Here is a 47,144-nt window from a genome sequence, read left to right on the forward strand (position 1 = left end):
CGAGCACCTCGGTCAGCGCGGCCGGGTCGACGGACAGCCCCTCGACGGAGCGGGGCAGGGTGGCGGTCACGGGATCTCCTTGCTGCTGCTGTTGCTGCTGTCGCTGGTGCCGAGGACGCCGGCGAGGCCGGCCCAGGCGAGGTCGGTGAGGTGGGCGGCGAGGTCGGCACGGGGCAGGGGGCGCCCGGCCCGCAGCCACCAGTCGGCGGCCGAGCGGACCAGCCCGACCAGACCGTGCCCCCAGGGCTGCGCGGCCACCGGGTCGCGGCCGGCGTCCGACAGCGCGACGGCGGCCAGCGCCGCGGCCTGCTCGCCGACCAGCTCGGCGAGGCTGCCGATGGGGTCGCCGGCGGAGGGGCGGTCCGGCTGCGGGTGCCGGACGACGAAGCGGTAGAGCTCCGGATCGGCCTCGAGGAAGGCCAGGTAGGTGTCGACGGCCGCGGCCAGCATCGGCCGGGGGCCGGGAGCGCCGGCCATCGCCTCGCGCAGCCGGGCGGTGAGCTGCCCGGCCACGCGGGCGCAGACGGCGACGTGCAGCTCGGTGCGGTCGGCGAAGTGCCGGTAGACGACGGTCTTGCTGGTCCCCGCGGTGGCGGCGATCTCGTCCATGCCGACGCCCGCGCCGTGCCGGCCGACCGCGGCGACGGCGGCGTCCACCAGCTGCTCCCGGCGCGCGCGGCGGTGCTCGTCCCACCGCGAGTCCCGCCGGTCGCGGGGTGCCTCCGTCCGGCTCACGGTACGGACGGTACGCGGTACTCGCGGTACCACGACGCGCGCTCCCCCGTCCGGGTGCGTCGCTCCCCGCGGGGCCGCCGGAGCCCTCGCACCGGTTGTCGCGCCAACTGACGGCCGTCGCGGGGACGGCGGCGGGGCTCAGGCGCCGCGGTTGCTGCGGACCACCGTGCGGACCCCCTTGTCGGTGATCTTGGGGGTGGCGGTGAGCCCGGTGAGGTCGTTGCCCTCGATGACCACGCCGCTGCACGCCGCCGACACGCGGACCGCGCGCGCGGTCGTGGCCCCGGCCGCCTGCGTGAAGGTCGACGTCACGACCCGCGCCCCCGGTGCGGCCAGCAGGTCGACGCCCCACCGGTCGTTGCCGATGTCGGTGAACCGGCACTCCTCCACCGAGAGGCTGCTCACCGGCGCGGTGGGCCCGGCCACGAGCACCCGCTTCCCCCGGGTGCCGGCGAGCGAGGACCGCCGCATCCGCACGGTCGCGCCCCCGTCGACCACCGCGACGACGTCCGTGGCACCCGACGGCGCCGCGAAGGTGCACTGGTCGAAGGTGACCCCCTTGGTGCCGGGGCCGCTGGTCCGCAGCACGCTGTTCACCGGGTTGGTGATGCTGGTCCGGGTGAACGTGAGGTCGGTGATCGCGCCGCGGCCCGGCTCGGTCTGGACGCGGATCTCCTGCGCCTGCGCGTCGGCGGCGCCGGCCATGTCGACCGTGCAGTCGGTGAAGGACAGCCGGGCGATGGCCTTGGTGCCGTGCGAGTTCTTCACCACGATGCCGCGGTTGGCCCCCTTGCCGCGGCAGTCGCGGAAGGAGCAGTCGGTGATCGCGGCGTTCCTCATGGCCGTGTCCCCGCCGGTCCACTCCAGCAGGGCGACCATGAACCGGCAGGTGGTGCTGGCTCCGGTGCACCCGACGAAGCTGCCCCCGCTGATCGGCAGGTCGTAGAGCAGCGCCCCCGGGTCGCCGATCGGCACGAACTGCAGGGCGTCGTCGCCGGACTCCACGTGGCACGCGGTCGCCAGGAAGCCGGTGCCACCGATCACCCGGATGCCGCCGGTCCCGGTGGTCCGGGCGCTGTTGAGGATGCGCACCCGTTCCATGCGGCCACGGTCGCCGGCGAACATGACCGCCTGCCCACCCGCGTAGGTGTCGATGGTGAGGTCGCGCAGGAGGACGTCGTTGCCGTAGACGGCCAGGATCACGCCGGTCCGGCTGTGGTCCCGGGCGCCGATCGTGCCCGGCCCGGTGATCCGGACCCCGTTGGCCCGCGCCGCGAAGTCGGCGTTCCGGAGGAACGCGCCGGCCAGGCCGGGGGCCACGGCCCAGTCCTTGAGCAGCTTCGAACCGGCGTCCAGCTGCAGCTGGACGCCGGTGCGCAGGTTCAGGCTGCCGGTGCAGCGGTAGGTGCCGGCCGGGACGACGCCGATCGCCCCCTGGGTCGCCGTCGCGTCCATGAGCCTCTGCACGGCGGCGGTGTCGTCGGCGACGCCGTCGCCCACGGCGCCGAAGTCCCGGAGGTCGAGCGTCACCGCCCCCGACGCCCGGGGCTGCCCCCACGGCGCGAGCAGGGGCAGCGCGGCCAGACCCCCGACGACCAGGACGTCGCGCCGGCTGAGCCGCACGTCCCAGGCCCGGGACGGGGCCGGCGACGGGATGGAGGAGGGGCGGGGAGTGCCGGCTGCGGCGGCAACGTCCATGGGTCAGGCCCGTCGTTCGAGGAGCGCCTCGGGGCGTCCCGGGGCATGGTGCGGACGAGGATGCAGCGGAACCCGCCCGTCGGCCAGTTGACGGGCGTGCTGGGTACGCCGCTGCGTGATCCGTGTCGGGTCCCGCCCACCGCGCTACGCAGCGTGAAGGAGGGTGGGTTCGACGGTCACTCTCCGCGGTTGCCTCGGATCTCCGTTCCGGTGCCCCGGTCGGTGATCGGCGTCGGGTTGCCCACCCCGGTGACGTCGTTCTGCTCGATCACGACGCCGGCCGACGCCGGCGACACCCGGATCGCCCGGGCGTCCGTCGCCCCGGCGGCGGCCGTGAAGGTCGAGCCGGTGACGTGGGCGCCGGGGGCGCCGAGCAGGTCGACGGCCCAGACGCCGTCGGGGACGTCGGTGAACCGGCTGTCCTCCACCGCCAGGGCGGTCACCGCCTCCACCGGACCGACCACGAGCTGGCGCTTGCCGGGTGCGCCGGTGAAGGTGCAGCCCCGCACGACGAGCCCGTCGACCTGGTCGGCGACGAGGGTGAGGGGGGACGCGCCCGACGGCGCGGCGAAGGTGCAGCCGTCGAAGGTGACGGCGCTGATGTTCGGCCCGCCGATGCGCACCGTGCTGTTGACCGGGCGGACGACGTCGGTGCGGGTGAAGGTGATCCCGGAGATCGACCCGCGCGAGGCCGGGTCGGTCTGGATGCGGATCTCCTGCGTCTCGGCGTCGGCGGCGCCGGACATGTCCACCGAGCAGTCGGTGAAGGAGACGCCCTCGATGCGCCCCTGGCTGTGCGTGTTCTTGACGACGATCCCGCGGTTGGTGCCCGCGCCGCGGCAGTCGCGGAAGGAGCAGTCGACCACCGAGGCGGACATGTCGGTCGTGCCGGGCTCCCCGCCGGTGAACTCGAGCAGCGCGACCATGAAGCGGCTGGTCGTGCTGGTGCCGGTGCAGCCGACGAAGCTGCCGCCGGTGATGTCCAGGTCGTAGAGCACCGCGTCGGGGTTGCCGATCGGCACGAACTGCAGGCAGTCGTCGCCGGACTCCACGGAGCAGCCGGTCGCCAGGAAGTCCGCACCGCCGATCACCCGGATGCCGCCGGTGCCGGTGTCCACCTCGCTGTTGCGGATGGTGACGCCGTCCATGCGACCCCGGTCGCCGGCGAACATGACCGCCTGCCCGCCGGAGTAGGTGTCGATGGTGAACTCGCGCAGTTGCACGTCGTCGCCGTAGAGCGCGAGGACCACCCCGGTGCGGCTGTGGTCCCGGGCGCCGATGGTGCCCGGCCCGGTGATCTGGACGCCGTCCGCCTTGACCGCGAAGTCGCGGTTGCGGAGGAACGCGTTGACCAGCCCGGTCTCCGCGGCGAAGTCCTTGAGCAGGTGCGCGCCGCCGTCCAGTTGCAGCCGCGCGCCGGTGGTGAGGAGCAGGCCGGCGGTGCAGCGGTAGGTGCCGGCCGGGACGACCGCGACCGCCCCCTGCGCGGCGGAGGCGTCCAGCAGCTCCTGCAGGGCCCGGGTGTCGTCGGCGCTGCCGTCGCCCACGGCGCCGAAGTCCCGGGGGTCGAGCGCCCTCCCCGGAGCGGACGCCGTGGGTGGGGGAGCCGGCGGGGACGGCGCCGCGGGCGCGCCCGACGGGGACGGCGCCGAGGCGGGCAGCGCGGCCACCACGGGCACCGCGGCCACCCCGGCCAGGCCGAGCGCGCCGAGGAGCAGCGCGTTCCGGCGGGTCACCACCCGCGCGCCCGCAGGGGGCGGCTCGGGGGTGCCCGCCGGGCGCGGCCGGTCCGGGACGCGGTCGTCCATGAGGCCGGCAGACTACGGCGGATCCGGTCAGGCGCCGGTGTTGGCCGCCAGCACGTTGCCGACGCCGCGGTCCAGGAGCGGCGCGGCGTGGCTGATGCCGGAGAGGTCGTTGTTCTCGACGACCACGTTGGTGGCCTCCGGCATCAACCGGACGGCGCGCGCGGTCGTCGCCCCGGGGAGGGCGGTGAAGGTCGACCCGGTGATCGTGGCACCGGTGGCGGAGAAGACGTCGACCCCGAAGAACGTGTTCCCGATGTCGGTGAAGCGGCTGCCGTCGACGACCAGGTTGGTCACCGGGACGGTCGGTCCGGCCACCAGGACCCGCTTGCTCGCCCCCGCGCCGGTGCCGCCCTTGTGGGTGCCGCTGAACGAGCACCCGCGGAACGTGACGTCGGAGGCGGCGTCCACCACGGCGACGAGGGGAGCGGCGCCCGACGGCGCGGGGAAGTCGCAGGTGTCGAAGGTCAGGCCGCTGATGTTGGGGCCGCCGACCCGCAGGATGCTGTTCACCGGGTTGACGATGTTCGTCCGGGTGAACGTGACCCCGGCGATGGCGCCGCCCGTGCCGGCGTCGGTCTGGATGCGGATCTCCTGCGTCGACGCGTCGGCGGCGCCGGCCATGTCGACGGTGCAGTCGGTGAAGGCGATCCGCTCGATGCTGCCCGTGCTGTGGCTGTTCTTGACCACGATGCCCCGGTTGGTCGCCTCGCCCTGGCACGACTCGAAGGAGCAGTCGGTCACCGAGGCGTTCATGTCGGTGGTGCCGGGCTCGCCACCGGTGAACTCCAGCAGCGCGACCAGGAACCGGCTCACCGTGCTGAACCCGGTGCACTCGACGAACCTGCCCCGCGTGATGCTCTGGTTGTAGAGGGCGGGCTCGGCCAGCGGGTTGCCGATCGGCACGAACTGGTAGCAGTCGTCGCCGGACTCCACGTGGCACCGGGTGCCGAGGAAGTCGCTGCCCCCGAACACCCGGATGCCGCCGGTGCCGGTCTCCTCCGCGCTGTTGCGGATGGTGACCTGGTCGATCCGGCCCCGGTCGCCGGCGAACATGATCGCCTGCCCGCCGGAGTAGGTGTCGATGGTGAAGCCGCGCAGCACCACGTCGTGGCCGTAGAGGCCGATCACCACGCCGGTCTTGGTGAGGTCGCGGGCGCCCATCGTCCCGGGCCCGGTGATCTGCACGCCGCTGATCGGCTGGGAGAGGTCGGCGTTGCGCAGCAGGGCGTCCTGCAGGCCGACCGGCGCGGCCCAGTCCTTGAGCAGGCGGGCGCCCCGGTCCAGGTACAGCTGCGTCCCGGCCGGCACGAGGAGGCTGGCGGTGATCCGGTAGGTGCCCCTGCGGATCAGCCCCACCTGCTTGCGGCGCGCCGAGGCGTCGATCAGCTTCTGGACGGCGCGGGTGTCGTCCCGGACGCCGTCCCCCTTCGCGCCGAAGTCCTTGAGGTCCAGGAGCTCGTCCTCGTCGCCCACGGTGCGCAGCCCGTTCCCCGGGGCTGCCCAGGACGGGGTGCCGCCGAGCAACGGCACGGCGGCCAGCCCGGAGGCGCCCAGGAACAGCAGGCCGCGGCGGCTCAGCTCGGGGCCGCTGGGCGTGCGGCGGGCTCGGCGGGTGCGGTCGGACATCGGGGCTCTCATCTCGGGGGAGGCGCCGGTGGGGGCCGGTGCGGGTTCGTGCGGGGGGCGGGGGTGCAGCCGGGAGTTCAGCGGGCGGCGGACCGCGCGGCCGTGACGGCCTGCCGGTGCACGGCGGCCACGGTGCGGACGAGGATCACCAGGTCGCGCCAGAGCGACCAGTGCTCGATGTAGGAGTTGTCGAAGCGGGCGCGCTCCTCGATGGAGGTGTCGCCGCGCAGGCCGTGGACCTGCGCCCAGCCGGTGAGGCCGACGGCCAGCCGGTGCCGGTCGCGGTAGCCGTACACCGAGTCGGCGAACTGCGCGGCGTACGTGCGCTCCTCCGGCCGCGGGCCGACCAGGGACATGTCGCCGCGCAGGATGTTCCACAGCTGGGGCAGCTCGTCCAGGCTGGTCCGGCGCAGCAGGTTGCCGATCCGGGTCTGCCGCTGCTCGACGTCGATCTGGCGGGCGTGCATGGTGCTGCGCGTTGAGCCGGTCGTCGCGGCGGCGGGCGCCGGGGCGGCCGGGCGCAGCGTGCGGAACTTGAGGATGGAGATCTCCGCGCCGTCGTGCCCGGTCCGCGGCTGGCGGAAGAGGATCGGGCCGGGGCTGCTGATCCGCACCGCCAGGGCGAGCAGGGCCATGAGCGGCGCGAGCAGCGTCAGCGCGACACCGGAGACGGCGACGTCGATGACCCGCTTGACCCGCCACACGCCGCGGCGCAGCGCGGCCCGGCGCACCCGGTGCAGCGGGATGCCCCAGAGGTCCTCGACGTCGGGGCCGTTGGGGGACAGGCCGACGTCGAAGAAGCGGGGGACGATGTAGACCTCGATGTCGCGCTCGGCGGCACTACGCACCAGGCCGACCAGCTCGGCCTCGCGGGTCGGCCCGTAGGCGACGACGACCTTGCGGACGCCGTAGGTGTCGAGGACCAGGTCGAGGTCCTCCATGTGGCCCAGCGGCTCGCGCTCGTCCAGCGGGGACCCGCCGCTGAGGAACCCGACCCCGCGCAGGCCGAACTCGGGATGCTCGTCCAGCGTGGTCAGCAGGTCCATCCCCAGCCGGCCGCCGCCGAGGACGAGGGTGGGGGAGCCGACGAGCCGACGCCGGCGCGCGCCGCGGACCAGGGCGTAGCCCAGGCTGCGGCCGGCCACGAAGCAGGGGACGGCCCAGAGCAGGTGCACGGCCAGCGAGAGGTCGGCGCCCAGGGCGTGTGCGACGGGGGCGGCCAGCAGCAGACCGAGACCGAGCCGGGTGAGGTGACGCGGCGCCTCGTCGAGGGCCGAGAGGGAGATCCGCGGCCGGTGCGAGCCGAAGGAGGCCAGCACCGCGAGGGCCGCCACGAGGAGCACGGCCACGTACGGGAGGGGGGTGCCCAGCCACAGGGTGGGCAGCGCCAGGGCGATGGCGTCCAGCACGACCAGCAGGGCCCGGAACAGGCCCCGGTGCTCGCGGACCTCCGCGTCGGGCAGGTGCAGCGCGGCGGAGTCCGGGCGCGGTGCGGTGCGCACCGACCCGTCGAGAACGTGTCGCACGGCCTCCGGGTCGAGCGTCTCCCCGAGCTGCCGTCCGCCGACGTCGATCATGTCGAAACCCCTGCCTGTCGTCGTAGGAAGAGGTTCGTCGGCGGACGAGGAACGCCACACTCCCGCGCGTGGGTCCGTCCTCCCCCCAATCCGGGGGCGTCGTCGCGCCGGGGCGGGAGGAGGCGCCGGTAGCATCCGGCCGGTGAGCGACGCCCCGGACTTCCTGGTCATCGGGGCGGCCCGGAGCGGGACGACGGCCCTCGCGTCGTTCCTGGGGGAGCACCCGGACGTCTTCGTGTCCGACCCCAAGGAGCCGCACTTCCTCGCCTTCCCCGACGGCGGTCCGGCGTTCACCGGCCCGGGGGCCGACCTGATCAACCGCACCGCGACGCGCGACGAGCAGACGTGGCGCGCGCTGTTCGCCGGCCGGCCGGAGCGCCGCCGGGGCGAGGGGTCGGTCAGCACGCTGTGCTACCCGGAGGCGTCGATCCCCGCGATCCAGCGGCTGTGCGCCCCGGGCTGCCGGCTGGTCGTGATGCTGCGCGACCCGGTGGACCGCGCCTTCTCCAGCTGGCAGTACCTGCGCTCGCGGGGCCACGACGCGGGCACCTTCGAGGAGTGCCTCGCCGCCGAGGAGGAGCGCACCCGGGCGGGCTGGAGCCACATGTGGCAGTTCGCCCGGCTCAGTCGGTACGGGGAGCAGCTGGCGCCGTTCGCCGAGGTGTTCGGGGACCGGCTGCGGGTGGTCGTCCAGGAGGAGTTCGCCGCGGACCCCGCCGGTCAGCTGCGGCGGGTCCTGGAGTTCCTCGACGTCGACCCGGACGTGCCGATCGACGCGGCCCGCCCGGTGAACGAGGGCGGCGTGCCGCGCAGCCGGTCGGTCGCGGGCGCCCTGGACCTGCTGCGGCGCTCGCCCGCCGCGCGCCGCGTGGTCAAGCGGCTGGTGCCCCCTCGGTCCCGGGAGCGCATCCGGTCGGCCAACCTGCGGCAGGCGACCGTCGCCCCCGCGACCCGCCGGCGGCTGGCCGGGTCCTTCGCCGACGACCTGCGGGACCTCCAGCGGATCGTCGGGCGCGACCTGTCCTGCTGGCCCAGCGTCCGCACCGGGGATGCCGGGCGGTGAGCGAGCGGCTGCGCGTCCTGCAGGTCATCGGCATCACCGTCGGGGGATCGGCCGAGCACGTGCTCCAGCTGTCGTCCCTGCTCCCGCGCGACCGGTTCGACGTCACCGTCGCCCTCTCCGGCGGCGGGCCGCTGGACGACGAGATCCGCGCCACCGGCCTGCGGGTCCTCGACTACGCGCCCGCGCACGGGGTGGGCCACTTCAAGCAGGCCTCCCCCGACAGCCCGCTGGAGCTGCTCCGCCAGTTCGCCCGGCTGCGCGCCGACATCCGCCGCCACCGGTACGACGTCGTCCACACCCACACCTCCGTGGCCGGCGCGATGGGCCGGGTCGCCGCCTGGACCTGCCGGACGCCGGTGCGGCTGCACATGGTGCACGCCTTCGCCGGTCACGACGCCGTGCCACAGCCGCGGCGCACCCTGTTCCGGCTGGCCGAGCGGGTGCTGGACCGGCTCACCACGCACACCGTCGTCGGCTCGGAGTTCATGCGTGACCTCGGGCTCCGCCGGCGGCTGCTGCGGCCGGGGCGGGTCACCGTCATACCCAACGCCAGCCGCATGCCGGTCGGCGACGGCACCGACGCCGACCGCGCCCGGCTGCGCTCGGAGCTCGGGCTGCCGGCGGACGCCCTGCTCGTGGCGCTGGTCGGGCGGGTCGAGGAGCAGAAGGGCGCCGACACGCTGGTCCGGGCCGCGGTCGCGGTGACCGGGGCGGTGCCGCGGGCGCACGTCGTGGTGGTCGGCGACGGCGCCCACCGCGCCCGGGTGGAGGCGCTGGCGGCCGAGCTGGGTCTGGCCGGGCGGGTGCACGTCACCGGGTGGCGGCACGACCTGGGCGACGTCGTCCGGGCGATCGACGTCCTGGCGCTGCCGTCGCGCTGGGAGGCGTTCGGCATCGTCAACCTGGAGGCGATGGCGGCGGCCAAGCCGGTCGTCGGCTTCGCCGTCGGCGGTGTCCCGGAGGTCGTCGTCCACGGGGAGACCGGGCTGCTGTCGCCCCCCGGCGCGGCGGACGACCTCGCCCGCGACCTGGTCCGCGTGCTCACCGACCCGGAGCTGGCGGCCCGTCTCGGGGCGGCCGGCCGGCGCCGGCTGCTCGAGCGGTTCACCCCCGGGGCGATGGTGCAGGCGCACGCGGAGCTCTACGAGGAGCTGGTCACCCGCGGCCGGCGCGCGCCAGCACGTCGTCGATGAGCCCGGCGAAGGTGCGCCCGAGGTCCTCCACGCGGTAGTGCGCGCGGATCAGCGCCGCGCCCTCGGCACCCATGGCCGCGCGGTCGGACGGCGGCAGCGCGAGCAGGTCGGCGATGCGCTGCCGGATCGACGCCGGGTCCCCGCTGCGGGCCAGCAGGCCGTGCCGCGGCTCCTCGAACACCGGCGGGCGGCCGGAGCAGTCGGTGAAGACGGTCGGGCAGCCGGCGGCCATGGCCTCCATGACGGCCAGCGGCAGGGCCGGGCCCTCCCAGCGGGCGGTGTGCACGTAGCCGTCCACCGCGGCCAGCAGCCGGGGGACGTCGTCGCGCCAGCCGAGGAAGGTGACGGTGTGCCCCAGGTCCAGCTCCCGCACCCGGCGGTGCAGGGCGGCCTCGTACTCCGCCGTCCGGCGGGCGGCGACGGAGTCCCCGGCGGAGCCGACCAGCGCGACGTGCACCGGCGCGTCGAGGCCCGCCAGGGCCTCCAGCAGCAGGTCCTGCCCCTTCTGCGGGTCCAGCCGCCCGACGTTGAGCAGCAGCACGTCCCCCTCGGTGGCGCCCAGCTCGGCGCGCAGCCGCGCCCGCTCCGCGGCGGCCAGCTCGACCGGCGGGCGGACGGCGATGCCGTTGGGCAGGACGACGGTGCGCTCGGGTGGGACGCCGAAGGCGGTCATCTCGTCCTGCACGACGGTGGAGGTGCAGACGGCCAGCGTGGTCGCCCGGGCCACCACCGTCCGGTAGCCGCGGCGCTTGAGCGCGGCCAGCGGCCGTGGACCCCAGAAGTGGTGCTGGTTCTGCACCATGAGGACGCCGGGGACCCCCGCCCGGGCGGCGGCGAGCAGGGCCGGCGCGCGGTCGCGCTGGTTGACGCCGATGACGCAGCGTCCGCCGTCGCCGCGCACCAGGGCCGTCAGGGCCGGGACGAGCCGGGGGTCCCAGGGCCGCCCCAGCCGCGGCTCCAGGACGGTCCGGGCACCGATCGCGGCGAAGTCGGGGAGGATGCTCGGCACCCCGGCCGGCACGGCGCCGTGCACGAGCGTCAGCTCGTGGCCCGCCGCGCGCAGCGCCTGCGCGAAGCCCAGCGCCATCTTGGCCGCGCCGGTGCGGTCGGGGAGCCGGACGGTCATGACCAGGCGCCCCCCGGCGCCGGTCACGACCGGCCCGTCGCCGCGCGCTCCGGCGAGCGCCAGGCCGACACGTCCAGCCCGGTTCCCCGCTCCAGCAGGTCCAGGTCGGGGCGGAAGGTCTCCACCAGCTGCCGCCGGGTCTCGGGCCGGTAGCGGGTCCGGACGACGTTGCGCCGCACGATCTCCCGGCGCAGCCGGCGGCGGACCGCCGTCGGCACGAGCGGGGCGACGAACCGCTTGGCCGGGTGCGGGGTGCTCACCAGCCGGCTGAGCAGGGTGCTGCGCGGCTCGCCCGACCGGTGCGGGTCGGGGTCGACGGTGTGCGGCAGCACCGGCACGCCGAGGAACTCGTGCACCCGGGCCAGGACGGCGTCGGGGTCGGCCGACATGTCCTCGTGCCGCAGCACCAGCAGCTGCTCGCGGGGGAACACCTCGAGCACGTGCGCCAGCTGCTCCCCGTACCGGCCCATGCCGGTGTAGTGCCAGATGTGGTGCCAGCCGGCCTCGATCCGGCGGGCCTCGTCGGCCAGCGCCTCCTCGAAGGTGTCGCACGGCTCGAACCCCCGGGTGCGCATGAAGCCGTACGCGGAGAACGCGCGGTCCACCGGGTCGCGGAGCATGCAGATGAGCCGCGCGTCCGGGGCGTCGGCGCGGATCCGCTGCACCGCCTCGGGGTAGTACATCGTCGAGACCGACGCCTCGCCGCGCACCTGGTCCGGCCGTGCTCCGCGGTAGAGCGCCCGGTAGGCGTCGGGGTCGGTCACCGCCAGCCGGTTGATCGTCTGCCGGTCGCCGGGGCCGGTGAACGACGGCGTCGACCCGGCCAGGGCGTAGTAGTGCGGCTCCTTGGGCTCGGTCAGGAACAGCCGGGGGTGCTCGACCAGGTACTGGTAGAGCGCCGTCGTCCCCGACCGCGCGGCACCGATGATCAGGAACTGGGGGGTCACGATCGGGGTCCCTTCCGCGCCGGTAGCGCGATCGTACGGATGCCCAGCGTGCGGGCCGCCGCCCACGCGAGGTGCAGGTTGCGGGCGCTCATCGCGACCGCCGCGGCGGCGGCCACCCCGGTCGCGCCCTGCGCCGAGCCCCACCAGACCGACAGCGCGACGAACCCAACCGAGGAGACCAGCGCGCTGACGGCGACCAGGCGCTGCTGCCCGGCGTGCGAGAGCACCACCGAGCACGGCCCGGTCCAGGCGTTGACCAGGACGCCGACGGCCATGACGAGGGCGGGCACCACGGCATCGGCGTACTCATCCCCGAACACGGCGGGCACGAGGACGGGTCCGGCGACGGCGAGGACCAGGACGGCCGGCGCGGTGACGGCGGTCGACCAGACGGCGGACCGCCGGATCGGCTCGGCGAGGTCGGCCAGCCGGCCCTCGGCGGAGGCGGCGGCGATCCGCGGGGCCAGGGTCCGCATGCCGATCGACACCGGGACGGCGAACAGCACCGCGATCCGCACCGCGACGGCGAACACGGCGACCTCGTCGACCGGCGCGAGCGCCGCGAGCAGCCACGTGCCGGCCTGGGGCACGGTGACCGACGCCAGGGTCGCGAGCGTGAACGGCCCGCCCGAGCGCAGCAGCTGCCACGGCGAGGAAGCGGCCTCCCTGGCCTGCCGGCTGCGCACCTCCTGGAACAGCCAGAGGACGCCGGCGAGGTAGACCGCCGTCTCCAGCCCCACGGCCCACCACAGCGCCGTCTCCAGGGAGGGCAGGAGGGTCGCCGTGGCGGCCAGCAGGACGACGAGCCCGATCAACAGGACCCGGCGGACGTGCTCGCCGAACAGCAGCGACAGGCCGAAGCGGCCGCGGGCGCGGAAGGCGTTGACCAGCACCGGCCCGACGGCGGCCACGGGGAGCCAGGCGGCGACGAGCAGGACGAGGGGGCGGTAGGCCTCCGGAGGGGTGCCCGAGGCGGCCGCGAGGGGGCCGGCGACGCCCCACCAGAGCGCGCCCACGGCGACCACGCCGACGGCCTGGCCGACGAGCAGCCGCCGCAGCAGGCTGGCGTGGGTGCGGGCGTCGCCGCGGGCCAGGGCGATCGTCGCGACCTGGGTCAGCCCGTACTGGGCGAGCACCGAGAGGAAGGTCAGCCAGCTCAGGCCCCACGACAGCGCGCCGAAGTCCTCGGGCGGCAGCAGCCGCGCCCCGACCACGGTGAACAGGAACGCGCTGGCGATCGCGGCGAGCTGTCCGGCGGCGACGAGGGCCGCGTCGCGCCGCAGGGCGCCGTGCTGCCCGACGCCACCCTGACGGTGTGCCACAGCGGTCAAGAGGCGGACGCCGTCGGTCCGGGTGCGCCCTCCGGCAGGGCCGGCGCGGCGGCGGTCTCCGGGCTGCCGCCCCCGTCGCTGTCGCGGCGGGCGAAGAGGTTCACCAGGAGGGCCACGGCGATGATGGGCAGGCCGATCCCGACCCACTTGGGCAGCGAGGTCACCCACAGGCCGCCGGGGAAGATGCGCACCGCGAAGACCAGGCTGAAGCCCCAGACCAGCGGGTCGCGCAGGAACCGGCGCAGGGCGAGCTGGCCGGCGCGGGCGAGCAGCCCGCTGACCAGGCCGCCCAGGAGGACGCCGAGCACGCCGAAGTTCACGTACCAGTCGCCGGCGGCGGTGGCCGGGAAGCCGTTGTTGCGGTCGATGTAGGTCTGCGCCAGCTGGACGGCCGGGGAGACGAACGGGTCCTGCTGCCCGGCGATCGCCGAGGGCACCGCGGCCACCGTGCCGTCCACGAAGTCCTGCCCGTCGCGGAAGTCGAACTCCTCCGGCCAGTCGTCGAGCAGCAGCAGCAGCGAGTCGTAGAAGGTGTTGTTGGTGGCCACGGCCATCATCCGCACCGTGCTCTGGCCCTCGATGGTGGGCGCGAGGTCGCCCCACAGCACGGTGTCGCGCGCCGTCCGCAGCGAGAACGCCAGCAGCAGGGCGAGCACCGGCACGAGCAGGAAGCGGCGCCGCCAGCGGGGGTCGCGCAGCCAGTCCCACCCGGTGCGGACCGCGGCCCGGCGGCCGATCGAGCCGAAGATCAGCGAGCCGGCCACCAGCGCGATCACCGAGATCACCGGCACGTCGCGGGCGCCCCAGGTCCAGCTCAGGTAGCCGTTGAGCGCGACCAGGCCGAGCGCGACCAGCCGCAGCGGTGCCCGCCGTACCGAGAAGAACGCGGCGACGCCGAACAGCGCGGCCAGCATCGGGATCGAGCGCAGCGCGCGGCTCTCGGCGATGTCGCGGTCGACCTTGGCCGCCTGGATCAGCCCGGCCGGCCCGCCGTACCGGATCCACAGCAGCACCGTGGCGACGAACGCCACCGCGGTCAGGACGACGGCGACCAGCACCAGCGTCCGCGGCGGCAGCGAGCCGCGGCTCATCGGGTAGAGCAGCCGGGCCGGGCCGACGAGCGGGGACAGCCAGCGGGCGCCCGCCCAGATCCCGAGCAGGAACAGGACGACGACCCCCTGGCCCAGGACGATCAGCTCCTCGGTCTCCCGGGCGGCGAACAGCTCGGTCGGGAACGGCGTGTCGAGCCCGAGGGCCAGCAGCAGCGGGCGCCACAGCAGCTGCAGCGCCAGGTAGTAGAGGGTGAGGGCCATCAGGTCCAGCGGGTGGTGCACCAGGCGGTGGTAGACCCAGACCCAGACCACGATCGACGCGACGACCGCGAGCAGGGGCACGATCACGAGCGCACCTCCACCGGACGTCGGTTCCCGCCGTGGCCCGGCGGACGCCGTGTGGTACGGCGGCGCGAGGGTAACGCAGCCACCCCGGTTTCCCGTCGCTCCTGCCCTAACATCCCGACGGTGCGTCCAGGTCCCAGGTTGATGATCGTCGGCGCTCCCAAGAGCGGGTCGACCGCCCTGTTCCAGTACCTCGCCGGCCACCCCGACGTCCGGGCGCACGTGCACCGGGAGATGCCCTTCTTCGGCCGGGACGAGGAGTTCGCCGGCGGCTGGGCCCGGGCGGTGGAGAAGTACTACGACCCCGGCGTCGGGGACGCGCCGCTGGTCGCCAAGCACACGATGGCGCTCTACGACCCGGTCGCGCTGCGGCGGATCGCGGAGACGACCGACGCGGTGGTGGTCGCCGTCCTGCGCAACCCGGTGCCGCGGGCCCACTCGCACTACCAGTACGCGCGGCTGCGCGGCTGGGAGGACGCCGCCACCTTCGAGGAGGGCCTCGCGCGCGAGGCCGGCCGGCCCGCCGGCACCCCGCCGGCGGCGCGCGATCTGCACTACGCCGGGAACGGGGTGTACGCGCCGCACGTGCGGGACCTGTTCGCGGCCGTGCCCGCGGAGCGCCGGCGGGTCTACCTGTCCGACGACCTGCGGACGGGTGCGGCACGCGTGTGCGCCGAGCTGTTCGAGCTGGCCGGCCTCCCGCCGTACGAGCCCGACGTGGCGCGCGGGCACAACGAGGCCCGGGCGCCGCGCTCGGCCCGCTTCGCCCGGGTCTTCCTCGCCGCCCAGCAGCCCGGCAGCCCGCTGCGCCGGCTGGCCGCGCGGGTGCCGAGCCGGACCCTCTACCGCGCGCGGTACCTGGTGAACCGGCTGAACGAGGGGCCGGCGCCGTCGGCGCCCGTGGACCCGGCGACCGCCGCCGGGCTGCGCGACCGGTTCCGCGGGCCCAACGCCGAGCTCGCCGATCTGCTGGGCCGGTCACTCACCGCATGGGACACGTGACACGCGATAGCACACGATCTGCGGGGGGTCGCCGGTACCTTGACGCCGTGCTGGACACCACTCCTGACGACACCGCGCGTCCTGACGACACCGCCCGCCCTGCGCCCGGGCGGGGCGCCGTCACCCACCGGGCCGAGCGGCCGGCGGACGCCGACCCCGGCCTCCGGGAGTACCTGTCGGCCCTGGGCCGCTGGTGGTGGCTGGCACTCCTGGTCTTCCTCCTGGTCCTCGGCGCGGCCGTCGGCTCGCTGTCGGTGATCGACCCGGTCTACCGCTCGGAGGCCACGGTCCTGCTGCGCACGGAGGACAGCCGGCAGCTGTTCCCCCGCACCGCCGGCGGCGCGGTGGTGCGGACGCCGCAAGCCGAGCTCCTCTACGCGCAGAGCGACGCGTTCCAGGACCGGGCGCGGGACGCCGCCGGCGAGGAGGTCGAGGTGGAGGTGCGGGCGACGCCGGAGGCCAGCGCGCTCCTCTTCTCGGCCGAGGCCGGGGACCGCGAGGCGGCGCGCGCTGCGGCGCAGACCTGGGCGGACACCTACGTGACGGCCCGGCACGAGGACGACCGGGCCCAGACGCAGCGCCTGCGCGACCTGCTGGTCGGCGACCGCGACGGGCTCAACGCCCGGCGCGGGGAGATCCTCCGTCCGGTCGCCGCGCTCGACGAGGCGGTGGCCGAGGAGACCGACCCGATCGAGCTGTCCCGGCTGCTCAACCAGCGGCTGGCCATCCAGCGCAACCTCGCCGGGGAGCTCGACCCCCTCGAGGCCTCGATCCGGCAGCTGAACACCCAGATCAGCGGGCTGGACATCGACCTGCGCGTGCTCGAGGACCCGCAGGCGGTCGCGCGGGTCAGCAGAGCGGCCGAGCTGCCCGAGGAGCGGGCCAACGGGTCGATGACCCAGAGCCTGGCGGTCGGGGTGCTCGGCGGGCTGGTGCTGGCCGCCGCGGCGGTGGCCGCGGCCCAGGCGCTGCGGCCGCGGCGCCGCTAGCGGTCAGGAGCCCGCCGTCAGGAGCGGGCGCCGTCAGGAGCGGGCGCCGGCCACCTCGGGGTGCTCGGCGAACCAGTCGATCGTCCGCTTCAGCCCGTCGTCCAGGGCCACCTGCGGCTCCCAGCCCAGCGCGCGGCGCGCCAGCGCGATGTCGGGCTGGCGGACGGTGGGGTCGTCCTCGGGGCGCGGGATGAAGTCGATCACCGACGAGGACCCGGTCAGCTCGACGATCCGCTGGGCCAGCTCGAGCACCGGGATCTCGTACGGGTTGCCGATGTTCATCGGGCCCGGCTCGGCGGAGAGCAGGAACCGGATCAGGCCCTCCACCAGGTCGCTGACGTAGCAGACCGACCGGGTCTGGCTGCCGTCACCGGCGACGGTGATCGGCTCGCCGGCCAGCGCCTGCCGGATGAAGGTCGGGATCGCCCGGCCGTCGAAGGGCCGCATCCGCGGGCCGTAGGTGTTGAAGATGCGCACGATCGCGGTGTCCACGCCGTGCGTGCGCCGGTAGGCGGAGGTCAGCGCCTCGGCGAAGCGCTTGGCCTCGTCGTAGACCCCGCGCGGGCCGACCGGGTTCACGTTGCCCCAGTAGGTCTCCGGCTGCGGGTGCACGAGCGGGTCGCCGTAGGTCTCCGACGTCGAGGCGAGCAGGAACCGCGCCTCCTTCTCCTTGGCCAGCCCCAGGGAGTGCAGGGTGCCGATCGAGCCCACCTTCATCGTCGCGATCGGCAGCTCGGCGTAGTCGATCGGCGAGGCGGGCGAGGCGAAGTGCAGGACGAAGTCCACCGGCCCCGGGACGTGGATGTAGTCGGTGACGTCGGCGCGGACCAGCCGGAAGCCCGGGCGCTCCATGAGGTGCGCGACGTTGGCCGGGGTGCCGGTCAGGAAGTTGTCGAGGCACAGCACCTCGATGTCACGGTCGAGCAGGGCCTCGCACAGGTGCGATCCGAGGAAGCCGGCCCCTCCGGTGACGACGGCGCGTGCCATGAGGTGTCCTCCAGTCGGTGGTGCTCCGGTCGACGGTGCCGTGGCCCGCCGGCCGCCGCGGAGGAACTCCGTCGACGGGACGTCGGGTGGCGAAAGGTAGCAAGGACGATGCCGTTCCGGCTCCACTCTGACGGGGGGTGCGCCGGGAGAACCCGAACCGGACCGGCCGGGTCTCGAACAGGCAACGATCGCCGTCCCGACCTGCGACCTCCCGCGGACCGGGCCAGGGTCGGAGGAGGACGCACCCGCTCAGCAGCCCGGAGGTCCCCGTGCGCAGCAACCGGCTCCTGCCCCTGGTCGCGGTCGGCACCCTCGCCCTGGCCGCCTGCGGCGGCGGGGAGAGCGTCGACACCGGCGGCGGCGGAGGGGGGAGCGGCGGCGACGAGGGCGGGACGCTGGTCGCGGCGGTGTCCGCGCAGCCCGACCAGTTCGACCCGCACGTCACCACGGCCTATCCGAGCTTCCAGGTGCTCGAGAACGTCTACGACACCCTCGTCGTCCCCAACGCCGAGGACCTCACGATGGAGCCGAGCCTGGCGACGGAGTGGGAGACGAGCGCGGACGGCCTCACCTGGACGTTCACGCTGCGCGACGACGTCACCTTCCACGACGGCAGCGAGTTCGACTCCGCCGACGTCGTCTACTCCTACAACCGGATCATCGACGAGGAGCTGAGCAACTCCTTCCGGTTCCAGAACGTCGCCTCGGTCGAGGCCGACGGCCCGCAGACCGTCGTGATCACGCTGAGCCAGCCCACGCCGAACCTGCTGGAGCGGATCGGCTCGTTCAAGGGCATGGCGATCCTCCCCGAGGGCGCCGCCGAGGACCTCGACCTCACCACCGAGGCCAACGGCACCGGCCCCTTCCGGCTGGAGAGCTCCGACGCCAGCAGCACCGTGCTGACCGCCTACGAGGACCACTGGGGCGGCGCCCCGAGCATCGGCGGCGTCGAGTTCCGCTACATCACCGAGCCGGCGGCGGCCCTGACCGCGCTGCAGAACGGCGAGGTGCAGTGGACCGACAACGTCCCGCCGCAGCAGATCGAGTCCCTCGGCGGCGACGACACCGTCGAGCTGCAGACGACGCCGAGCGTGGACTACTGGTACATGTCCATGAACTACGCCCGCCCGCCGTTCGACAACCGCGACGTGCGGCGCGCGATCTCCTTCGCGATCGACCGGGCGGCGGTGGCCGAGGCGGCCTGGTTCGGGGCGGCCCAGCCCAACCAGACGGCGATCCCCGAGGACAGCTTCTTCTACACCGACTACGCGCCGTTCCAGCCCGACCCCGAGCAGGCGCGGCAGCTGCTGCAGCAGGCCGGCGTCCAGACGCCGCTGACGATGGGCCTGATGGTCACCGACGAGTTCCCGGAGACCGTCACCGCCGCGCAGGTCATCGCCAGCCAGCTCGAGCCGATCGGCATCGAGGTCAACATCGAGACGCTGGACTTCGCGACCTGGCTGGACCGCCAGGGGCAGGGCGACTTCGACGCCTTCTACCTGGGCTGGCTGGGCAACCTGGACCCGGCCGCCTACTACCAGGAGCAGCACCAGACCGGCGGCCCGAACAACTACCAGGGCTACAGCAACCCGCAGGTCGACCAGCTGCTGCAGCAGGGCGCGACCGAGACCGACGAGAACGCCCGCAAGGCGGCCTACGACCAGGCCGCGCAGCTCATCGTGGACGACGTCTCCTACCTCTACCTCTACAACCCCGACGTCGTGCAGGCCTGGGCGCCGGACCTCTCCGGCTACCAGATCCGGGCGGACAAGGCGATCAACTTCGAGAACGTGGAGCTGCCCTGAGCGGCTACCTCCTCCGCCGGGTCGGCCAGGCGCTCGTCGTCCTGGCGGGGGTGAGCGTGATCGTGTTCGCCCTGGTCCAGCTCGTCCCCGGTGACCCGATCCGGCTGGCCCTCGGCACCCGGTTCGACCAGGAGACCTACGACGCCCTGCTGGCGCGGTCCGGCCTGGACCAGCCGCTGGTGCAGCAGTACGTCACGTGGGCGGGGCGGGCGCTCACCGGTGACCTCGGGGTGAGCTTCCGCAGCGGCGAGACGGTCACCTCGCTCATCGCCGAGCGGCTGCCGGCGACGCTGACGCTGGCGCTCGCCTCGATCCTCGTGGCGCTGCTGATCGCCGTCCCGCTGGGGACCCTCTCGGCGCTGCACCCGCGGTCCCTCGTCGACCGGGTGGCCACGGTGCTCAGCCAGATCGGCATCTCGGTGCCGGAGTTCTGGATGGCGATCGTGCTCATCCTGGTCTTCGCCGGGACGCTGGGGTGGCTGCCCTCGGGCGGCTACGTGCCGCTCAGCGAGGACCCGTTGGGCTGGCTGGAGCGGCTGGTGATGCCGGCGGTGGTCACCGGGGTGGTGTCCGGGTCGGTGATCACCCGGTTCGTCCGGTCCAGCGTGCTCGAGGCGCTGGGGGCCGACCACGTGCGGACGGCGCAGGCCAAGGGGCTGCCCACCCGGCAGGTGTTCACCTGGCACGTGCTGCGCAACGCGCTGCTGCCGCTGGTGACGGTCACCGGCGTGCAACTGGCCTACCTGCTGTCCGGGGTGGTCGTCGTGGAGATCGTGTTCTCCTGGCCCGGGCTCGGGCAGCTGGCGCTGCAGGCCGTCCAGGCGCGGGACTACCCGGTCCTGCAGGGGGCGATCCTGCTGTTCGCCGTGGTCTTCCTGCTCATCAACCTCGTCGTGGACCTGCTCTACACCGCGATCGACCCGCGGATCCGCCGATGACCCACAGCCGAGGCCTGCTGCGATGACCGGCGCGCCCCTGCCCGAAGCCGCGCCGTCCCCGACCGGGACCGACGCCGGCATCCCCTCGACGCAGCGCCCGCCCCGCGGCCGCTGGCGGGAGACCCTGGGGCTGCTGGCCCGCAACCCGACGGCGGCGGTCGCGGCGCTGGTGCTCGTCGGGATCGTGCTCATGGCGGTGTTCGACGAGACCCTCGCGCCCGACGGGCCCAACGAGATCGCGGTCGAGGACCGCCTGCAGCCGCCGAGCTGGGCGCACCCGTTCGGCACCGACGACCTCGGCCGGGACATCCTCAGCCGCGTCATCCTCGGCGCTGGCGTCTCGCTGCGGGTCGGGTTCCTCGCCGTGGCGATCGCCCTGGTCGTGGGCAGCCTCATCGGACTGCTGGCCGGCTTCTACGGCCGGTGGGTGGACGACGTCCTCATGCGGTTCATGGACGTCCTGTTCGCCTTCCCCGCGGTGCTGCTGGCGATCGCCGTGCTCGCCGTCCGCGGGCCCGGGGCGGGCAACACCGCCCTGGCCATCGGCATCGTCTACGTCCCGGTCTTCGCCCGGGTCACCCGGGCCAGCGTGCTCGGCGTGCGCGAGGAGGTGTACGTGCGGGCGTCCCGCTCGGTGGGCGCCTCCGACTTCCGGCTGCTCACCCGGCACGTGCTGCCCAACGCCGCACCGCCGATCATCGTGCAGACCTCGATCAGCCTGGCCTTCGCCGTCCTGGCCGAGGCGGCGCTGTCCTTCCTCGGCCTGGGCACCCAGCCGCCCAACCCCTCGTGGGGCCTGATGCTCGCCGAGGGGCGCGGCTTCATCGACATCGCCTGGTGGCTGGCCTTCTTCCCCGGGATGGCGATCTTCCTGACCGTGCTGTGCTTCAACCTGCTCGGCGACGGGCTGCGCGACGTCCTCGACCCGCGCCAGCGCACGCTCATGTCCGGCGGTGGCCGGTGACCGGACCCGCGCGGCCGGGCGGGGACCCGGGGACGCCGCTGCTGGAGGTGTCGGACCTGCGGGTGCGGCTGCGCACCCCGCGGGGGCCGGCCGACGTGGTCAACGGGCTGAGCTACGCGGTCGGCGAGGGGGAGACCGTGGCCGTGGTCGGCGAGTCCGGCAGCGGCAAGAGCGTCTCGGTCCTGGCCCTGCTCGGCCTGCTGCCGTCCGGGGTCGCCACGGTCAGCGGGCAGGCGCTGCTGCACGGCGAGGACCTGCTGACCATGGCCCCCGAGCGGCTGCGGCAGGTGCGGGGCCCGGGGGTCGGCATGGTCTTCCAGGACCCGATGACCTCGCTGAACCCCGTGCTCACCGTCGGCCGGCAACTGGTCGAGGGGATCCGCGCGCACGGCGAGGTCACCAAGGCCGACGCCCGCCGCCGGGCCGCCGAGCTGCTGCGCGAGGTCGGGCTGCCCGATCCCGACCGGGCGCTGGACCGGTACCCGCACGAGCTGTCCGGCGGCATGCGGCAGCGGGTGGTCATCGCCATCGCGCTCAGCAACTCGCCGTCGCTGCTCATCGCCGACGAGGCCACCACCGCCCTCGACGTCACCGTGCAGGCGCAGATCATCGAGCTCGTCGAGACGCTGCAGGCCGACCACGGCACCGGGGTCATCTGGATCACCCACGACCTCGGGGTGGTCGCCGGCATCGCCGACCGGGTGCTGGTCATGTACGGCGGGCGGTGCGTCGAGGACGGCACGGTGGACGACGTCCTGGAGCGGCCGGCCCACCCGTACACGCGCGGGCTGCTCGGCGCCCTGCCCGACCTCGCCCAGCCGGCCGTCGACGGACAGCCGCCCGACCTGGCCACCGTGCCCGGGGTGCCGCCGGCGCCGACCGACCTGCCGCCGGGCTGCGTGTTCTGGCCGCGGTGTCCGGTCCGGTCCGATCCGCGGTGCGAGACCGAGCAGCCGCCGCTGGCCGTGGTCGGCGCGGGGACGCCGACGGGCCTGCCGCACCGGGCGGCGACCTGGTGCCGGGAGGGGGAGCGCCGGTGAGCACCTCGATGCGGGCGCAGCCGGCGGCCGACGACGTCCTCGTCTCCGCGCGCGGGCTGCAGGTGCACTTCCCGGTCCGGTCCTCGGGGGTGCGCCGCCGCGCCACCGGCGTGCTGCGGGCCGTCGACGGCGTGGACCTCGACATCCTGCGCGGCGAGACCCTCGGACTGGTGGGGGAGTCCGGCTGCGGCAAGTCGACGCTCGGCAACGCCCTCCTGCGGCTGGTGCCGCCCACCGGTGGGTCGGTCACCTTCGACGGCATCGACGTGACCGGTCTGGACCGCCGCGGGCTGCGGGACCTGCGCCGCCGCGCAGGGATGGTGTTCCAGGACCCGTTCGCCTCCCTGGACCCGCGCCGCACGGTGGCGCAGACCGTCGCCGAGCCCCTGGAGGTGCACGGGCTGCGGTCGGGACGGCGCGAGCGGGCGGCGCGGGTCGCCGAGCTGCTCGAGCTGGTCGGCCTCGACCCCGCGGTGGCCACCCGCTACCCGCACGAGTTCTCCGGCGGCCAGCGGCAGCGGGTCGGCATCGCCCGGGCCCTCGCCGGGGAGCCGGACTTCCTGGTCTGCGACGAGGCGATCGCGTCCCTGGACGTCAGCGTGCAGGCGCAGGTGCTCAACCTGCTGCGCCGGCTGCAGCGGCAGCTGGGGCTGACCCTGCTGTTCATCTCGCACGACCTGTCCGCCGTCCGGCACATCTCCGACCGCATCGCGGTCATGTACCTGGGGCGGGTGGTGGAGGTCGGGCCGGCGTCCGCGGTCGGCACCGATCCGCGGATGCCCTACACCCAGGCGCTGCTGTCCGCGGTCCCCGTGCCGCACCCGCAGCTGGAGCGTGCGCGGCAGCGGGTCGTGCTGCGCGGCGACGTCCCCTCGCCGGCCGCCGTCCCCAGCGGGTGCCGGTTCCGGACCCGGTGCCCGTACGCGTTCGAGCCGTGCCCGGACGTCGACCCCGCCCTGCAGCCGGTGGGGTCGGCGCCGGGCCACGTGGCCGCCTGCCACCTGCACGGCGTGATCGGGACGCCGGTGCCGCGCGAGGAGGCCGCGACCGCTCCCGCGGAGTGAGACCGTCCCGTCCGGTGGGGCCGGAGCCGGTGTGCCAGTCTGGGCCGGTGGCAGTGGCGGAGGACAGGACCAGCCAGCGGACGGAGGCGGTCTCCTCCTACAAGGGGCACGGCATCCACGCCGCCCCCGGTGTCCACGAGTACGCCGTCGAGCTGGTGCGGACGGCGCTGCCCGGCGGCGGGCGGGTGCTCGAGGTCGGCTCCGGCTGCGGCGCCCTCGCCCTGCGGCTGCGCGACGCCGGCCTCGACGTCGTCCCCACCGACCTCGACCCGCCGCACGACTGGATCGCCCGCCTGGACCTCGACTCCCCTGAGTGGACCGAGCAGACCCGCGGGCCCTTCGACATGGTCGTGTGCGTCGAGACCCTCGAGCACGTGGAGAACCCGCGGCAGGTGCTGCGGTCGATCCGGGCGCTGCTCCGGCCGGGGGACCGGCTGCTGGTCAGCACGCCGAACGTGACCCACCCGCACTCGCGGCTGAAGATGTTCCTGCTGGGCTCTCCGTACATCTTCGGCCCGGAGTTCTACCACCAGCCGGGGCACATCACGATCCTCCCGGACTGGATGCTGACCGAGCACGTCCGGGCCGCCGGCTTCGACCGCATCGAGGTGACGACGGCCGGCGACACGTTCTACCGGGGGCCGGCGCGGCTGGCCTACCGGGTGGAGATCGCCGTCCTCAGGCTCCTCCGCGTGCGGCAGCGCGCCTCCCGAGGCGACGGGATCTGCACCTTCGTCACCGCCGTCGCCGTCTGATCCGCCGGCCGGAGCCCGCGCGACATGCCGGTGCGGCGGAGCCCGTCGGGATGACCGCAGCTGCCCGGCCGCCCCGTCACGCTGGGGATCGGGGGGCTTGTCGACAAGGCTGCGCGCGCAGGGACGGGTGACCGGAGGTCGGCGCGGCCCCGGACAACGATTGCGTGACGGAGCCCTCCGCGCCCCGGCCGAGGCGGCTGGTCAGCGGCCTGCGCGACCTACTTTTCGGTCGTCCGCGGAGCCTCGTGGACCGCGACGTCCGTCCCCGAGGAGACCACCCGTGGAAGCTGTGCTGTTGTGGCCGTCGGTCGCCGTGCTGGGCTTCCTGGCCATGGCCGGGTTGATCATCGGGCTGGGCAGGGGGTCGACCGCCCGCTACGAGTACGAGCGCAACTCCGTGGCCCAGCAGCCGCAGTCGGCCGCGGTCGGTGCCCCGGCGCCGGCCACCTCGGCCGGTGCGGTCGGCGCGGGCGCCTCGACCGTGGAGTCGGCGCGGCTCCCCGAGCGCGGCGGCGCGGCGGCTCCCGCCTCGCCGCGCGGGTCCCGGACGGCGGTGGCCGCCGACACCGCGCGCCGGACGACGGCTCAGCGCCCGTCGGCTCCCGGGTGGTGGCTCGTGGACGAGTGCGCCGAGCAGCCGGGAGCGCGGATCGTGGCCGGCCCGTTCGGCGACAGCATCGACGCGGAGTGGGCCGCGCTGGCCAACGGCCTGGCCGACACGACCCGCGCCGTCTACGGGCAGCAGCGGGCCGACGGTGCGCTCGTCGGCCGGCAGACGCCGGACGAGCGGGCGTGGCTGGCCGAGCTCGACGCCCACCTGGACCGGCTCCCCGAGGACTGGGACGCCCTGCTGTCGGACACCGACGCCCTCACCACGCTGGTGGTCGAGGTCGGCGCGGCGCTGGTCGAGGCGGGCCTGCCCCTGCACGACTGCTCCGGGCGGGGAGCGGACGGCGCGGCCGGGGGGGTGTGCCTGACCCCGGACGTCGCCAACTTCGGGGTCCTGGTGAGCTGGCACGCCCACGACCGCCTGAGCGTGCACCAGGCCCGCGGTGCGGCAGCCGACGCGGCGGTCACCCGCACGCTGGGCGCCGCGGTGGCCGACGTCCTGGTGCAGCTGGGCTTCGCGGTCGAGGCGATGGGCCCGGGCCCGTGCTACCGGGTGACCCCGCGGCCGCAGGACTGACCCGGCTCTCCGGGGCCGGCGTCCGTAGCATGGCGGTCGGCGTACGGCCCCCGGCCGGCACGCCGCCAGGAGGGCTCGCCTAGTGGCCGATGGCGGCGGTCTTGAAAACCGCTATGGGGTCAAACCCATCGTGGGTTCGAATCCCACGCCCTCCGCTGGAGCAGCGGTCGTGCCTCCCGTTCGAGGTGCCGGTCGCACGCCGGTGTCGGCTGGAGAGGTTCCCGGCTGCCGTGGTGCCGGCGGCTGCGGGAGGCCGTTGCCGCGACGCCGATAGGCGCCGGGCGGCACTCCGGTGTGACGGGTGAACGCCGCCGCGAACGCCGCCTCGGAGCCGTAGCCGACGCGCGCCGCGATGCTCGCGTTCGTCGTGTCTCCGGCGCGCAGCATGGTGATGGCCCGGCGCATCCGACTGCGGTAGAGGTACTGCATCGGGGGTTGGCCGACGGTCGCCGCGAAGCGGGCTGCGAACGCCGATCGGGACAGCCCCGCCGAGCGGGCCAGCCTCTCCAGCGTCCAGGGGGCGGCCAGGTCGGCGTGCAGAGCGGCCAGCGCCGTCGCGAGGTGGGGATCGCGCAGCCCCTGGAGCCAGCCGACCTCGTCCGTGGTCTCGAGGTGGTGCCGCAGCGCGCGGGTGACCAGCGCGTCGGAGAGCCGTGCCATGACGACCTCGCTGCCCGGCCCGCCCTCCAGCGTCTCGGTGGCCAGCGCCGCGGTGAGCCCGGCCAGCCACTCGGGGGAGCGTCCCTCGTGTCCGGGGACGAGGATGCACGGCGGGAACCCGGCCACGGCCGGGTGGTCCTCGTCGCCGAAGGAGAAGGCGCCGCAGACGATGGTCGTCACCTCTCCGGCACCGCCGACGACGATCCGGTTGCCCTGGGTGCGCCGGGCGAGGTCCAGCGCGGACACCGGAGGCACGCCGAGCGCCTGGGCCGAGGCGAGCTCGTGCGAGTCGGCCCGGGGCAGGACCACGAGGTCGCCGGGCCGCAGATCGAGGGGAGCCTGCCCGTCGACGCGGAGCGTGCAGTTCCCGGAGACGACGACGTGCACCCCGCGCAGGCCGCCGTCGAACCGGAGCCGCCACGGCGCGTGCAGTTCCAGCGAGCGGTAGGCAGCGCTGGTCAGCCGGAGCTCCTGGAGAACGGCGCTGAGCAGGTCCAAGGAAGCTCCCGCTGCCCTGCCCCCGGCGTGGACGGACGCTGGAGGATCGCGGACTCCGACGCATGGATCGTCCCCCGGCGCCTCCCTAGCGTCCAGAGCGAGGCGGCCGGTGGACTGCCGCTCTCGACTCCTGGGGAGGGAGCACGACGATGGCGTTCATCGACCCGCCCGGCGCGACCGCCGGCGCCGGCGCGCGGGACCTGCAGCGGATCGTGCAGGTGACCATCCCGGTCAGCGACCTGGCCCGCAGCGCGGCCTGGTACCGCGACCTGCTCGACCTGCGGTACGTCCGCGAGTTCAGCGATCACACAGGGGTGACCGGGTGCGGGCTCGTGGACTGGCAGGCCCGCTACCTGCTCGCCCTGCGGCTGCGATCGACGACGGCCGGCGGTGCGGACCTCCGCGGTGAGCACCCGGTCATCCTGGAGGCGGCGGACCGCGCCGCCGCCGAACGTGTGCAGACCCGGGCCACCGGCCTGGGCATCCCCTCCACGGCGGGGACGCACGTCGACGGCAGCTGGATCGAGTTTCTCGACCCGGACGGCATCGCGCTGCGCATCGTGCACTCGGCCGCCGGCCCGCGCGGCTTCCTCGGCGTCTGCTTCTCCGCCGAGGGCGGCGCGGAGCTCTACGACGCCCCGCGGTTGCGCCTGCCCGCGCCGCGGTCCGCGCACCCAGCCGGTGACCGGGCCCGGCCGGTCACCGCACCGTCCCCCGCCTCGTGCTGACCCGCCGACACCCACCCGGACCCTCGCCGGAGTGCCCGAGGCGCCCGGCCGATCCGGCGCGACCGGCCGCGACCGGTGCAGCACCGCCGTTCGTCGCCGACCGGCCCCTGGACCGCCTCGCGCGGCCGTGGGCGGTCCTGCTCACGACCCGCAGGCGGAACGGCACCTGGGTCGGGACGCCGGTCAACGTCGCCGTGGACGGCGACCGCGCTTACTTCGGCACGCCCGCCAGCACGGCGAAGGTCCCGCGGCTGCGGAACTCCCCCGACGTCCGGGTCGCCCCCTGCACCCCCCGCGGCACGCCGACCGGCCCGGGCCTGCCCGCCCGGGCTCGACTCCTCGGCGGCGGTGAGGCTGCCGCGGCGGCCCGACTGCTGCGGCGCGCGCACCCGGTCGTCCACGGCGTGCTCGTCCCCCTCGAGCTGCGGATCAGGCGGACCCGGGGCCTGTACTACGAGCTCCGGGCGTGGACGGGGGTCCCGGACGCCGCTCCGTGACCCGGTGCCGGTACGGCCGGGTCAGCAGCGCGCCGACGAGGACCCCGGCGAGGACAGCCGGACCGTGGATGTCGCGGAGCACGGTCAGCGGCACCCCTCCGAGCACGACCACAGGAGGGAGCACCACCACGGGCGGAGGCGCCGGGCCGCGGCCGGCCCAGGACACCAACGCCCATGCCGCGAGCCCGGCCAGCGGGCCGCAGAAGGCGACCGAGATGCCGCTGCTGTAGGGCTGCCAGAACTCGCCGACGACGTGGCCGACCAGTGCGCCGCTCACCCACAGCACCGCCCAGCGGCCCGTTCCAAACACCGGGCCTGCGCACCCCGGTCGTCCGGCGTCCCGCTACACCCCGGCCGACCAACGGCTGACCGGCGGCACGGGTCCGGCGGCCACGCCCTCCGCGCGAGGCGCCGTCCCCACCGGTGCGAGGAGGCCGCCCGCCCGGCCGGAGCCGAGCACGGCACCCGCGCGGTCGCCGGCCAGGAACACCTCGGGCAGGCGGGCCAGGTCCCGCCGCATCGCCTCCTGCCCGCCGAACTGGAAGCCGAGCTGCGTGGCGTAACAGGCACAGGCGTCCGCGCGCCGGGCGAGGTCCTGGGGCGGGACGACCTCGGCCAGCCCGGACGGGAGACCGGGCCCCGGCACGGCCTCCGGGGCGCGCAGCACGTAGGGGCTGTCCCGCCACCACAGCACCGGGCGCCCGAGCCCGGCCACGGCCCGCAGCACCTGCAGGTGGTCGACGTGACCGCCGAGCGCCTGCGGCGCCAGCCACAGGTCGGCGTCCTCGGCGGCCAGCACCTCCCGGACGGTGCGCCAGACGTCGTCGCCGCGCTGCACGCCGGCGAACAGGGCGGCGGGGCTCCGGTAACCCCGGTGCGGTGCCTCGGGCAGCCGGAGGTGGACCGCCCGGGCGCCCAGCACCGCCATCGCCGCGTCGTCCTCCCCCCGGCGAAGCGCCATGTAGTCGGCCTCGGCCGGCAGCCCCTTGTCGAGCTGGCAGGCCAGGGCGAACCCGGTGGGCGAGGGCACGCTCGCGGTGAAGCAGGTCAGCACGATGACGTCGTGCCCCGCCGCGGCGAGGGCAGCCAGCGTGCCGCCGGCCGAGAACGCGGCGTCGTCCAGGTGCGGGCTGACCGCGAGCACCCTCACAGCGTCCCCCGTTCGACTCCGCACTCGGTCCGCTCCTCGGTCGCTGGCGCTCCCTGCGATGCTCCCTCGCGCGTCGTTCTCACAGCAGGTGCGCCGCGGCGCGGAACCGGCAGGACAGGTCGACCTCCGCGGGCAGCGCCCAGCCGTCGTCCGAGGCGGTCCCGGCCACCCGGTCGTAGACGGCCTCGACCGCCCGCGCCAGCACCGGCCACGAGTACAGCCGGCGGACCTCCTCGAGCGCCGCGGTGGCCAGGCGGGTGCGCAGCGCGGCGTCGGTGAGCACCCGGTCCAGCTGGGCGCGCAGCCCCGCGACGTCGCCCGGCTCGTGCAGCAGACCGTTCTCCTCGTGCCGCAGGCAGTCGACGACGCCGACGCTGCGGGTGCTCACCGTCGGTAGCCCGCTGGCCATCGCCTCGAGCAGCGTGTTGCTGAAGCCCTCGCTGTAGGTGGGGCTGACGAACACGTCGGCCGAGCGGTAGACCTCCGGCGCCCGGTCGGGCGGGACGTAGCCGAGGAACGTCGTCCGGCCGTCGGCGTGGGCCCGGGCCTCGTCCAGGTCGGGGCCGATGCCGGACACCACCAGGCGGACGCCGTCGGGCAGCGCGTCGAGCAGGTCCAGCACGCCCTTGCGCCGGTCCACCCGCCCGTGGAACAGCAGCACCGGCGGCTCGCGCAGCGTCCCCAGCGGCCGCTCGGCCGGGGTGAACCGCCGGGTGTCGGTCGCCCCCGGGACGATCGTGAACCGCGCCGGGTCGCTGCCCAGGTTGCCGACCACCTCGTCGCGGAAGCTCGCGCTGCCGATGAGCACCGCCCCGGCGGAGTCGACGACGGTGCGCATGGCGGAGGCGTGCGTGGTGCAGCAGGTGCCGACCCAGTGCCCGTCCCCGCCCTGGATGCTGACCACGGTGGGCAGGCCGGTCTCCCGCGCGGCGGCGAGCACGGCCAGGCCCGGCGGATAGCCGTACTGGGCGTGCAGCACGTCGAACGGCCGCTCGCGGTGCAGGCCGACGACGGTGCGCACGATCTCGGCGATGTCGCCCTCCCAGTCGGCCGGGACGACGGTCTCGCCGCGGCTGGGCAGCGCCACGACCTCGACGCCGTCGGGCACCCGCTCCGGCGGGGGTGGGCCGCCGCCGTACACCCGGGTGCCGGCCTCGTCGTCGCGGTACTGGCTGACCAGGGTCACCTCGTGCCCGAGGGCGACCAGCTCGCGCAGCAGGTTCTCCGCGTAGACGCTCATCCCGCTCACCGCCGGCCAGTAGCGCCGGCTGACGAAGCAGATCCTCATGCCGACTCGGCCTCCCTGAGCGTGGCCATCGCCCGCGGCACCATCTCGTGCGCCCGGTGCCCGTCGCGGGACAGTTCGAGGGTCACCAGCCGGTCGTAGCCGGCGGCGCCGAGCGCCCGGAGCACCGCGGGCAGGTCGACGTCGCCCTCGTCGAGGGGCAGGTGGTCGTGCACGCCGCGCCGCATGCCCTCGACGGCGACGGTCCCCAGGTGCGGTGCGAACGCCGCGACCGCCTCCTCGGGGGCGTACGCCCCGGCGACGACGCAGTGCCCGGTGTCGAGAGCCAGCGTGATCCCGGGCGCCTCGGCCGCCAGCCGGGCCCAGCCGTCGCAGTCCTCGACGAGCATCCCGGGCTCCGGCTCCACGGCCAGCGCGGGACCCCGCCCGCCGGAGCTGTCGACCAGCGCCCGGACGCCGTCGACCAGCCAGCCCCACGCCTCGGCGCGGTCCACGCCCGGCCGCGGCACGCCGGCCCAGAAGCTCACCGCCTCGGCACCCAGCACCTCGGCGAGCTCGCAGGCCAGCCGCAGGTAGGCCAGCCGCCGGGCCCGGCCGTCGGGATCGGGGGTCACGAGCGTCGGCTCGTGCTTGACCCGGGGGTCGAGCAGGAAGCGGGCGCCGGTCTCGACGACGACCCCCAGGCCCAGCTCGTCGCAGCGCGCCCGCGTCTTCTCGGCCTGCGTGAACGCGTCGGGCGCGAACGGATCGAGGTGCACGACGTCGAGGGTCAGCGCGACGCCCGCGTAGCCGGTGTCGGCGAGGAGGGAGAGCGCGTCGGAGAGCCGGTGCGAGGTCAGCCCGTTGGTGTTGTACGCGTAGCGGAGGGTCATCGGGCGAGCACCTCGGCCACGACGTGCCGGCCGGGCTCCCGGTAGAGCGGGTAGAGGGCGCCCACCCGCCGGTCGGCGCCGGCCCGGTCGAACCAGGCCGGCCCGCCCAGGCGCTCCTCGGCGTCGGCCGGGAGGTGCACCCGCGCCCAGCCGCCCGGGTCGGCGCCGACGGCGACCAGCGGCTCCCCGCGGTCGAGCAGCCGGCGCACGCCGCGCTCGCCGATCCGCCCGTAGGACATCGTCTCCACCTCGAGCCCCGGCACCAGCACCTTGGCGGCCACCGCGTCGCCGGCCGAGGGCTGCAGCTCCACCAGTACGTCGAACCCGGCTCCCTGCACCGCCCCGGTGACGGCGGCGGACAGGTCGTCGCCGTCCCAGGTCGGGAGGTCGGTGAGGGGGACGGTGGCGCGACGGGAGAGGACGGTGTCCTGCAGGAGGTCGACCAGCGCGCCGGTGCCCATCCGGGTCCAGGCGAGCATCGCCGCCAGCGCGCGGTCCTCCTCCACCAGCCGCTCGGGCGGGTGCCCGCCGCGCCAGGCGTCCAGGTATCCGGGCGGAGTGGCGGGCCGGACCACGTCGAACGGGCCGTGCATGAACGCCTTGCGGCTGCGCGCGGAGGCGAACTCGTGCAGCGCCTTGCGGACGGCGGTGTCGCGGTCGGGGTGGGCGGCCTCTCCGCAGGCGGTCGCCATGACCGGCACCGGCTCCGACCGGTCCCGCGAGCAGCCGACGGCGTACACGTCGACCACGCCGAGGTCGGTGCTGGCCAGCTTGACCGCCACGTCGATGCCCGCGGCGTCCAGCCGGTCGAGCAGGGCCAGCGCGTCGGGGTCGCGCAGCCCGGCCAGGTCGACGACCACCCCGGCGTCCATGGCGCGGAACGCGGTGGCGTTGCCGTCGCGCTGCAGCACCTCCAGCAGCGCGTGCGCGACCGCGCGCCCGGCGTCGAACGCCGCGCCCTGCCCGTTGGTGATCACCGTGGTCAGCCAGCCGTCCGGGGGCGGGGCGCCGGGCAGGTCCTGCGGCGCGGAGGCGACCAGCTCGGCGGGCACCAGCACGGTCTCCCCGTCGCGCAGCCGGGTCATCGGCAGCCACTGCAGCGGCCGGTCGTCGTCGTAGGCGCTGCCGGCCTCGAGGCACAGCGTGCGCGGGTCGGCCACGCGGTCGCGGCCCTCCCGCCGGGCCAGCTCGGCGTAGGAGGCCTGCACCCGCTCGACGCCCTGGTGCGCCCGCACCGACAGCGCCATCTCGGCCAGCTCGCCGAGCGCGCCGGTGCGGGCCTCCTCGCGGGTCGCGCCGTAGCCCAGGCCGCTGCCGCCGGGATGGGCGGCCGTCGTCGGCAGGACGGCGCTGTGCAGCGGCACGTCGAGGACGTCGAGCCCCTCGATCGCGAACTCGTCGACGGTTCCCGGGAACGAGTCGAGGTACCGCTGGGCGGCGGTCAGGGTGGTCGTCACAGCTCCTCCAGGGGGACGGGCGCGGCGTCCGGTGGACCGGCGAGCAGCCGTCGCACCAGGTGGACGACGTGATCGGTGGTGATGCCGGGGACGATCTCGAACGGCGTCGCGACCGTGCCGAAGTCGAGCGCCCCGACCACGGCCAGGTACTGGCGCAGCTCGCCGTGGGACAGCGGGATCTGCGCGTGGAAGGCCTTATGCGCGCTCAGGGCGACCGGCGTCCCGTCGGGGTCGAGGTCGACCTTGAGCGAGTCGCCGCAGAACAGCACGCCCCGGCGGCTGTCGTGCAGCACCGAGTGCCCGGGGAAGTGGCCCCCGGTGCGGTGCAGCGTCAGGTCGGGGGCGAGCACGAGGACGTCGTCGGCGGGCCAGGTGACGCGGAAGGCCTTCGTCCACTCGAGGTCCTCGACGCCGACGCACACCACCCGCGGCTCCAGCTCCTGCTGCAGTTGCCACAGCGCGCCGTAGCCGTGCACGTGGCTGGCGGCCAGGACGCCGAACCCGCCCTTCCCCGCGGCCATGCGGCGCAGCTCGGCCAGCATGTCGGCGGTGTACCAGGGGGCGCACTCGAAGCCGACCAGGCCGGAGTCGGTCTCGATCACCCAGCCGCTGCTGTCCAGGCCGAAGCGCGGCTCGGTGCCGAACTCGGTGACGCCGTCCACCGCGGTGGGCCGCCAGAAGCCGGTGACCAGCTCGTCGGCCTGCTTGTCGGTGACGAACTCGAAGCCGTGCTCGGGCAGCGCGTTGCGGACGTCGGCGCAGACCGGGCAGGTCAGCGGGCCCGGCGCCGGCCAGCGCTGCCAGTGCCCGCAGTTGGTGCAGGCGTAGGCCGGCAGGTCGGGCAGCAGGCCGCGGTAGGGGTTGGTGTTGGGGTCGAGGCTCATCGGGGGGCTCCGGGGTCGGCGGCGTCGAGGGCGTCGAGCAGGAGGCGGTGCAGCCGCAGGTCGCGCGCGGCGTCGTAGGGCCATGCCGTCCCCGCCCGCCCCGGTTCGGCGACCGCGGCGGTGAAGGCGGCGAACTGCGCGGCGAACGGGCCGGTTCCGGCGAAGGGGACGTCCACCGGGTCGGGGCGGTACAGGGTCAGCGAGCCGCCGGCGGTCTGTCCCATCGTGTCGACGGCGACCGCCATCCCGCGGGTGCCGACCACCTCCAGCCGGCGCCGGGGGAGGGCGTCGGGGGTGTTGAACGCGACGTGCAGGTCGACCAGCACGCCGCCGGCGGTGCGGCCGGACAGCAGCGCGCCGTCGTCGACCGGGTAGCCGTGCACCCGGCGCTGCAGCACGGCGGACAGCTCGACCACGTCCTCGCCGAGGACCGCGCCGGTGAGGTCCAGACCGTGCGGCGCCAGGTCGATGGCCGCCCCGCCGCCGGCGCGGGCGCGGTCGACCCGCCAGTTGTCGTGCGGCCGGCCGTCCGGAGACCACTCCGCCGGCAGCCAGCAGCAGTAGACGACGCGGACGGCGGTGACCGAGCCCAGCTCGGGCAGCAGCTCGCGCAGGCGCACGTGCGCCGGGTGCCAGCGCTGGTCGAACGCCGTGCCGAGCAGCACGCCGGCCCGGTCGGCGGCGGCGACGAGGGCCTCGGCATCGGCGGTGTCGGCGGCCAGCGGCTTCTCGCAGAGCACCGCGGTGCCGGCCGCGGCCACGGCCTCGACCACCGTTCGGTGCGCGGCGTTCGGGACGGCGACGTAGACCGCGTCGAGCCCCGGGGTGGCCAGGAAGGCGGCGAGGTCGGAGCTCCGCGGGGCGTCGACGTCCAGGCGGGCCAGGGCGGCCGGATCGCGGTCGTGCACGGCCACCACGCGCGCGTCCGGGGTGGCCAGCAGCGCGGGCAGCGCGTGATCGCGGGCCACCCAGCCGCAGCCGGCGACCCCCCACCCGACGGCGCGGCTCACCAGTCCTCCGGCAGGTCGACCAGGAGCCGCCGCCGCGCCGCGTCGGGCGGCAGCGGGTCCGGCCAGCGGGCGGGCAGGTACCCCGACCGCGGGCCGTACTCGGCGGCGTAGCGCGGGCTCGGCCAGGTGAGCACGCCGTCGCGGTAGAGCGGGTTGGGGCGCAGCGGGCCCAGCGGCTCGGCGAGGTCGGCCGGAGCGGGGGAGCGCGGATCGCCGGCGACCAGGGCGATCGCCTCGCTGGCCCGCAGGGCGGCGGGGTCGGCGGGCCGGGGCGCCCGGCCCGCCAGCAGGGCGGCGGTGAGCTCCTCGTCGTCGTAGAGCAGGCCGGCTCCGAGGACGGCCGCGTACCGCTCGGGCGCGAGCGGCTCGCCGGCGGGGTCGGCGACGTGCGCGTGCCCGACGACGACCGTGCCGCCCACTCCGGCCAGCGCGGTCATCGCCGCGGCCGCGGCCGGCTTGTCGCGGACGAAGTAGAACGCGTCGTGGCACAGCACGTACGCCGGCGCGGGCACCCGCAGGTCCGGGACGGCGGTCAGGTCGGCGCACACGTACCGGGCGGTCGGGCAGACGAAGCGCCGGGCCAGCCAGAGCTTGGCCCAGACGACGTCGACCCCGAGCAGGTCGGTGCAGCCGCGGCGGGCCAGCTCCCGCAGGTGCGCCCCGATGCCGCAGGCGACGTCCACCACCGGCCGCGCGCCGGGCCAGTGCTGCTGGAGGAGGGCCAACCCGGCCAGGTGGGTCGGGTCCGACCACCGGTGGGCGAAGTAGTCGGCCACCCGGCCCATGCCGAGCAGGTCCATGGCCTCGCGGAGGGTGGCGGCGGCCGGGACGCGGGCCAGCTGCTCCGGCGGGGGAGGGGGCTGGTCCCACCAGTCGTCCGCGTCGGCGAGCAGCGCGACCCGGGCCCGGTCCACCTCTCCGGCGGCGAGCAGGCCCCGGACCTCGTCGCGCAGGTCGTCGCGGCCGGCCCGCGCGAACGGGATGCCGTCGACGACCGGGACGTCGAGTGCCGCCGCCGTCACAGTGCCGCCGCCGTCACAGCCCCGCCGCGGCCAGCACGTCGAGGTGGAACGCCTGCACCGGCCCGGCGTGCACCAGCTCCAGGTCGTCGAGCGCCTGCGACGCGGTGAACGCCGCGGCCCGGGCGTGGTGGTGCACCTGCAGCACCCGGTCCAGGACGTCGGCGGCGTGGAACGCCTGCGCCTCGGGCGAGCCGGCGTCGGCGCGCAGGGCGAGCACCTCCCGCAGCCGCCCGGCCAGCGGCGCCGGCAGGGCGGCCAGCTCGCGCTCCTCCAGCGTCGCCAGCACCCGCGGGAGCGCGGACCCCAGCAGCACCTCGCCGGCGAACCCGGCGTCCGGCAGCACCGCGTTGTGCAGGTGGTGCGCCAGCCCGACGAGGAAGGGGACGACCGGGTCGGCGTCGAACGCGGGCGCGACCAGCGCCCCGTACACCGCCACGGTCAGGCAGTGGTCGCCGTGGCTCTCCGGCGGCTCGACCACCACCCGTGCCCGGCCCGGCGCGGTGGCCCCGGCGCGGGGCTGCCGGTTGAGCCGCCCGGCGATCGGCGGCGGCTCCGGCGCCGGGCCGGCGAGGGGCAGGGCGACGCGCAGGCGTGCCCGCAGCGCCGGGTCCAGCGGCCCGGCCACCTCGTCGAACCCGCGCCGCAGCACCCCGTGCGCCTCGGCCTCGGCCAGCCCCGCCGCGGTCAGCACCGCGCCGTCGATCCCGGCCAACCGGGCCCGGGCGACGGCCGCGGCGGTCTCGGAGAGGGCGACCGTGGGCGCGTCCTCCCCGGCGACGAGCCGCCCCCACGCGCGGGCGAAGGCCTGCTCGGCCAGCGAGCCGGGCCGGTCGGCGACCCGGACCCGCTTGGCGTCGCCGACCTCCGCCAGCAGCGGCCGCAGCGGGGCCAGGGCCGGTAGCCCGGCGGTCACCGGCCGGCCGGAGCCGCGGCCAGCCAGTCGAGCAGCACCTGCTCCTGCCGGTGCAGGGCGTGCTCCGGGGGCGCGCCGTCGGGACTGATGGGTGCCTTGAAGAACCAGCCGAGCTGCGTCTGCACCCCACCCTCGCCGCGCTGGGCGGCGAGGTCGGTGAGCCGGGCCAGCTCGATGGCCAGCGGCGCGGCCAGGATCGAGTCGCGGCACTGGAAGTCGACCTTCACCTGCATCCGCTGCCCGAGGAAGCCGACCAGGTCGATGGCGTCCCAGGCCTCCTTCGAGTCGCCGCGCGGGCGGTAGTAGTCGATCCGCACGACGTGGTCCTCGACGGGGTAGCCGAGGATCGAGTCGAGGACGCTGCCCTTGGTCTGCAGCTTGCTCGACAGCGAGTCCGGGTCCTCGAGGGCCAGCCCGTCCCGGTTGCCCAGGATGTTGGTCGAGTACCAGCCCTCGACGGTCAGCGCGCGGCTGCGGAACGCCGGGGCCAGCACCGTCTTCATCATCGTCTGGCCGGTCTTGCCGTCCTTGCCCGCGATCGGGACGCCGCGCCGCTCGGCCAGCTCGACCAGCGCCGGGACGTCGGCGGCCAGCGACGGGGTGAAGTTGACGTAGCCGACCCCCTCGGCGATCGCCGCGTAGGCGTACACCATCGCCGGGGTGATCGAGCGGTCGTCGGCGTCGAGCCCCGCCTCGAAGGCCCCGGCCGACTGCAGGGCCGGCGCCGCCGGGTCGGGCCAGCGCTCGGTCGAGGCCAGGTTGACCAGGACGAGGCCGTCCAGGTCCTGCTCCGCGCGGAACCGGACGAGGTCGGCACGGACGGCGTCCACCTGGGCGCGGCGGGTCTCGGCCAGCACCACGTTGCCGCCGGTCACGTTGCGGCAGAAGTCCTCGTCCCCGGCCGCCGGCCAGGGCGTGATCGACGACAGGGCCGGGCCGGCGTGCTCGAGCTGGCGGGAGTCGAGCACCCCGTGCTGCTCGGCGGCCTTGAACAGGTCGGAGCCGTCGAGGTCCCAGCCGCCGACGACCAGGTCGGTGTAGCCGGCCATCCCGGTGACGGTCTCGAGGGGGACGCCGTCCAGCTCGACCCCCGCCAGGGGCAGCCCGGAGGTGTCGGACGCACCGCGCCGCAACAGCTCCAGGCCGGCGACGGCGGTGGTGGCGACGGCTCCCCCGAGGCCGACCACCGCGAGGCCCACTCTGCGTACTCCACTGGTCAACGCAACCTCCTCGTGCCAACAAAATCGTGCACAACCGAGCGTGGCACAGCTCGGTGGAGGGTGCTGGGTGGACGGCGGATCGGCCGGGGCCGGCGCTCAGCGGTGGGCGTCGGTGCGCACCAGCCGCAGCCAGCCCAGCAGCAGGGCGCCGGCCGCCCAGACCAGCAGCACCGTCACCGACGACGCCTGCGTCATCCCCGGGATCCCGCCGAGCAGGAGGTGCGCCGCGCCGGACCCGGGCAGGGCGTGGGCGAAGGACGTCGTCCAGGCGTAGCCGAACTGCGGCAGCAGCAGCGGGAGCACCAGCATCGCCAGGAAGACCGTGACGAGGGCGCCGGCGGTGTTGCGCAGCAGGAAGCCGAGCCCCACCGCCAGCGCCGTGCCGGCGGCGAAGACGAGGGCGACGGTGCCGACCGCGTCCAGGGCGCCGGCCCACGGCAGCGCCAGCTCCGCGTGCGGCGCGGCGAACGCGCCGAGGGCGGCGGCCAGCGCGAGCAGCACGCCGAGCACGGTCGCGGTGCCCACCGCCACGACCGAGCGGGCCAGGAACAGGACGCCGCGGCGCGGTGTCCACTGCAGGGTCGGGACGATCCCGCCGGTGGCGTGGTCGGCCGTGACCGCGGTGAGCGCCAGCGCCAGGAGGGCGAACTGCGCCGGCATGGCGGGGAAGCCCAGCACCTCCCAGGTCCGGGCACCCTGCGGGGGAGCGGGGTCGGAGGCCGCCTCGGCGCCGGCGATCGCGTCGATCCCGAACAGCACGACCGCGGCGGCCGCGAGGAACAGCCAGGTGGACCGCACCGTCCACAGCCGGGTCCACTCGGCCGCGCAGGTCCGGGCGAGCACCCGTGCGGTGCCGACCTCGCGCGTCACCGTGCCCCCTCCGTCGCCGTCCCCGCCGGCTCGGTGGCGCCGGCGTACTCGACGCTCGCGCCGGTCAGGCTCAGGTAGGCCTCCTCGAGGGACTGCGCCACGTCGGAGAGGTGGTGCAGCGCAACGGAGGCGGCGTTGGCCAGCTCGCCGACCTCCTCGGCGGTGGTGCCGTCGACGAGCAGCTCGCCCACGCCGACCCGCTGCACGACGCGGCCGCGCTCCTGCAGCAGGCCGGCCAGGGTGTCGGCCTGCGCGCTGCGGACCCGCACCTGGTGGTGCCCCAGGCCGCGCAGGATCTCCTCCGTCGTCGCGTCGGCGATGAGCCGGCCGCGCCCGATGACGACCAGCCGGTCGGCGATCTGCTGCATCTCGCTCAGCAGGTGGCTGGAGACCAGCACGGTGCGGCCCTCGTCGGCGAGGCGGCGCAGCAGCCCGCGGATCCAGCGCACGCCGTCGAGGTCCAGGCCGTTGACCGGCTCGTCGAACAGCAGCACGCGGGGATCGGCGAGCAGGGCCGCCGCGATCCCGAGCCGCTGGCGCATGCCCAGCGAGTAGCCGCCGATCCGACGACGGGCCGCGCGGCCCAGCCCGGCCAGCTCGATCACCTCGTCCACCCGCCCGGCGGGGACGCCGTTGGTCCGCGCGGCGACACGGAGGTGGTTGCGCCCGGTGCGGCCCGGGTGCGCGGACCCGGGGTCGAGCAGCGCGCCGGCCTCGCGCAGCGGCTCGCCGAACGTCGCGAACGGCCGCCCGTTGACCAGCGCCTGTCCCGAGGTGGGCCGGTCGAGGCCGAGCACCATCCGCATCGTCGTCGACTTGCCCGCCCCGTTCGGCCCCAGGAACCCGGTGACCTTCCCGGGCGGCACGTCGAAGCTCAGGTCGTCGACGGCCAGGACGTCGCCGTAGCGCTTGGTCAGGCCCCGGACCTCGATCACCGGGATGCCTCGTGCGCGGCCGAGGGCGCGTGGCTGTCCTCGACCCACTCGAGCAGGTCGCCGGGCTGGCACTCGAGCACCCGGCACATCGCCTCCAGGGTGCTGAAGCGGACGGCCTTGGCGCGGCCGTTCTTCAGCACGGCGACGTTCGCCGGCGTGAGCCCGACCCGCTCGGCGAACTCGCCCACGCTCATCTTGCGCTTGGCGAGCTCGACGTCGATGCGCACGACGATCGGCATCAGATGACCGCTTCCATGTCCGTGCGCAGCGTCGTCGCCTGCCGCAGCAGCTCGCGCATGACCAGCAGGAGCAGCCCGACCACGGCGCCGACCAGCAGCAGCACCAGCAGCAGCGCGGGCAGCACCGGGTCGTCGCTGACCTCGTCGACGATGAAGTAGTAGGCGCACACGAAGGCGCCCAGAAGCATGACCCACCCGACGGCGACGGCCCGCACGATGGCGGTGACCCAGGGGAGCGCACTGGCGCTGAAGATGCGGTCGTGCGTGACCATCGTCAGCAGCTTCCACGTGCAGACGAGCACGACCTGGACGCACAGCAGGCCCAGCACCGAGGCCGCCAGCATCGCCCACCGCATGACCGACTGCTCCGCCGACGGGTCGGCCAGGTCGGGCACCAGCTCGGGCAGGGCCCAGATCTGTGCCGCCACCAGGGCCACGAACACCAACACCAGCAGGATCCGGAGGGGGCCCACCGCCCGATGCGCCATCGTCATGCATCGAGCGTCGGTTGACATCTATCGATTGTCAATAGAAGCCACCCCGGCGAGTCGCGCGCGTGCGGGTGTGGCCGGGCCCGGCGGGTCAGGCCCGGATCAGCAGCTTCCCGCCGTGCGCGGCGAAGTCGCGCCGGAGCTCCTCCAGGATGTCCAGGCCACCGGCGTCGGCCGCCCGCACGCCCCGCAGGTCGAGCACGACGCGGGCGTGCCCGCTGCCGCGCAGCCCGTCGGCGGTCCCGCGGAGCAGGTCCGCGCCGAGCGAGGTCAGGTGGCCGCTGGCCCGGATCAGCCCGGCCCGCCGGTCGACGACCTCGGTGAGCCCGGCGGTCACGCGACCGCCCCGGACGAGGACTCCAGCTCGATCACGCGCCACAGCCCCGTCCGGCGCAGCAGGTCCTCGGTCCGCCGGTTGGCCCCGCGCAGCACGACCGCGCCGCCCCGCGCGCGGCAGGTGCGGTGGGCCCACAGGAAGCTGGCGACGGCGGAGCTCGACAGGTGCGCGACGCCGGAGAGGTCGACCACGAGGCGGCGCGCGCCGGCCAGCAGGGCGTCGTGCAGCAGCCAGCGCACGTCGGCCAGGCCGTCGGCGAGCACGGCGTCGTCGAGGCGGATGGTCACCACGTCGGCATCCGGTGTGGCGTCGAGCCGGGGCCGGGCTGGAGCCATCGTCATCGTCGTCCTCCTCTGAGCAACCGGAGCCGCGATCGTGCAGGCGGTCACTGACAGCCTGGTCGGAGGACATTGCGATCCCGCTGGGCGTTGCTTTGCGATCCTGTGACGGCGAGCCGAACGTCCGGGGACCGGTGGCAGCATGGAGGGAGTGGCTCTGCGTCTGCTGGTCGTCGAGGACGACGACCCGATCCGGACCGCCCTGCGCTGGGCGCTGGAGGACGAGGGCTACGACGTCGCCGAGGCCGGCAGCGGCGAGGAGGCGGTGGCGCTGGTGGCGACCGCCGCGCCGGACCTCATGGTCGTCGACCTCATGCTCGGGCCGATGGACGGGTTCGCCGTCATCCGGGAGGTCCGCCGCGACCACGACCTGCCGATCATCGTGGTGAGCGCCCGCGCCGACACCACCGACATCGTCGCCGCGCTGGAGGCCGGTGCCGACGACTACGTCACCAAGCCGTTCCAGGTGAAGGAGATCACCGCGCGGCTGCGGGCCCTGCGCCGACGGGCGGGAGCCGGGGCCGCGGGGACACCGGAGGCCGATCCGGCCGAGGTGGTGCTCGACCGGCACCCGCCCGCGCCGCTGGTGCTGCGGGAGATGCGCGGCACCGTCCACCGCGGTGAGGAGCAGGTGCCGCTGACGCTCACCGAGTTCCGCCTCCTGTGCGAGCTCGCGTCCGCCCCGGGCCGGGTCTTCAGCCGGCAGGCGCTGCTGGAGCGGGTGTGGCAGCACGGCTTCTTCGGCGACGAGCGGATCGTCGACGTCCACATCCGGCGGCTGCGCACCAAGGTCGAGCTGGACCCCGGCGCGCCGCGGATCGTGGTCACCGTGCGCGGGCTGGGCTACCGGCTGGACCCGCGCTGAGAGCGGACAGGACCGTGAGCATCGCAGCGAGGGACGAGCGAGGAGCGGAGCGCCCCGCGGGAGCGAACCGGGGAGGACGGCGACGGGCCCTCGGCGGGCGGGGGCTGCGGGCCCGGATCGTGCTGGGCTTCGCCGTCGGTGCCCTGCTGGTCTCCGCCGTGCTGGTCACCACCACCTGGCTGCTGGCCAGCGGCTACCTGCTGGACCAGCGCGAGCGCTCGCTCACCCGGCAGGCGTTCGCCGACGCGAACCTGCTCAGCAACCGGCTGGCCACGGCCGGCACCGAGGTCGGCGAGGTCGTGGGGGAGCTGGTGCCCTCGGGCGGCGCCGACGTCGTCGTCCGCAGCGGCGACTCCTGGTACTCCTCGAGCCTGGACGTCGGCGCCCGCGACGTCCCGGCCGACCTGCTCGAGCTGGTGGGACAGGGGTCCGCCGGCAGCGTCCGCGTCGACACCCCCGCGGGCCCCGCGCTCCTCGTGGGGGTGCCGGTCCCCGCCGCCGGGATCGAGTTCTACGAGCTCTCGCCGCTGACCGAGCTGCAGATGGTGCTGCGGACGCTGGCCGCCGTCCTCGGCGCCGGCGCGCTGGCCGCCACGGCGGCCGGGGCGGCGTTCGGCGCGTGGGCCAGCCGCCGCGCCGTCGCGCCGCTGGAGCAGGTGGCGGGCGCGGCCACCCGGATCGCCGGCGGTGAGCTCACCACCCGGCTGCCCCCGACCGACGACCCCGACCTGGTGGCGATCGTGGCGAGCTTCAACAGCATGGTCGACGCCCTGGCCGCCCGCATCGAGCGCGACGCCCGCTTCGTCGGCGACGTCAGCCACGAGCTGCGCAGCCCGCTGACCGGCGTCGTCACCAGCGTCGAGGTGCTCGCCGCGCGCCGCGCGGAGCTGTCCCCGCGGGCCGACCAGGCGCTGGCGCTGGTCGAGCGGGAGCTCGGCCGGTTCCGGCGGATGCTCGACGACCTGCTGGAGCTGGCCCGGCTCGACGGCGCCCCGCCGACCGACCGCGCCGCCCCGGTGTCCATGACCGCCCTGGTCCGGGAGGTCCTCGCCGCCGGGCGCCGCGACGCCGCCCTCCTGCACGGCGACCCCGACGAGGAGACCGTGGTGACCGGCGACAAGAACGGCCTGGAGCGGGCGGTGCGCAACCTGCTCGACAACGCCGACCGGCACGCCGGCGGTCCGCGCGCGGTGCACGTCGAGCGGCGGGACGGCGCCGTGCTGGTGTGCGTGGACGACGCCGGACCCGGCGTCCCGGTCGCGGACCGCGAGCGGGTCTTCGAGCGCTTCGCCCGCGGGCAGGGCGCGGCCCGGGGCTCGCTGCCCGGCGCCGGCCTCGGGCTGGCGATCGTCGCCGAGACCGCGGCCCGCCACGGCGGCTCGGCCTGGTGCACGCCGCTGGAGGGCGGCGCGCGGTTCGTCGTCTCGCTCCCCGGGGGGCAGCGGTGAGTCGCCGGCTGCTGCCCGCGCTGCTGTGCTGCCTCGTCGCCGGGTGCGGGGTGTCCACCGGCGGCCCGGCGGAGGAGATCCCCGCCACCGACGTCCCGTTCGGGCTGACCTCGCCGAGCCCGCTGCCGACGCCGACCGCCGCGCCCGAGCCCGAGGCGAGCACCGGCCAGGTGTACCTGGTGGCCCCCGACGACCGGCTGGTGTCGCGGCCGCGGGAGGTGACCGGGCCGTCGCTGGCCGGCCGCCTGGACGCGCTGCTGGAGCGGCTGGCAGCCGGGCCGACCCCGACCGAGCGCGACGAGCAGCTGTCCACCGCGCTGCCGCCGGACGTCGAGCTGGCGGTCGCCGACGTCACCGACGGAACGGTGACCGTCGACCTCAGCGGCCCCGCCGACGTCCCCTCCGGCCTGGCCAGCCGGCGCGCGGTGGCCCAGCTGGTCCTCTCCGCGACCAGCCTGCCGGGCGTGGCCTCCGTCGTCCTGAGCCTGGAGGGGCAGCGGGTCGACGCGCCCCTGCCCTCCGGCGAGCTCACCGCGCAGCCGCTGACCGCCGCGGACTACGCGGTGTTCCAGACGCCCGCGCCCACGCCCGCGGCGACGGCGCTCCCCGCGCCGCCGTCCTAGGTCCGGCGTCCCGACGCGACCGCCAGCCGGCGCACCGTGCCGGCGAGCGCCCGCGGGGTCAGCCGGCCGTCGGCCAGGCCCAGGGCCACCACGTCGTCGAACACCCGCTGGTCGGCCGCGGCGGCGCGGACGGCGGCGTCCATGAGCCGCGGCCAGCGGCTGAGCGACGCGGCCGCCGACGAGGAGCGCAGGTGGGCGGCCAGCCGCCGCTGCAGCGCCGCCCGGTACCGCGCGCCGGCGTCCGGCCCGGTACCCGCCGCCGCCCCGGCCAGCGCCCCGGAGACCACCGCGTAGAAGATGCCCTCGCCGGTGAGCGGGTTGACCAGCGAGGCGGCGTCGCCGGCCAGCAGCACCCGGCCGTCGGGCTGCCGCGGCCGACCGGTGGACAGTGGCAGGCGGTGGGCGCGCAGGCGGGCCGGCACCACCCCGGGCAGCAGCCGCTGCAGCCCCTCGACCAGCGCCGACCGCGTCGCCCCGCCGGAGACCAGCTCGCCGTAGCCGACGTTGACCCGCCCGTCGCCCAGCGGGAAGGACCAGGCGTAGGCCGGCCAGCGCTGCGCGGTGGTCACCAGCAGCTGCGTGCCGGCCTGCCCGGCGGGCTCGGCGGCGTAGCCGCGGATCGCCACCGCCAGCCGGTCGGGCCGGTTGGTGCGCAGCCCCAGCGCCCGGCGGACGACGGACTCCGCCCCGTCGGCCCCCACCACCACGCCGGCGCGCAGCTGCCCGTCGACGGTGACGCCGTCGGGGTCCGCGCGCAGCTCCCGGACGGTGTGCCGGCGGAACCGGGCGCCGTGGTCCAGCGCCGCGGCGAGCAGCCGGCCGTCGAGCACCTCGCGAGGGACGACGTAGGAGGGGCGGGCCGTCGCGCGGTCGACCGCGGCGCCGCCGGGGGAGCGCAGCGACAGCCGGGGGACCGCCGGATAGCCGGCGACCAGCTGCGCGGGGTCGACGCCGAGGGCGGCCAGCACGTCGAGCGCCTCGGGGGCCACGCCGTCGCCGCAGACCTTGTCGCGGGGGAACTCGGCGCGGTCGACGACGAGCACGGTGGCGCCGGTGCGCCGCGCGGCCAGCGCCGTGGCCGACCCGGCGGGACCGCCCCCGACGACGACGACGTCCCAGCGCTCCACGGCGCCGACGCTAGGCGGTGGCGGCCGGCGGTGCCTCCCGCGTCACGGCGGGGTCGGCGACCACTTGCGGGTGGGGTGCTCGTAGCCCGCCATGAAGTCGAGCAGGCCGGCCGCGTCACCGACCACGCCGAGCGCCTCCAGCCGGCGGCCCTCGAGGTACCCGTCGTCCACCATGCGCCGCAGCTGGGCCAGCAGCGGCTGCCAGAACCCGTCGACGTCGAACAGCACGGCCGGCTTGGCGTGCAGGCCGAGCATCCCCCAGGTCCAGGCCTCGAAGAGCTCCTCGAGGGTGCCGGCGGCCCCGGGCAGGGCGACGAAGGCGTCGGACAGCTCGGCCATGCGGGCCTTGCGCTCGTGCATCGAGCCGACGACCTCCAGCCGGGGTAGGCCGGGGTGGGCCAGCTCGTCGTCCACCAGGTGCTGGGGGATGACGCCGACCACCTCGCCACCGGCGGCCAGCGCCGCGTCGGCGACGACGCCCATCAGCCCGACGTGCCCGCCGCCGTAGACGATGCCGACGCCCGCGCGGGCCAGGTCGGTGGCGAGGCCGGCCACGGCCCGCTCGTGGGACGGCGGTCCGTTCCGGGACCCGGTGAAGACGGCGACGCGCACGGGACGAGCCTGGCACGCCCGCGCCGGCGCTCGCCGCGGGGTTCACTGTGCGGGTGTTCTCCTCGACCGACGGCTGGGTGACGTGCTCGTTCGGCCACCGGCACTGGGGGCTGGTCGGCGCGGCCGGGCTGCTCGTGCACCGGGACGGCGCCGACGGGGTCGAGGTGCTCCTCCAGCACCGGGCCACCTGGTCGCACCACGGCGGGACGTGGGGGACGCCCGGCGGCGCGCTGCACGCCGGGGAGTCGGCCGAGCACGGCGCCCTGCGCGAGGTCCGGGAGGAACTGGGGCTGCTGCCCGACGACGTCGTCCTCGGCGCGCGCTCGGTGGACGACCACGGCGGCTGGTCCTACACGACCGTGCTGGCCCGGCCGGTCCGCCCGATCGAGCCCGGCGACCTGCGGCTGGACGGCGAGAGCGACGGCGTGGCGTGGGTCCCGCTCGCCGAGCTGGCCTCGGTGCCGCTGCACCCGGGCTTCGAGGCGTCGCTGACCCGGCTGCACGACCTCCTCTCCTGACCCTCCCCGTCGGTTTCCGCGGAAACCGCCGGGGGGCTCCGTCGGTTTCCACGGAAACCGCCGGAGTCAGCCGACGGTTGTCACGAGAACCGACGTCAGGTGGGGGTGACCGTGACCGTCAGCGCGCGGTGGTCGCCGACCGGCAGCACGGTCGCGGCCGCGTCCCGGCTGTGCACACCGTCGCCCAGCGCCAGGACGTGGTCCAGCTGCACCCGCGGCGCGGCGCCGGGGAAGGTCGGCGTCCGCACCAGGGCGGTGGCCCGGAGCAGCCGGGCGGGCACGGCGCCGGGCAGGTTGAGGTCGCCGGCCAGCACCACCGGGCCGGTCATCGCCGACACCCACCGGCGCAGCCGCAGCAGCTGGCGGACGGCGGTGTGCGGCGCGAACGAGAGGTGGGTGGTGACGACGGTCAGTCCAGCCAGCCGGGCGGCGACGGCGATCCGCGGCTCGTCGGGTACCCACCACCAGCGCCGGCCGCCGTTGGCCGGGTCGGGCCCCTGCACCGGGAGCCGCGCCCGCCCGGCACCCAGCCCGAGCACCGACCACTCCAGCACCGGCAGCCGGCTGAGCAGCGCGATCCCGTAGACCGGACCGGCGGCGCCCGGGTGCGGTCCGCGCAGCGCGGGCTCGGCCGGCGTCCAGCTGCGGAACGGGTCGGGAGTGCCGGCGACGGTGGCCGCGGCCCGCCAGTGCGCAGCGCCGAGCCCGTCAGCGAGGACGGCGGCCTGGTCGGTGCGGTGCGACCGCGGCTGGGCGGCATCGACCTCCTGGACGGCCAGCACGTCGACGTCGAGGTCCGCCACCGCGGCGGCCAGCTCCCCGGCCGGGAGGACGGCACCGGCGCGGCCCCGGCCCGAGGCGATGTTCACGGTGCCGATCCGCACGGGGGACCCCACCGGCCGCACGCTACCCCGGGGCGCCGGTCCGGCCTCGAGATGCCTGTCCGTAGCTGGGCCTCTACCGTGAGCTGCCGCGTCGTTCTCGTCGGAGGTCCGGTCCTGTCACCCCGTCCGCGCCACCTGGCCGCCGGCTCCGTGCCGCCCGGCCGCCGCCGGGACGCGCTCGCCGGCCGCGGGCCGCTGAGCCTGCTGCTCCTCGCCGTCCTCCTCGGGGTCACCGGCGTCGTGATCGCCACCGGGCCGGCCGGCTCCGATCCGCAGCCGGCCGGGACCGCGGGCTCGATCGCCGCGGACCCGCCGGCCGAGCCCGACGCCCGCATCGGCACCGCGGCCCGGCGGGCCCCGTCGGCGGGGCAGGCGTCCTCGGTGACGGCCGAACAGGCCGCGTCCGACCCGACGGCTCGTGCCGGCGCCGCGGCCGGCCCGGCGCACCCTCGGGCCCGGGGGCCGGGCC

At 75.8% G+C, this 47,144-nt stretch carries 49 protein-coding genes and 1 tRNA gene (1 of these 50 running past the window's edge); 19 read left to right on the forward strand and 31 right to left on the reverse strand.

The genetic code is table 11. The features are described from left to right. The 6 genes from PGN05_RS07415 to PGN05_RS07440 all read right to left on the reverse strand — a co-directional run. Positions 1-70: the 5' end (the start) of an acyl-CoA dehydrogenase gene (locus PGN05_RS07415; protein ID WP_419751897.1), read on the reverse strand. 1,958 nt of this gene lie to the left of the window's left edge; 70 of the gene's 2,028 nt are visible here — the first part of the coding sequence; it begins with the start codon at positions 68-70; its stop codon lies beyond the left edge, outside the window. Next, positions 67-735 carry a TetR family transcriptional regulator gene (locus PGN05_RS07420; protein WP_419751898.1) on the reverse strand — a complete coding sequence of 223 codons (669 nt, stop codon included), beginning with the start codon at positions 733-735 and terminating at the stop codon, positions 67-69. The genes PGN05_RS07415 and PGN05_RS07420 overlap by 4 nt, the downstream gene beginning before the upstream one ends. A gap of 138 nt (positions 736-873) precedes the next feature. Then, positions 874-2,433: a glycosyl hydrolase family 28-related protein gene (locus PGN05_RS07425; RefSeq protein ID WP_419751899.1), complete on the reverse strand. Its 1,560-nt coding sequence runs from the start codon at positions 2,431-2,433 to the stop codon at positions 874-876. Between the two features lie 176 nt (positions 2,434-2,609). Beyond that, entirely contained in the window at positions 2,610-4,241 is a 1,632-nt protein-coding gene (locus PGN05_RS07430; RefSeq protein WP_419751900.1) for a glycosyl hydrolase family 28-related protein, read from the reverse strand. A 27-nt stretch (positions 4,242-4,268) separates the two neighbouring features. Further along, complete coding sequence (locus PGN05_RS07435; RefSeq protein WP_419751901.1) at positions 4,269-5,867, reverse strand: glycosyl hydrolase family 28-related protein; 1,599 nt, start codon at positions 5,865-5,867, stop codon at positions 4,269-4,271. Between the two features lie 77 nt (positions 5,868-5,944). Next, positions 5,945-7,444 carry an exopolysaccharide biosynthesis polyprenyl glycosylphosphotransferase gene (locus PGN05_RS07440; protein ID WP_419751902.1) on the reverse strand — a complete coding sequence of 500 codons (1,500 nt, stop codon included), beginning with the start codon at positions 7,442-7,444 and terminating at the stop codon, positions 5,945-5,947. A 142-nt stretch (positions 7,445-7,586) separates the two neighbouring features. Here PGN05_RS07440 and PGN05_RS07445 point away from each other — a divergent pair, with 142 nt between their 5' ends. Next, positions 7,587-8,507, forward strand: coding sequence for a sulfotransferase family protein (locus tag PGN05_RS07445; protein ID WP_419751903.1), 921 nt, complete (start codon positions 7,587-7,589; stop codon positions 8,505-8,507). Then, the gene (locus PGN05_RS07450) at positions 8,504-9,700 is read left to right on the forward strand and encodes a glycosyltransferase (RefSeq protein WP_419751904.1); all 1,197 of its coding nucleotides are present in this window, start codon (positions 8,504-8,506) and stop codon (positions 9,698-9,700) included. Before PGN05_RS07445 ends, PGN05_RS07450 begins: the two co-directional genes overlap by 4 nt. On the opposite strand, the gene PGN05_RS07455 is transcribed toward PGN05_RS07450, so the two are convergent. Genes PGN05_RS07455 through PGN05_RS07470 form a run of 4 tightly spaced genes read right to left on the reverse strand, consistent with a single transcriptional unit; the run spans position 9,663 to position 14,504 of the window. After that, positions 9,663-10,853 (reverse strand): glycosyltransferase family 4 protein, encoded by a 1,191-nt coding sequence (locus PGN05_RS07455; RefSeq protein WP_419751905.1) that lies wholly within the window; start codon positions 10,851-10,853, stop codon positions 9,663-9,665. The genes PGN05_RS07450 and PGN05_RS07455 overlap by 38 nt on opposite strands. Then, entirely contained in the window at positions 10,850-11,773 is a 924-nt protein-coding gene (locus PGN05_RS07460) for a sulfotransferase family protein (protein ID WP_419751906.1), read from the reverse strand. Before PGN05_RS07460 ends, PGN05_RS07455 begins: the two co-directional genes overlap by 4 nt. After that, entirely contained in the window at positions 11,770-13,095 is a 1,326-nt protein-coding gene (locus PGN05_RS07465) for a lipopolysaccharide biosynthesis protein (protein ID WP_419751907.1), read from the reverse strand. Before PGN05_RS07465 ends, PGN05_RS07460 begins: the two co-directional genes overlap by 4 nt. Positions 13,096-13,100: 5 nt before the next feature. After that, a complete protein-coding gene (locus PGN05_RS07470) occupies positions 13,101-14,504 on the reverse strand; it encodes a hypothetical protein (protein WP_419751908.1) in 1,404 nt (467 codons plus the stop codon). 141 nt (positions 14,505-14,645) lie between these two features. Between PGN05_RS07470 and PGN05_RS07475 the strand changes: the two genes are divergently transcribed. Then, positions 14,646-15,503 (forward strand): hypothetical protein, encoded by an 858-nt coding sequence (locus PGN05_RS07475; RefSeq protein WP_419751909.1) that lies wholly within the window; start codon positions 14,646-14,648, stop codon positions 15,501-15,503. 47 nt (positions 15,504-15,550) lie between these two features. Continuing rightward, positions 15,551-16,492 (forward strand): hypothetical protein, encoded by a 942-nt coding sequence (locus PGN05_RS07480; protein WP_419751910.1) that lies wholly within the window; start codon positions 15,551-15,553, stop codon positions 16,490-16,492. A 33-nt stretch (positions 16,493-16,525) separates the two neighbouring features. On the opposite strand, the gene PGN05_RS07485 is transcribed toward PGN05_RS07480, so the two are convergent. Further along, entirely contained in the window at positions 16,526-17,479 is a 954-nt protein-coding gene (locus PGN05_RS07485; RefSeq protein WP_419751911.1) for a UDP-glucuronic acid decarboxylase family protein, read from the reverse strand. A 269-nt stretch (positions 17,480-17,748) separates the two neighbouring features. Here PGN05_RS07485 and PGN05_RS07490 point away from each other — a divergent pair, with 269 nt between their 5' ends. The 8 genes from PGN05_RS07490 to PGN05_RS07525 all read left to right on the forward strand — a co-directional run bounded on the left by PGN05_RS07490 (position 17,749) and on the right by PGN05_RS07525 (position 25,386). After that, on the forward strand, positions 17,749-19,284 hold the full coding sequence (locus PGN05_RS07490) for an ABC transporter substrate-binding protein (RefSeq protein ID WP_419751912.1): 1,536 nt from the start codon (positions 17,749-17,751) through the stop codon (positions 19,282-19,284). Then, positions 19,281-20,222, forward strand: coding sequence for an ABC transporter permease (locus PGN05_RS07495; protein WP_419751944.1), 942 nt, complete (start codon positions 19,281-19,283; stop codon positions 20,220-20,222). Before PGN05_RS07490 ends, PGN05_RS07495 begins: the two co-directional genes overlap by 4 nt. Before the next feature lie 22 nt (positions 20,223-20,244). Next, positions 20,245-21,186, forward strand: coding sequence for an ABC transporter permease (locus PGN05_RS07500; RefSeq protein ID WP_419751913.1), 942 nt, complete (start codon positions 20,245-20,247; stop codon positions 21,184-21,186). Beyond that, positions 21,183-22,226, forward strand: a complete 1,044-nt coding sequence (locus tag PGN05_RS07505) for an ABC transporter ATP-binding protein (RefSeq protein ID WP_419751914.1) — start codon at positions 21,183-21,185, stop codon at positions 22,224-22,226. The genes PGN05_RS07500 and PGN05_RS07505 overlap by 4 nt, the downstream gene beginning before the upstream one ends. An 8-nt stretch (positions 22,227-22,234) precedes the next feature. After that, positions 22,235-23,290, forward strand: a complete 1,056-nt coding sequence (locus PGN05_RS07510) for an ABC transporter ATP-binding protein (RefSeq protein WP_419751945.1) — start codon at positions 22,235-22,237, stop codon at positions 23,288-23,290. Between the two features lie 47 nt (positions 23,291-23,337). Continuing rightward, complete coding sequence (locus PGN05_RS07515; RefSeq protein ID WP_419751915.1) at positions 23,338-24,045, forward strand: class I SAM-dependent methyltransferase; 708 nt, start codon at positions 23,338-23,340, stop codon at positions 24,043-24,045. Between the two features lie 280 nt (positions 24,046-24,325). Then, complete coding sequence (locus PGN05_RS07520; RefSeq protein WP_419751916.1) at positions 24,326-25,231, forward strand: hypothetical protein; 906 nt, start codon at positions 24,326-24,328, stop codon at positions 25,229-25,231. Positions 25,232-25,299: 68 nt separating this feature from the next. After that, positions 25,300-25,386, forward strand: a tRNA-Ser gene (locus PGN05_RS07525). Here PGN05_RS07525 and PGN05_RS07530 read toward each other — a convergent pair. After that, positions 25,343-26,389, reverse strand: a complete 1,047-nt coding sequence (locus PGN05_RS07530) for an AraC family transcriptional regulator (RefSeq protein ID WP_419751946.1) — start codon at positions 26,387-26,389, stop codon at positions 25,343-25,345. The two genes, PGN05_RS07525 and PGN05_RS07530, sit on opposite strands and share 44 nt — an antisense overlap. 149 nt (positions 26,390-26,538) lie before the next feature. Here PGN05_RS07530 and PGN05_RS07535 point away from each other — a divergent pair, with 149 nt between their 5' ends. Next, entirely contained in the window at positions 26,539-27,117 is a 579-nt protein-coding gene (locus tag PGN05_RS07535; RefSeq protein WP_419751917.1) for a VOC family protein, read from the forward strand. After that, positions 27,111-27,614: a PPOX class F420-dependent oxidoreductase gene (locus PGN05_RS07540; protein WP_419751918.1), complete on the forward strand. Its 504-nt coding sequence runs from the start codon at positions 27,111-27,113 to the stop codon at positions 27,612-27,614. Before PGN05_RS07535 ends, PGN05_RS07540 begins: the two co-directional genes overlap by 7 nt. Here PGN05_RS07540 and PGN05_RS07545 read toward each other — a convergent pair. The 16 genes from PGN05_RS07545 to PGN05_RS07620 form a co-directional block, all read right to left on the reverse strand. Then, a complete protein-coding gene (locus tag PGN05_RS07545) occupies positions 27,547-27,891 on the reverse strand; it encodes a hypothetical protein (protein ID WP_419751919.1) in 345 nt (114 codons plus the stop codon). The two genes, PGN05_RS07540 and PGN05_RS07545, sit on opposite strands and share 68 nt — an antisense overlap. A gap of 66 nt (positions 27,892-27,957) precedes the next feature. Further along, a complete protein-coding gene (locus PGN05_RS07550; RefSeq protein ID WP_419751920.1) occupies positions 27,958-28,758 on the reverse strand; it encodes a PIG-L deacetylase family protein in 801 nt (266 codons plus the stop codon). A gap of 85 nt (positions 28,759-28,843) precedes the next feature. Continuing rightward, entirely contained in the window at positions 28,844-30,052 is a 1,209-nt protein-coding gene (locus tag PGN05_RS07555) for a glycosyltransferase family 4 protein (protein ID WP_419751921.1), read from the reverse strand. Beyond that, positions 30,049-30,882, reverse strand: a complete 834-nt coding sequence (locus PGN05_RS07560; RefSeq protein ID WP_419751922.1) for a sugar phosphate isomerase/epimerase family protein — start codon at positions 30,880-30,882, stop codon at positions 30,049-30,051. Before PGN05_RS07560 ends, PGN05_RS07555 begins: the two co-directional genes overlap by 4 nt. Continuing rightward, complete coding sequence (locus PGN05_RS07565; protein ID WP_419751923.1) at positions 30,879-32,339, reverse strand: YcaO-like family protein; 1,461 nt, start codon at positions 32,337-32,339, stop codon at positions 30,879-30,881. Before PGN05_RS07565 ends, PGN05_RS07560 begins: the two co-directional genes overlap by 4 nt. Next, positions 32,336-33,223, reverse strand: coding sequence for an MBL fold metallo-hydrolase (locus tag PGN05_RS07570; RefSeq protein WP_419751924.1), 888 nt, complete (start codon positions 33,221-33,223; stop codon positions 32,336-32,338). The genes PGN05_RS07565 and PGN05_RS07570 overlap by 4 nt, the downstream gene beginning before the upstream one ends. Continuing rightward, positions 33,220-34,233: a Gfo/Idh/MocA family protein gene (locus tag PGN05_RS07575; RefSeq protein WP_419751925.1), complete on the reverse strand. Its 1,014-nt coding sequence runs from the start codon at positions 34,231-34,233 to the stop codon at positions 33,220-33,222. Before PGN05_RS07575 ends, PGN05_RS07570 begins: the two co-directional genes overlap by 4 nt. After that, a complete protein-coding gene (locus PGN05_RS07580; RefSeq protein ID WP_419751926.1) occupies positions 34,230-35,255 on the reverse strand; it encodes a class I SAM-dependent methyltransferase in 1,026 nt (341 codons plus the stop codon). Before PGN05_RS07580 ends, PGN05_RS07575 begins: the two co-directional genes overlap by 4 nt. A 13-nt stretch (positions 35,256-35,268) precedes the next feature. Next, entirely contained in the window at positions 35,269-36,168 is a 900-nt protein-coding gene (locus PGN05_RS07585; protein WP_419751927.1) for a hypothetical protein, read from the reverse strand. Beyond that, a complete protein-coding gene (locus tag PGN05_RS07590) occupies positions 36,165-37,367 on the reverse strand; it encodes an inositol-3-phosphate synthase (protein WP_419751928.1) in 1,203 nt (400 codons plus the stop codon). The genes PGN05_RS07585 and PGN05_RS07590 overlap by 4 nt, the downstream gene beginning before the upstream one ends. A 117-nt stretch (positions 37,368-37,484) precedes the next feature. Further along, a complete protein-coding gene (locus PGN05_RS07595) occupies positions 37,485-38,258 on the reverse strand; it encodes a hypothetical protein (protein WP_419751929.1) in 774 nt (257 codons plus the stop codon). Beyond that, positions 38,255-39,193: an ABC transporter ATP-binding protein gene (locus PGN05_RS07600; protein ID WP_419751930.1), complete on the reverse strand. Its 939-nt coding sequence runs from the start codon at positions 39,191-39,193 to the stop codon at positions 38,255-38,257. Before PGN05_RS07600 ends, PGN05_RS07595 begins: the two co-directional genes overlap by 4 nt. Further along, positions 39,190-39,432, reverse strand: a complete 243-nt coding sequence (locus PGN05_RS07605) for a helix-turn-helix domain-containing protein (RefSeq protein ID WP_419751931.1) — start codon at positions 39,430-39,432, stop codon at positions 39,190-39,192. The genes PGN05_RS07600 and PGN05_RS07605 overlap by 4 nt, the downstream gene beginning before the upstream one ends. Next, complete coding sequence (locus PGN05_RS07610) at positions 39,432-39,926, reverse strand: DUF2975 domain-containing protein (protein WP_419751932.1); 495 nt, start codon at positions 39,924-39,926, stop codon at positions 39,432-39,434. Before PGN05_RS07610 ends, PGN05_RS07605 begins: the two co-directional genes overlap by 1 nt. An 88-nt stretch (positions 39,927-40,014) precedes the next feature. Beyond that, on the reverse strand, positions 40,015-40,260 hold the full coding sequence (locus tag PGN05_RS07615; protein ID WP_419751933.1) for an STAS domain-containing protein: 246 nt from the start codon (positions 40,258-40,260) through the stop codon (positions 40,015-40,017). Beyond that, positions 40,257-40,601 carry an STAS domain-containing protein gene (locus PGN05_RS07620; RefSeq protein WP_419751934.1) on the reverse strand — a complete coding sequence of 115 codons (345 nt, stop codon included), beginning with the start codon at positions 40,599-40,601 and terminating at the stop codon, positions 40,257-40,259. The genes PGN05_RS07615 and PGN05_RS07620 overlap by 4 nt, the downstream gene beginning before the upstream one ends. A gap of 139 nt (positions 40,602-40,740) precedes the next feature. On the opposite strand from PGN05_RS07620, the gene PGN05_RS07625 reads away from it, so the two are divergent. Genes PGN05_RS07625 through PGN05_RS07635 form a run of 3 tightly spaced genes read left to right on the forward strand, consistent with a single transcriptional unit; the run spans position 40,741 to position 43,534 of the window. After that, complete coding sequence (locus PGN05_RS07625; RefSeq protein WP_419751935.1) at positions 40,741-41,463, forward strand: response regulator; 723 nt, start codon at positions 40,741-40,743, stop codon at positions 41,461-41,463. A gap of 14 nt (positions 41,464-41,477) precedes the next feature. Next, entirely contained in the window at positions 41,478-42,911 is a 1,434-nt protein-coding gene (locus PGN05_RS07630) for a sensor histidine kinase (protein ID WP_419751936.1), read from the forward strand. Further along, entirely contained in the window at positions 42,908-43,534 is a 627-nt protein-coding gene (locus PGN05_RS07635; protein ID WP_419751937.1) for a GerMN domain-containing protein, read from the forward strand. The genes PGN05_RS07630 and PGN05_RS07635 overlap by 4 nt, the downstream gene beginning before the upstream one ends. On the opposite strand, the gene PGN05_RS07640 is transcribed toward PGN05_RS07635, so the two are convergent. Then, the gene (locus PGN05_RS07640; protein WP_419751938.1) at positions 43,531-44,661 is read right to left on the reverse strand and encodes an NAD(P)/FAD-dependent oxidoreductase; all 1,131 of its coding nucleotides are present in this window, start codon (positions 44,659-44,661) and stop codon (positions 43,531-43,533) included. The genes PGN05_RS07635 and PGN05_RS07640 overlap by 4 nt on opposite strands. Positions 44,662-44,703: 42 nt before the next feature. Next, on the reverse strand, positions 44,704-45,273 hold the full coding sequence (locus PGN05_RS07645; protein ID WP_419751939.1) for a TIGR00730 family Rossman fold protein: 570 nt from the start codon (positions 45,271-45,273) through the stop codon (positions 44,704-44,706). Positions 45,274-45,326: 53 nt separating this feature from the next. Between PGN05_RS07645 and PGN05_RS07650 the strand changes: the two genes are divergently transcribed. After that, entirely contained in the window at positions 45,327-45,791 is a 465-nt protein-coding gene (locus tag PGN05_RS07650) for an NUDIX domain-containing protein (protein ID WP_419751940.1), read from the forward strand. A 95-nt stretch (positions 45,792-45,886) separates the two neighbouring features. Here PGN05_RS07650 and PGN05_RS07655 read toward each other — a convergent pair whose 3' ends face one another. Next, positions 45,887-46,687 carry an endonuclease/exonuclease/phosphatase family protein gene (locus PGN05_RS07655; protein ID WP_419751941.1) on the reverse strand — a complete coding sequence of 267 codons (801 nt, stop codon included), beginning with the start codon at positions 46,685-46,687 and terminating at the stop codon, positions 45,887-45,889. Between the two features lie 138 nt (positions 46,688-46,825). On the opposite strand from PGN05_RS07655, the gene PGN05_RS07660 reads away from it, so the two are divergent. After that, positions 46,826-47,144, forward strand: a 319-nt coding sequence (locus tag PGN05_RS07660) for a hypothetical protein (RefSeq protein WP_419751942.1), incomplete at its 3' end; no start/stop codon positions are given.

It is taken from the genome of Geodermatophilus sp. CPCC 206100, assembly GCF_048569675.1.
Taxonomy (GTDB): Bacteria; Actinomycetota; Actinomycetes; order Mycobacteriales; family Geodermatophilaceae; genus Geodermatophilus.

What these genes read in the sequence shown, in the direction of transcription:
- PGN05_RS07510 (WP_419751945.1), top strand. Translation starts at nt 22,235, where the DNA reads ATGCGGGCGCAGCCGGCGGCCGACGACGTCCTCGTCTCCGCGCGCGGG.
- PGN05_RS07430 (WP_419751900.1), bottom strand. Translation starts at nt 4,241, where the DNA reads ATGGACGACCGCGTCCCGGACCGGCCGCGCCCGGCGGGCACCCCCGAG.
- PGN05_RS07610 (WP_419751932.1), bottom strand. Translation starts at nt 39,926, where the DNA reads ATGACGATGGCGCATCGGGCGGTGGGCCCCCTCCGGATCCTGCTGGTG.
- PGN05_RS07570 (WP_419751924.1), bottom strand. Translation starts at nt 33,223, where the DNA reads ATGAGCCTCGACCCCAACACCAACCCCTACCGCGGCCTGCTGCCCGAC.
- PGN05_RS07485 (WP_419751911.1), bottom strand. Translation starts at nt 17,479, where the DNA reads ATGGCACGCGCCGTCGTCACCGGAGGGGCCGGCTTCCTCGGATCGCAC.
- PGN05_RS07605 (WP_419751931.1), bottom strand. Translation starts at nt 39,432, where the DNA reads ATGCCGATCGTCGTGCGCATCGACGTCGAGCTCGCCAAGCGCAAGATG.
- PGN05_RS07620 (WP_419751934.1), bottom strand. Translation starts at nt 40,601, where the DNA reads ATGACGATGGCTCCAGCCCGGCCCCGGCTCGACGCCACACCGGATGCC.
- PGN05_RS07625 (WP_419751935.1), top strand. Translation starts at nt 40,741, where the DNA reads ATGGAGGGAGTGGCTCTGCGTCTGCTGGTCGTCGAGGACGACGACCCG.
- PGN05_RS07425 (WP_419751899.1), bottom strand. Translation starts at nt 2,433, where the DNA reads ATGGACGTTGCCGCCGCAGCCGGCACTCCCCGCCCCTCCTCCATCCCG.
- PGN05_RS07555 (WP_419751921.1), bottom strand. Translation starts at nt 30,052, where the DNA reads ATGAGGATCTGCTTCGTCAGCCGGCGCTACTGGCCGGCGGTGAGCGGG.
- PGN05_RS07435 (WP_419751901.1), bottom strand. Translation starts at nt 5,867, where the DNA reads ATGTCCGACCGCACCCGCCGAGCCCGCCGCACGCCCAGCGGCCCCGAG.
- PGN05_RS07535 (WP_419751917.1), top strand. Translation starts at nt 26,539, where the DNA reads ATGGCGTTCATCGACCCGCCCGGCGCGACCGCCGGCGCCGGCGCGCGG.
- PGN05_RS07500 (WP_419751913.1), top strand. Translation starts at nt 20,245, where the DNA reads ATGACCGGCGCGCCCCTGCCCGAAGCCGCGCCGTCCCCGACCGGGACC.
- PGN05_RS07440 (WP_419751902.1), bottom strand. Translation starts at nt 7,444, where the DNA reads ATGATCGACGTCGGCGGACGGCAGCTCGGGGAGACGCTCGACCCGGAG.
- PGN05_RS07475 (WP_419751909.1), top strand. Translation starts at nt 14,646, where the DNA reads ATGATCGTCGGCGCTCCCAAGAGCGGGTCGACCGCCCTGTTCCAGTAC.
- PGN05_RS07560 (WP_419751922.1), bottom strand. Translation starts at nt 30,882, where the DNA reads ATGACCCTCCGCTACGCGTACAACACCAACGGGCTGACCTCGCACCGG.